A 57671-nucleotide genomic window follows, 5' to 3' on the forward strand; every position below is an offset into this window, starting at 1 on the left:
AGGCTCGACCGGATAGTCGAAATCGCGTTGATCGCACGGCAGGGAAAGCGGGAGAAATCTACAATATTGATTTCGATAAATAACTTTACAGCGATCCAAGCACCCGGAGATTTTTAAAGGCGTTTATGCGCCTTTTAGAATCTGCTACGGGTGCTTCATGCTATAATGGAAATAGATAGCGCTTTCACACCTTCGCACCAACCCGCACCGCACAGAAATGGAGAAGAGCCCATGAAGATCTTGGCTTACTACCGCTCGCGTAAATATTTTATGCGGATGCTCCTTTCTTTCACTTTATTGGTCTCTATTCTCCTGATTACCTGCTGTTCCTTGCTCTACTCCTACGCGAAGAACACGGCGATGGATCTGCAGCAGGAATCTACCCGCAAAGTGCTCCGCCAAGTCAATTACAACATCGACAATTTGTACGAGACAGTGGCCAACCTGACCGTGTCCACCTTCTCGGACCGCGATATCTCCGTACTCATGCAGACCCGGGACATCGAGATTTTCGAATTGTACAACCGGCTTCAGAAATTCGACTACGTCACGAACACCAACCTCTTCGTAGATTCCATGATCATTTACAATGCTCACAACAGCTGCTACTACCTCTCGACGCGCTCTATTCCGATGCAATGCGAACCCGGCGACCAGGACAACGTTCTGAAAACGTATTTAGGCAGTCACCCGCAGGTCGAGAACATGAAACTCGTACCGATCTCGGTCCGCGAGGGGGATCAGGACCGCCAAATCATCGCCATGTTCAAGCAGGTGCAAGGCAGCGTGCTCATGGTGAACGTCAAGACGCAGTGGATTTTCGATAACGTCCGGGCGATCAACGATTTAGCCGACCGCATGCTGGGCGAGATCGTCATCATGGATGCGGGCAACACGCTGTTATCGATGCAACAAGAAGGTCAAACCGAGGATGACATTCGGGATATGACCGACGAAATCCGGTCGCGGGGCGGTTCGGAAGGCAATTTTACGTTCGGAAGCGGCAAAGACAAGAAAATGGTCATGTACATTACTTCCAACGCGACCGGATGGAAGCTGGCGGGCATCCAATCGTACCAGGTCATTTTCGGAAGCCTCAGCCGGATCGGTACTTATTCCTTGTTCCTGCTGCTTTGTTTTATTTTCCTGTCGATGATGGCCTCAACGATTATTTCCATGCGGCTCTACAAGCCGATCGGCAGCCTGATTCAATCGATTCGCGGCGTTTCGGGGAGCTCAGACGGATTTGGCAGCGGAAGGGATGAACTAAGCTTCCTCACCTCCTTCAACCAGAGAATGCTCGAAAACCTGGCGAAGCTGGAGACGGGAAAAAAAGCGACCGAGTCGATCGCGAAAGATTACTTGCTCCGCCGCCTGCTGCTCGAGAGAAAACAAATGAACTCGAACGAAGTCATGGAGCAGGTTCGCGAGCACGATCTCAAAATTGCTGTCGAGAACGCCGTCTACATTGTCTGCCTGGTCATGATTTGCGACCTTCCAATCAACCGGACGTCGGAGGAGCAGAACCTGCTGAAGTTCGCCGTACGCAACATCGCGGAAGAAATTCTGGGCCAAGCCGCCATGAACGAGAGCCTCGCTCTCGGCGACGACACGATCGCGCTGTTGCTATCGGCTTCATCTGCCCAAGCCAAATCCATGGAAACCGGTATTCTCGACTTGATCGGCAAATTCCGGGACATCCTCAGAAGCTATTACGGCATCGAGATCGGCGTGTCCGTCAGCGCCGCCGTTCCCCATCGCGATCGGATCGGCGAGGCGTACGAACAGGCGCTACTTCAGTTCGAGTACCGCATGATTTACGGCAAGACCGCGCTGCTGACGCACAATACGGTCTCCCAGAACGAGCGAAACGCGGAAACGCAAATCGATTATCAGACGGAGAAGAAATGGCTCGAAAACGTGAGAAGCGGCAACATGGGCAAAATCGAAGCGCAGTTCATGGAAATTTTCAAAGAGTTGTCCGCCTTCCGCCACGATCATCTGCTGCAAAACCTGCAATATTTGACGGCGATTACCGTTAACATGCTTAAGGAAATGAACGTGGACAAGGCGCCTTCCGTAAAAGCTTCGCTGCTGTCGTTTAACCGGAGGGTGCTGGAGCAGGAGACGCTGGACGATGTTCTGGTCGTGTATATGAGGCTATTCCAAGAAATCGCGGACTCCCGACAGACAAGCACGGAAGACAAAAACCGGATTTTGGCCGAGGCTCTCAAGGAGGCCGTGGAGAAGCATTATGCGGACCCGAACCTGAGTCTGCAATTCCTGGCATCCAAGCTCAAGATGAGCAGCGCCCACATCAGCAAAGTATTCCGGCAATGCGAACCCGTTTCGCTGAACGACTACATCAACAAAGTCCGCATTACGCACGCCATCGAACAGCTGCAGAACACCGACCAGACCATATCGCAGATCATGTACAACGTCGGTTTCGTCAGCGAAAGCTATTTTTATAAAATGTTCAAAACGACTTTCGGACTCACGCCGCGGGAGTTCCGCACCAGGCAAATCCTCAACCATGAATGATCCCGGCATTTCGGAATAATGACGCTCGTCCAGGGGAGATGTCTTAAATGAGGAAATCCATCCGGTTCGGAAAAATAGGGTTCGGAGCGCTTGTCGCCTTGACCGTTGCCGCCAGCGCCTGCACGAACGGCAATGACAATACGGCCCCGTCCGCTTCGAATTCTGCCGTATCGGAGCTGCAACCGGTCGAATTGACCTGGTATTATCCGCAGCCGAACGCCCAGCCTGATTTGGAAGCGGTGGAAGAAGCGGTTAACCAAATTATCCGGCCGAAAATCAACGCGACGATCAAGCTGAAACCGATCGATTTCGGCGAGTACGATCAGAGAATGAACACGGTGGCCGCATCCGGCGAAGCTTTCGACATTGCCTGGACGGCAAACTGGTTATTCGATTACGTCGGCAACGTGAACAAAGGCGTCTTCCTGCCGCTCGACGACTTGCTGCCCCGCTACGCGCCCGAATTGCAAACCGCGCTTCCCGATTTCATGTGGGAGCAAGTGAAGGTAGGCGGTAAAATTTACGGGGTACCGAACTATCAGAGCGTAACGGGGAGGGAAGGCTACATCGTCCCGAAGGAATACGCCGACCCATACGAGCTGGATATTTCCTCGATCAAGAAGTTCGAAGACATCGAGCCTTTCCTCGCGCAAATCAAGCAAAACAACCCCGGAGTCTCCCCGCTCGTCATGGATCGCAACGGCATGTTCGGTTACCTCGTCCATTCGCAGGGAATCGGGACGCTGCCGATCACTAGCAATCCTCCGATCGGAATGTACGACAATGACGTTTCCCTAAAGCTGTTAAACGTATACGCTTCGCCGGAATATGCGCATTACCTGGATGTCGTCCGAGCGTGGTACTTAAAAGGGTATATCAACAAAGACGCTCCGACGATCAAAGCCGTTGACGAACTAGCCAAATCGGGCAAGGGAGTCGTAACGTTCTCCCTCAGTCTGAATCCCGGATCGGAGACGATCCTCAGCAACGGCAGATATGGCGGAAAGCCGATCCTATACGTGCCGTTGACCGATTTTCTCATCGACTCTAACCCCGGCATCTCCACGGTAAACGCTATCGGCGCGAATTCCAAAAACCCCGAGCGAGCGATGATGTTTCTGAATATGGTCAACTCGGACAAGGAGCTCTTTAACACGCTGGCTTACGGGGTCGAAGGCAAACACTATAGCAAAGTCGGAGAGAACACGATCAAAATCAACGATAAATGCGGATATAACCCCCATTCCTCATTCGTGTATGGCAATACGTTCAACGGCTTTCTTTTGGAAGGTCAGTCCCCCGATATTTATGAGGTTCAGAAAAAAACGAACGAACAAACCAAGCCGACCTTGGTCGCGGGTTTTAAATTCGACGCAAGCCCTGTCGCAACCGAGATCGCCAACGTGCAGTCCGTGCTCGATGAATACTTGCCGGGCTTGAATACCGGTGCGGTAGATCCGGCTAAGAAACTGCCGGATTTCCTCGACCGTCTGCAGAAGGCGGGCATCGATAAGTTTCTGCAGGAAGCCCAGAAGCAGATCGACGCCTGGAAGATGGCCAAGTAAGCAGGATTTTCCAATAAGATGCGACCAAACCGATCCCCTTGGGGGTCGGTTTTTTTCGTTGCAACAGGCACCTTGCGATCAACTTTTATCGTTCTGAGCAGAAAAACGCCAATTGAACAGTCGCTTTGTTCAGAAATGCGCGGAATCAACAGTAGGACGACGGCGCCCTACCCGCCATACTGTTAGCGAGAAGGCATCCCAATGCAGAGCGGAGGTGGTCAGGATGATGAACTACTATGTTTCTTTGAACGGCAGCGACAGCAACGACGGCGCTTCTGTGCAATCGCCTTTCCGGACGATCGGGCAAGCCGCAAGTCTCGTTGAGCCCGGCGATACGGTATACATTCGCGGAGGGACATATCGCGAGACGATAACTCCCGCGAACGGCGGCACGGCAGACCGTCCGATCAAGTTCCGGGCCTACGAAGGCGAGGATGTGCTGATCTCGGGCTTGGATGTCCTGCCTACGGATTGGACCCGGTATTCTGAAGAAATCTATTATACGGATTGCAAAATGAATCTGGAAGATCAGAATGCCGTATTCGTAGACGGCGAGAGCATGGTGTATGCGAGGTGGCCCAATAAAACCGGCTCCAGCCCGATGACGAACGACGGAGCGGAAGTCGACGACGGTACCTTGACGAGCATTACGGATGCCGATATGCCGAATCCGTTCCCGGGTTTTTACGACGGGGCCGTCGTATGGTGCATTGCCGGAGCCAAATGGAAGGCTTGGGGAACGACCATAGAAAGCAGCGGGAACGGAACGATCCGCTTCGCGATCCCCGGGGATATGGGCGATTATCATAATCCGGGCGACACGACCAGAGGAGATCGCAACTATTATTATATCGCCGGCAAGCTGGAGCTTCTCGATGCCGAGAAGGAATGGTTTTACGATTCGAATATTTCCAGGCTGTATCTCTACGCGCCCGGCGGAGGAAACCCCGCCTTCAGAACTGTGGAGATCAAAGCCAGAGTCCTGGCGATCGATTTAACCGGCAAATCCTATATTCATATCCAGGGAATTCACATCAAGGGCGCGTCGATGATCATAACCGGCGATCACAACTTGGTCGATGGGATGACCGCCTCCCATCTCTTCTCCCATAACGCCAGGGGAATGTACCATACCCACCCGGCGACTGCCAACGGCATTCGCATCACGGGAAGCCATAATACGGTTCAAAACGGAGATTTCGGTTATAGCGACGGGAACATCTTCCTGATCGACGCCGGAGCGGACAATGTCATTACGAATAATTACATCCATGACGGCGATCTGAACGGATGTTATGACGCCCTCATTCGGCTGGAAGACAATTCCGACGATCATGGCTTTACGACGATCACCTATAACACCCTGTACAATACCGGGAGATCGGCAGTCCATTTCATCCGGCCGGCCCGTTTCGAGCACAACGAGGTATATGGAACGAACATCGTGGGCGACGACGGCTCGGCGATCTATATGGGCAGCGATCTGTTGCACTCCACGGTCGCTTACAATATCGTCCACGATATTTATTGGCAAAGCGGAAGCCGGGCGGGCGTCGTGTCCGGCATCTATATGGACGGCGGCGCCCACAATGCGATCGCGCATCACAACGTCGTTTACAATATCGGACAAGATGCGGCGTTTCGCATGAACGCTCCGACGGAAGGCGGGAGACATCTTTACAATAATACGACTTATAACACGCCGGAGCCGTTCGTTACGACGTGGGGCGAGCCCGAATTCGCGGAAGACAACAATTTGCACAATCCGGATGCGTCCAATTTCGTGAACGTCGAGGAACGCGACTTCCGCCTTGCACCAGGATCCGGCGCGATCGACGCCGGCAACGTGCACTCGCCCTGGACGGATGGCTTTACGGGCAACGCTCCTGATAAGGGAGCCTATGAGTACGGCGGCGAGCCATGGAAAGCGGGGGTGCAGGCAATTGAATAAGGACTTGAACTTGCATCTCGAACCTGCCGAACGTAAAAGAGGATTTGCCTTGCCGGGGAGGCGGGCTACGGAAAAAGTCCAGCTGTTTTTGCTAGGACTGCCCATTCTCTTGCTGGTTTTCATTTTTCAATACGTTCCGCTTTTGGGCTGGATTCTCGCGTTCTACAATTACAAACCCGGCATTCCGTTAGCCAAAACGCCGTTCGTCGGCTTGAAGTTTTTTCGACTGCTCTTCGAGTCGGGCGGGACCGATCTGATCAACTCCATTGTCAATACGTTGGCGTTCTTCGGTTTGAACCTTCTTACGAGCCCGCTGCCGGTTATTTTCGCTATTCTGATGTTCGAGGTATCAAGCACCCGATTCCGAAGGTTCGTACAGACGATCATTACGCTTCCCCACTTCGTAAGCTGGGTCATCGTGTTTTCGCTGGCGTTTACGATCTTCTCGAATGACGGCTTGCTGAATCAGATACTGCTTCGTATGAACCTGATCCAGGAGCCGACGAACTTGCTCGGCAACAGCGACGCGGTATGGGTCTTCCAAACGTGCGTAGCCTTGTGGAAAGGCCTCGGGTGGGGAACGATCATTTACCTGGCGGCCATCGTCGGGATCGACCAGGAATTGTACGACGCGGCTGCCGTGGACGGAGCGGGCCGATTCCGTAAAATCATGCATGTGACCGTACCCGGCGTGGCTCCGACTTATGTCGTTCTCCTGATCTTGGGAATATCCAACATTCTCTCGGTCGGGATGGAGCAGTATTTGGTCTTCTATAACGGGCTGGTTGCGGACAAAATCACGGTGCTGGATCTTTATCTCTACCGAACGGGCGTATTGGGCATCGATTACTCGTATGCCACGGCTCTGGGCATGTCGAAGTCGTTGATCGGCATCGTTCTGCTGTTTCTCGCCAACGGCCTAGCTAAAAAAGTGAGAGGGCAGGGGATCGTATGAGAGAGGGTCGGAAAGCGCTGACTGCCGGAAAGAAGACAGCCGTATCGGATATCGCCTTTCAGACGGTGAATTACACCCTCTTGATCTTGCTCATGGCGGCCTGCATTTACCCTTTCTACTATATTTTCATTTACTCCATCAGCGATTCCAAAATGGCCATGACCGGAATCACGCTGATTCCGAAAGGCTTTACTCTTGTGTCCTACAGCAAAGTGTTCGTCATCGAAGGGATCGGGAACGGAGCGTTGATATCCGTCGCAAGGACGGTATTGGGGACGGCTTTGACGGTTTTCGTATGCTCGCTGTTCGCCTATTTGATGACCTTGCAGCAGTTCCCGTTGAGAAAAGTATTTTATCGTTATTTGATCATCACGCTCTATTTTAACGCCGGACTGATTCCCTGGTATATCTGGATGCGCCAATTGCATTTGAACAACAACTTTCTGCTCTATATTCTGCCGGGCGCCGTCAACGCTTTTTATATCATCCTCATGAAAACCTACTTCGAGCAATTGCCCAAATCGTTGGAAGAGTCGGCCAAAATCGATGGAGCCGGTTACTTTACGATCTATTGGAAAATCATCATCCCGACCTCCACTTCCATTATTGCCACGATAGCCGTGTTCACGGCGGTCGACCAATGGAACTCCTGGTTTGACAATTACATTCTCGTTAGCGACAAAAAGCTGAATACGCTCCAGTACCTTCTGTACAACTACATCACCTCGGCATCCGCGCTTTCGCGTCAAAGCGGAATGGAGATCAACAGGGGAGGGGCCAATGCCGTCTATATGACCCCGGATACCGTCAGGATGACGATCACCATGGTGATCACCTTTCCCATTCTCTGCGTCTATCCGTTCCTGCAAAAATATTTCGTGAAGGGCATTATGCTAGGCGCAATTAAAGGCTGACGACGGATTATTCGGCGCTACGGCGCCGTTAATCAAATATGAAACGACACGGGAGGAATCGCATTGAAAAAGGGGAATGCAATCAAGGGTATCCTGACGGCTATGCTTGTCATGATGCTCCTGGTAACGGCGGCCTGCTCGAAAGGGAACAACGGGGGAAACTCCGCGTCCCCGTCCGACAGCGCTTCGCCCAGCGAAACGGCTAGCGCTTCGCCGAGCTCGTCCGCTTCGGAGGAACCGTCGCAGGAAACGAAAGAGCCGATTAAGCTGACGATGCTGGTCAGCCAAAAGCCGCCGGTCGATTTCAAGGATACGGAAGTCGGCCAGGAAATCCAGAAACGATTCGGCATCACCATCGAATGGGTGGATGCGGAAGACGAGAAGATCAAGGTCATGCTGGCTTCGGGCGACTTTCCGGACATCGTCATGCTGAAGCCCGAGTATCAGGCCAGATTGATCGAGGGCGGTCAAGTCTACGCGATGGACGACTACCTGGACGCGTACGGCAAGAATATAACCGCCAACGTACCGAAAGTCGTCGATTTCATGAGGAAGTTCCGCAGCAACGGCACGAATAAGCTGTACTTCCTGCCGGTGAACTCGGGTCCGGATATGATGGGCTTCGAAGCGAGCCTTGGCGTGAACACGAGGTGGGATTACTACAAGGAGCTCGGCTTCCCGGCCATCAAGAACGAAGACGATTTGCTGGCCATGCTGAAGCAAATGCAGGAGAAGCATCCGAAGACGGACGACGGCCAGAAGGTGTATGGCGTCGGGTTCTGGAACGATTGGGGATTGTGGGATTATTACATGCCGATGGCCATCACGAACGGTTTTTCCAACTGGGGGCCGAACGGATATTTGGTCAAACAAGACACGAACGAAATCATCAACAACTACACGAATCCCGACAGTCCATTGTGGAAGACGGTCTCCTTCTATTACAAAGCGAAAAAGATGGGCTTGGTCGATCCGGACTCCTTCACGATGAAATCCGGGGATTTCCAGGCCAAGATGGCCAACGGCACGATTCTGTATGCGCCTGCCAGCTGGTTTAACGGCGATTTCAACGGAAAAAACAATGCAGCCATGAAAGGCTATGCCGTCATTCCGATGGAAGGCGGATACCAATGGAACGGCGCCGACCAACTCGGTTGGTTCGACAAATCGCTGGGCATTTCCAAAAAGAACAAATATCCGGAAAGAACGATGGAATTGCTGGATTTCCTTTGGTCGTTCGAGGGGAACCGACTCGCTTACAGCGGCGTCCAAGGCGTGCATTGGGATGTTGTTGACGGGGCGCCAACGCTCACCGAAATGATGGTCAAAGCGCAAACCGAGAACGGCGACGTGTGGAGGAAGACCGGCGTGCGCGGAGCGCAAACGGGCATCATGTCAGGTCTGGGCAACTTCGTCGTCGATCCGGAAGACAACACGGAAGTCGACTTGTTCAGCTCGGCCAAGTCTTTCGAAAAGCAGCTCACTCCATTGACCAAAGACTTCAGCGAGCATTACGGTGTGAAGTATCCCGCGGAAATCTTCCTGAAAAACGTGGAAGAAGGGAAATCGATCAACCAGAAAAACATGGATACGCGCATCTCGGCCGCTCTTCCGAACACGCCGGACGATATCGCGAGAATCGATTCCAAGTTGGATGAACTGATGACGAAAGCGGTCGCCAAAGCCATTAACGCGAAATCGGATGCCGACTTTGATTCCGTCAAGCAGAAAACGATGGACAATCTGAAGTCGAACGGCGTGGATCAGTCCAACGACTATTGGATGAAAACCTGGGAGGATACGAAAGCAGCCGTAAATAAATAATTCGACAAACCGGGCATAAGTGAGAGCAAGAAGCACGTATGTCCGGTTTTTTTACGTAGATCCCCCAAGGAAGGGGTGATGCCTATGATTGTCGATCGGAAACAACTGTAATTCTGACGCAAAAATCCAAAAAACGAGGAGGTTTTATGATGTTAATCGTAAGAAGATGGAATGCCACAAAACAGTTGGCCTTATGCATGGCACTGCTGCTTGCTGTTTCGATTGCTTCCGTGTTGGCGCCTTCCGTCGCGCATGCCGCCGCCACCTACTACGTGGCGACGACCGGCAGCGACTCCAACAATGGCACGTCGCTTGGCACGCCCTTCAAGACGATTCAAAAAGCGGCAAGCGTGGCGGTAGCCGGAGACACGGTCAACATCCGTGCCGGGACATACCGCGAGACCGTCTCGCCCGCCAACAACGGGACTTCGGCCAGTCCGATCGTCTTCCAGAATTACTCGGGAGAGAGCGTCACGATCTCCGGCTTGGACGCCGTAACTTCCGCTTGGACGCAGTATTCGGGCAATATCTACTACACCAACACCACCATGAGCCTGGGAGATCAAGATGCCGTATTCGTCGATGGCGCTCCCATGACTTATGCAAGGTGGCCCAACAAAACCGGCGCAAGCCCGATGACCAACGATGGCGCGATGATCGGCAGCGGAAGCTTGACCAGCATCACCGACTCGGGTATGCCTAATCAAGGTTCAGGCTATTACAACGGCGGCATCGTGTGGTTTATCGCAGGAGCGAAATGGACCGCGCATGGGGCCACAATAACGGGAAGCGGTAGCGGCACGGTCAACTTTACGATTCCGGGAGACATGGGCAGCGAACATAATCCGGGCGACATCTCCAGGGGCGACAGAAATTATTACTATTTGGCCGGCAAGCTGGGTCTTCTCGATGTCGCCAAAGAATGGTTCTACGATTCGGGAACCGGAAGACTGTATCTGTACGTTCCCGGAGGCGGCAGTCCTTCCTCCCATACGGTGGAAGTGAAGAAAAGAGTCCAGGCCATCGATCTGACGAACAAATCGTACATTCAATTCAAGGGAATCAACATCAAAGGAGCGGAGATGAAAATCACCGGCAGCAATAACGTGATTGACGGAATGACCGCCTCCTACGTCTTTTCCCACAATGCCAGAGGAATGGCTCACACGCACCCGGTTACGGATGACGGGATCCACATTACGGGAAGCAACAACACGATCAAGAACGGCGACTTCGGCTTCAGCGACGGAAACGTGTTCCTTATCGATGCCGGAAGCAACAACCTGATCACGAACAATTACATTCACGACGGCGACGCGAACGGCAGCTACGATGCTCTGATCCGACTAGAGGACAATTTCAATGACCGCAACTGGACGGATATCACCTTCAACACGATGTACAAGACGGGCAGATCGGCCATCCACTTCATCCGTCCGGCCCATTTCAAGTACAACGAAGTTTACAACACGAACATCGTCTCGGATGACGGTGCCGGTATCTACCTCGGAAGCGACCTGATCGGTCCGGGAGGCAAATTGTCCGAGATCGCCTACAACATTGTCCACGATGTCTACTGGCAAAGCGGATCGAGGGTGGGAGTTACTCCGGGCATCTATATGGACGGAGGCACTTATAACGCGGTCGCGCATCACAATGTCGTATATAATATCGGGCAGGACGGCGCTTTCCGCATGAACGGGCCGTCGAACAACACCTATCTTTACAACAACACGACCTATAACACGCCTGCAACGTTAGTCGCCAACTGCTGTTCACCGACGTATTCGCAGGATAACAATTTCCACAATCAGGCGGTCTCCAATTTCGTCGATGCGGCCAATCATAATTTCCGTCTCGTATCCGGATCAAGCGCGATCAATACCGGGGTCGTGCATTCGCCTTGGACGGACGGATACGCGGGCAGCGCGCCGGACAAAGGCGCATATGAACTCGGCGGCACGGATTGGACCGCGGGAGTCAACGGATCGGCCGGCGGCGGCGGATCCGGCGGACCGACAGGATACACGTTCTGCGCGAAAGAGCATGACACGTGCAGTCTGACCGGAACGAATAATATCGCTTACGGAGGAAACGGTATATTCGCCTATGGAGACAAGACGGGCAGCTTCGGTTGCGATAACGGACTGTTCGGAGATCCGGCTCCAGGCGTGGAAAAGTCTTGTTACTATAAATCTTCGTCGTCTTCCGGGTCGGCCTCTTATGAAGCCGAAGCGTCGGGCAATACGTTGGCCGGCGGCGCAAACGCAAATGCTTGTACCGCTTGTTCGGGCGGTATGAAGGTTGGCGGCGTGGGCAACAATTCCGGCACGCTGCAATTTAACGGCATTAACAGTGCCTCTGCCGGAACAAAGACGCTGACGATCTATTATACGAACGGCGACGCAACCGCGAGAACCGGACTGATGAGCGTCAACGGAGGAACCGGCGTGAGCGTCAGCTTCCCGCCCACGGGAAGCTTTACGACGGTTGGCACGGTCACCGTGAGTGTCGCATTGAACGCGGGTTCCGGCAACACCATCAAGTTTTATACCGTGAATGCGGGGGTATGGTGCCCGGATTTCGACAAGATTAACGTTTAATAGGCCCGTGACTCCGGAACGTTGACGGATCCATTCAGCCGGGATTACCCGGCTGAATTTTCCGTTATAGACCCGGCATGGTTTGCGATTAACAGATGCGGGAAAAGGAGCGGGACGGAAAATGAGGACGATGAACAGAGAGCAACGGTTGCAAACCTGGTACCGGGAAGCGCGAATCGGATTGTTCGTGCATTGGGGCATGCACACGGGGGAGCATGAGGCGGATCCTTTCGGACCCGATGTGCGCTATCCGTATGAAACCGTGGAAGCTTTCGAATCCGCGGCGGAGCAGGCCGGTTGGGATGCTTCAAAGTGGATCGGAACGGCCAAGCGCCTACGCGCCCAATATATGACGCTGGGGACTTTTCATTGCCAATTGGGTTATCTGAAAGCTTGGCATTCGCGAATATCCGGCAGCCGGAGCACGAAACGGGATTTCCTGAAGGAGATTCTCGATGCTGCAGAGCCGGAGGGCATCCGGGTCATCATTTATATTAACCGCGATTCGAAAAACGCCTTTCACGGCGGAGTAGAATGGTTGGATCGGGAAGCCTACCGCGATTATAAAAACGATGAATCCGTCGACATTTGGTCCCGTGAGGGCTATCTTGCCTACAGCATCGAAGTGATGGAAGAATTGCTGGAGAACTATCCCCGCATCGCGGGTTTCTGGTTCGACGGGTATCATGACAAGCGCGAGGCGCAGGAAGTATTTGCAAAGCTTCACCGGGTGCGGAGCGACCTGATTCTTATTAACAACGACTTCAGCAGCGGTCCCGTGGAAGACGAGGACGTGATGTCGCTCGAGGACTTCGGCAAATTATGCGAGCCGGAATTCGACTGGGCCAGCGGCATGTGGGTCGGACCGGGAGACAAGGAAGTGGTGTTCAAGACGAAATGGGACTGGTGGTACGTCGGGGAAGGGAAACCGCATTGGGATAGCTATGCGTTGAACTTCGAAAGCGTGCCGGACAATGCCTCGACCGTCAAACGGATCGTCTCGGCGGCCGGATCGTCCTGGAACGCGAACCTCGGTTTCGGTCCCAAAATCGGAGGAGATTTTCCGGAAGTACTCGAAGATTTTGTCGCGCATTTCGACCGTTATATGTCGTGGGCCTCCGAATCCATCTACGGTACGGTCGGAGGCGGTTATGACCGGGGAGGTTTTCCTCCGGGTTATTGGAACGAAGGCGCATTCGGCGTCACGACGCTCGTTCCCGGCGAGGAAACGCATTATCTGCACGTCTTGACTCCCCCGTTCGGACATCGACTGACGCTACCGGATGCGGGGTACGAGGTAACATCGGCGACAGATTTGAAAACGGGGGCCGCGCTATCGTTCGGGCAGCACGATGGGCGCTTGACGATCGAAGTTTCTTCTTGGGAAACCGCGGAAACCGACGGGGATTTGATCATCAAGCTGACGACGGTGCAAGCCCGTCGCATCGTGCCGCCGTATCGCATGACGGCGAGCGCGACGTCGGATATGCCGTATCAGCCCGCCGCGTTTGTGCTGGACGGAAATTATAACACTTGTTTCCGCAGCGCCTACGCGATCGCGTGGCCGCAGTCGCTGACGCTGAGTCTTGTAGACCGGCAGAAGATTACGGGCTTGTGTCTGACGCAGCCGGAAACCGGACCGGTGAAAAGCGGCGGGTTTGCCGCTCCCTTGAACGAGCGCCTCAAGGCTTTCGAAGTGCATGTGAGCGACGACGGAGTCCATTGGGGCGAACCGGTCGCAGCTGGCGAATTACGCAATCAGCGCGGCATGCAAGTCATCCTTTGGGAACCGGTGACCGCTTCGCAGGTTCGGTTTACGGCAAAGAACAATCATGGCGGAACAGGCACGTTTCAGGTAATCGGCATGGATGTCGTAACGGCATCCGCGGAGTAATTACATCGCTTTGGGGTCATTCTTCCAGAATCGTTCAAGGATCATAGTCAGCAAAGTGGCAACTAGCAGCCCGTTGCCGAGCGCGTACTGCATGGCGACCGGAAGCCCAGGCAGCGGAGAAGCCGCTAAGAGAGTGAACCCGATACCAATGATCATCCCGATTCCCAGAATCGTCAACTGTCGTTGTGTTTGCACGACTCGCGACAACGATTGGAACGAGTGTCCTGTCATTTGCACGAACGTAGCCAATGAGACCGCGCTGGCTACGGATGTAGGCAGCTGGGCAAGGAAATGAACGATCGAAGGCACGATAGCGATCGCGGAAAGCGCTAGGCAGGCGAGGATGAAAGGCATTCTTCTCGTTTGCCCCGTCATTCTGATAAAGCTTGCCGTTGTGGGAAGAGGGACGATGCCGATGGCGGAAAACAATGCCGAGAGCCCGTGGGATATTCCTCCGATCATACTGCTGCGGTTGTATACGTCTTTGCCGGCGGGTTCCTTCCTCGGGACGGCTTGTTGGGTAGCCGATATGGCCGCAACGAGGTTGGAAACGAGGATAAGCGTAAACAACGTGGCAGTTAATGCCATGCCTGGATTCAGTTCCGGTATTCCCCATGCCCCAATGTCGGGCAGTTTGATCCATGCGTCCGGATTCGAGCCTGTATCGGCAACGCCGCCGTAAGCCAAAGCCTGAAGCGCCCAGCCGCCCACGATACCTAGCAGTACCGCATAGCTGCGTGTCCAACCTTTGCCTTTAATATTCAAGAAAACCACGGCTCCGAATACCGTTAAAGAGATCAGGATGGTTCCGTAATCCACGGACCCCTGATCTTCTTTTAAGCCAAACATGCCTTTGAGGAACACTCCGCTGAGCTGCAAAGATAAAAGGAACAAAAACGTATTCGTTACGAGCGGAGTAAACAGGTTAAGCAGCTTATAGAAGAGACCGAAAATCCCAAGCGCGAACAACAGCGCGCCAGCTAGCAGCAGCCCGCCCTCCAGAAGCTGTAACGCTTCTTTCGGGGATTGGCCTTGGTTCGCGGCCATGCCGGCCATCATAATAAACACGCTTACCCATGAACCCGCGGGTCCGTCGACGATCGGAAATCGATGCCCGAGTACCGCTTGCAGCATCGAACTGATTCCGACAACGAAAAATGTTCGTTGCATCAACGATGCGACTTCATCCTGAGAAAAATGGAATATTCCTCCAATGACAATCGGGAGCGCAACGGAACTCGCCGTCATAAATACAATCCACTGTAGAACGCTCAAATGAACGCCAATCCGATAATTTCTTATTTTCACTCTTCATTGCACTTCCTATGATGTGTATTAGATTAAGCCCCTGCGTCTACTAACAACCGCTCGATGGCCGTATAATGATGTGCCCTTGCATGTTCTAACGGCGTAACCCCATTCGTATCGGGGATTCTGACATCGGCACCGTATTCAATCAGCATTTTGATCACTTGCTGTTGCTTTTCCCCGCCATTACTTAATAGGATCGCTTCCAACAACGCGGTCCATCCTAAGTCGTTAACATGATTAACGTTAACTTTCGATCGGGTAAGCAGTTCCTTAACGACTTCTACATACCCGTGTTCCGACGCGGGAATAAGCGCTGTTCCTCCGTAACGATTCGTGATTGATGGATCCGCCCCGGCGTCGATCATTAACTTCACGATTTCGAGCAAGCCTTCCGCGCCGGCGTATAAGAATGGATTATCCAATTTATCGTCTTGCAGATTGATGTCCGCCCCTGCTTCGATCAACGCTCTAACCGAATCCACCTTATTGCCTTGCGTGGCAGCTAGAATAGGAGTTCGCCCATTTTCATCCCTTGTATTGATATCCGCGCCATCTTTGATCCATTGCATTACTTTATTTGTATCCCCGTTAGCTGCTGCCCGAACGAGCGATTCATTCATTGACGACACATCCTCATCGACTAATCGTGCATGTTGTTGACATCCTGTTAGCATCCAAATACAAACGAAAATCAATAGATACCGCATAGAGGTTATCTTCTTTCTCCCGAGAGTACTTCCATGGTATCATTTCAATACGCAAACGAAAAATATTTATTAAGTTCGGTTTCCATATGTTTATCCTTTGGAAAGGGGTCGTTTCTTCAATGGATATTCGCCAACTTCGCTATTTCATTGCGATTGCCGAAGAGAAGCAGATTACCGCAGCCGCCCAAAGATTGCACATGACGCAGCCCCCGCTTGGCCAACAATTGAAGATCATGGAGCAAGAGCTCGGAGTCCAGCTTGTAAATAGAACCGGTAAAGTATTAGAACTGACAGACGCAGGACAGGAGCTGTACAAGCATGCGCTTCACATAACGAAGCTCTTGGAACAATCGGAGACCGCCGTGAGGGAAATCGGCAGGGGGACGCGAGGCAAATTGAGGATAGGCGTTAACACGTTGTCTTCCGCTCAATTACCTCAATTGTTGCGTACGTTTAATGCTCGCTATCCCGGGGTGACGTATAAAATACAACAGAACGAATCCGCACAGCTGCTTCGGCTCATTAGAGAACACGCCATCGAACTGGCCCTCGTGCGGCTCCCGTTGGAATTAAGCGATTTTGAAGTGATAAGCCTTCAGCATGAGCCCTTTTATTTTGTTGCCGCCAACGCCTTCGAAATGGAAACGAAAAAAGTCACATACGCCGATATCCAGCGTTATCCGCTCATTTTGCCTAGTACGGAAGGGCATGGGCTGTATCAAAGTATCCTCGATCAATTTACCGAGCGCGGTTTGCTTGCCAACGTAATCGGGGAATGTTCGGACATCGTAACGTTATTGGAGTGGGTATCTACCGGGAATGGCACAACGATCGTGCCGGAATCCATTCTTCGATTACATCGGGAGTATCAATTTCAATCTTATGAGATCGCTGACAGTCAGTTGAAATTCGCGACCGGATTAATCTGGCTTAAAGATCGTTATTTGTCAAAAGCGGCACAGCAATTCATCGAGATTATTAAGGAGATCAAGTAACGACCCGAGCGATTAGAAACGCCGTTCCTATCTATAGGAGCGGCGTTTTTTGCAATGAACTGAATAATTTTAGCGCGCATTTCGCAAAATAAACTTATTCATCACCGTTGACAGTGGGAGCCTATTAGGGGCTCCTTCTTTTAATTCAAATTTTATTAAGGAGATAGGGCATGGACTTTACCTTTCCTAACTTGATCAAGAGGGCCTATGCCACTCCTAGTCTTAGGCAAAATATTTTCAACAAGGGCATGATTTTCTTATATTGCGATTACTCTGGCGACGACGTGCATAAAGACTGCGGTTTAGCTTGCTGCTTTGTCAATAACAGGACCATCAATGTGATCGCCAAAAAAATAGCGTTCGAGCATCAAGGGGATTCCGTTTACGGCGAATTATTGGCAATTGCCTACAGTCTTGAAAGTCTTGGAGAAGCATTATCGGAACATCGTCCGAAATCCGTCGTTTTATTTACGGACTGTAGCTGCATAGCGCGGCTGCTATCAAAAAATCATTTCTCTAAGCCCTATTACGAAGAGATAAGAAACCAAATCACGGCATCTCTCATGGAGCTGAAAATGAGGTTCCCCGAAGTCGAAGTTAGAGCGAAATACATCAGTAATCACAAAAAGAATAATGTATTGCATAAGATGGCGCACATAGCGGCTAGGAAGGTTATCGGAAAGTGAGCTGCAATAATCGAAAAGTGGCGGTCCGGGAATTTTCCTGGACCGCCACTTTTCGGAATAAGAGGGTTGCCACATTGGAAAATTAGTCGCAAAATAAGGCAGAGCATTTCCGGAACATAGTCAGAGCGATGTTATTGCGTATTCGGCAACTAGAGAGGCAGGCGGAGAAACCCGTGTCCATCCGAATGAAGCTTACGGATTATTACTACTCCTTGTCCATCAAGAAAAAAATCACGCTATCGTTCACGCTGGCGTTATCTCTGCTGATCATCCTGCTTGCGATAATCGCGTTTCGCATCTCTTCGGGAATCCTGATCGACAAAGCGATCGAGAATACGGCGCAAAATCTGAAGCTGGTATCGGAGAAGCTGGAGATCATTTTCGATAACGCGGAAAACTACTCCAAAATCGCGATCACCAACAGCACGATCCAAGAGGTGATCAGCGAGCCGCAGACGACGAACGAGCTGGAAAAATACAATAAATACTACGCCATGCAAGAGTCGTTACGCAATATCGTGGATGCCAAAACGTTCGTCGATGCCCTGATCGTATATGACCTTCATGGGAACATTTACGATTCAGGAAATTTGGCAAGCATCCGCAATGTCAGCGAGGATTACTTCAAGAAATTCGCCAATTCCATGTACGGGCTCGAATGGCTGAATACCCACGCGAGCAATTATTTGAAAGGAAACGACGGCCGCAACGTCATTTCCTTGTTCCAGAAGTTTAATTCCGCCAAAACAGGCGTACCCCTGGGTCTAATCCAGCTCTCCATCGACGAAAGATACATAGCCAACCAGTATTCCAATATCAATATCGGGACCAGCGGGAATATTTTCATCGTGAACAAGAACGGAATCGTGGCCTCCGATCCCCGCAAGGACAAGCTTTATACCTCGATCGGCAATTCCGATTATTTTCCTTGGGCTCTCCGCAACGAAGGCGGTAAAGTATTTCAAATGGACGGACAAAATTATTTGGTCGTCTCCCGAAGCTACCCGCGGTTCGATTGGGTCATCATCGGAATCGTTCCGATCCACGAGATTACGAAAGACAACCAGGTTCTGACCGAGAAATTCATCGGAATCGGCGCCTTGTTCGTGTTGGTTGCGCTGATTCTCACCTTTCTGATCACCAGATCGATCACGAGTCCCCTGAATGTCATTAAGAAAACGGTACGCGACGTGCAAGAGGGCAATCTCGACGTTAAGCTGAACATCAAGTCGAGGGACGAGATCGGCGCCTTGGCCAAGGAATTCAACAAGATGGTCGGCAATACGAAGCTGTTAATGAATAACATCATCGAAGAGCAGAAGCAGAAGAGGGAATACGAGCTTGCCGTCATGCAGTCGCAGATTAACCCGCATTTCCTATACAACACGCTGGAGAGCATATGCGGTCTTGCCGATTTGAAAAGAAACGCGGATGTCGTTAAAATCGTTAATCAACTGGCCCACTTTTATCGAGGGGTGCTCAGCAAAGGCAGCGCGATCATCACGATGGAAGATGAGATCGTGATTACGCAAACGTATTTGGAAATTTTGAAAATACGTTACGGAGACCAAATGACCTATGCGCTGGACATCGATCCGGTCGTCTATCAGTACAAGACGATCAAGCTGCTGCTTCAACCGATTGTAGAAAATTCCATCTATCACGGCTTGAAGAATAAAAGGGGCAAAGGCCATATCGACATTAAAGGCAGAGTCAAGGAAGATCGGTTGATTCTCTCCATTAGCGATAACGGGGTCGGTATCCCGGAGGAAAAACGGGATAATCTCTTCAATGAGCGCGATAGTCTTCAGGATAAAAACAAAGATAAAGGCGGGTTCGGGCTAAAGGTGACGGACGAGCGGATCAAGCTGTATTTCGGTCCGGAATACGGGCTTGAAATCCACAGCGTATTCGGGGAAGGCACGACGGTTACGATTACGCTGCCGACGCTCGAGAAGGAAGGAGATGCGGAATGATCAAAGTCCTAATTATCGACGATGAATATTTAGTTAGGGAACGATTAAAAATAGCCGTGGAATGGGGCGAGATCGGTTATGAAATCGCGGGAGAAGCGGCTAACGGGGAAGATGCGTTAATGATGCTCGAGCATATCCCGGCCCAGCTCGCGATCGTCGACATCAATATGCCAATTATCGACGGCTTGGCCTTCGCTCAAGCCGCCCGGATCAGCCACCCGGATTTGAAAATCATCATTCTGACCGGCTACAGCAGCTTTGAATATGCGAAAACCGCTATTCAAGCGGGCGTGTCCGATTACCTGCTGAAGCCGATTAACATGGATGAGTTGCTGCAAGTGTTACTCCGTCTACGGGACCGTATCGAGTCGGATACGCGGCAGAAGCATCTGAACGCGCATACGCACATGAGCATGCTGGAAAGCGACAGCATCCTGAAGCGCAACTTTCTTCAATCTTGCCTGGAGGGTGCCGTCACGGAGCGGGATCAAGAGAAATGGCTGACGTACTGCCCGAAGCTGTTGCGAGATTTGCTGTTCGTCGTCGCCTTCAGCATCGACAAAGTCGGCGCGGAGGATAGTCCCTTGTGGAAAAGGTTCGCGGCGGCGAATATAAGCGGCGAAGTTTTCGCGGAGAACGGGTTCCTGCATTTCGAATCGACGTACGACGAGGAAGATAGAGTCGTTCTGATGGTCGGGATGCCGGAAGACTATTCCGCGGAGGAAGGACTCGGCCTATTATCGAAGGTAAGTTCGGATGCGGTTCAGGCGATAAGAAAGTTTCTGAAGTTTACGGTGACGGCCGGAATCGGACCCGGCGTAGCAAGCTTCGCTAACCTAACGACATCTTACAGGGAATCTGTCAGGGCGATCCGGCACAAAACGATCTACGGAGGCGACAGGGTCATCCGTTGGGATGAGCTTCCGAACAAGAAAATAGCGGACGACCTTTCCTATATCCGGGAAAATATGATGCACGAATTAAGATTAGGGGATGCCGGTGCGGTTCAAGATCAGCTGCATAAATGTTTCGAATCGTTGAAGGCCAATCGGCAACCGGTGGAAATGCTTTATTCGATCCTCTACGAGCTGATGGTAACTTTGAATATATTCGCCGCGGAAAACAAAATCGATGACGATGCGACGATAAGCGATCCGTTTAATCCGATGCGGCTTGCGGACAAGCTGGAGACGATAGAAGCAATCGAGCGCTGGGTAAGCGACGAATATTCGAACGTGCTAGCTCGCGCCAGTAGCGTAAAGCAATCGACTCCCGCCAAGCTGGCCGGTAAAGCCAAGCAATACATCGACGATCATTACGCCGACGCGGAGATGGATTTGGCGGAGATCGCCGGAAGCGTCTTCGTCAATCCCAGCTACCTTAGCCGAATATTCAAAAACGAGCTCGGTTATTCCGTCGTCGAATATTTAACCCGGCGCAGAATGGCGAAAGCTAAAGAATTAATAGAGCAAGGCTGCAAAAATCTTTATTTCATCGCGGAATCGGTCGGATACAAAGACACGCATTATTTCAGCAAATGCTTCAAAAAGCATTACAGCGTTTCCCCCTCCAAATTTATCCCGCCCGAATAACGAATGTTAAAAATATTCCCCCTGCCGTAAAGATATTGCATTTCCAGCGAGGAGTGCCCCCCCTATAATAACGTTATGTCCGGCCGACAAAACGTTTCATCGAATGTATCCGCATACAACAAAGGGGAGGCAATCCAACATGAACAAAAAAATGCTTTCGTTCGCGCTTGTTTCTATTCTAGCCATGTCGTCGGTTCTGGCCGCATGCGGAAACTCGAAAAACAACTCCAACTCATCGGAACCTGCATCAAGCGCGGGCGCCAAAGATGAAAAAGTGACGTTAAGAATTATGACCCGTTCGGCAGGTACAAGTCCGACCGTAACGGCTTATCAAGGTTTGCTGAAAAAGTTCATGGAAGAAAACCCTAACATTACGGTCGTCGACGAATCGTTAAACGACGAAGCCGCTTTTAACAATAAGTTCAAAACGGGTTTGGCTACCGGGAATTTGCCGGATATCTGGATGAACTATGGCGGAGAAGCCTTTAAAGAATATGCGAAAAACGTGGCCTTGGACCTGCAGCCGTACCTGGACGAGGATACGAAATGGGCAGGAGATTTCTTGCCGCTGCTCGGCACATGGCAATATAAAGACGTACCGGGAACGTTCGGCGTTCCGACCGAATTTTATAGCGTAGCGATTTATTATAATAAAGAGCTATTCGAGAAAGCGGGCGCGGAAGTGCCTAAATCGGTGGAGGATTTCCCGGCGCTGGTCGAGAAGTTCAAAGCCGTTGGCGCAGTGCCGATGGCTATGGGAGAAAAAGAAAACTTCCGCGGAGGCCATCTGATCACGAACCTGTCGCTTAAGAAATACGGCTTCCAGAAAACGCAAGATTTGAACAGCGGCGCAGCGAAATGGAGCGATCCTGAAACGGTTTCCTTGCTGCAAACGATGAAAGATTGGCAAGATGCCGGCGTATTCGGCAAAAACATCGTAACGATGGACGGCAATACGGCAACAACGATGTTCCTTGAAGGCAAAAGCGCCATGATTTTCGAAGGCGTATGGGCGTTGTCCCAAATGGCGGCTTCCCCGATCAAGGACAAGATTGGCGTCATCGCGTTCCCGGGTTACAAAGACAAACCGGAATTGAAAGACAACTGGTTCGGCGGAGCGGGCGGATACTCGGTATCCAAAGCGGTTACCGGCGCCAAGAAAGATGCGACGATCAAATTGCTGAAATATTTGACTTCGATCGAAGCGTTTCAAACGTATTTGAAAGAAACCGGCGGCGGCGTCTATCCGGTGAAGATGGACGTAGATCCGGCTTCGGTAGATCCCGTTACGGTGCAATATATGGAGGCTCTTAAAGGGGCTACCGACTTCAAAGGCGAAATTACGGAATACAGCCCGATCACGCAGCTGTTGGACAAAACCCGCAATGAAATCCAAGGGATGTTCGCAGGTAATAGTCCGCAAAAAACAGGGGATGCGATCCAGAGGTTCGTTGACTCCAATACGAAATAATTAAACGTTACACTCCCATCATACCGCCTGTCTCTCGGGCGGTATGATCTATTCCGGGTCGGATTCGGGTTCTCATGGAGGGATTCAAGTGGTGAAGAGAAGACCATATACCATCGCGGCAGTCTTCTTGCTGCCCGCATTTCTTTTATACACGCTCGTGTACGTCGTTCCGATGTTTCAAACCGCCTATCTCTCTTTTTTCAGCTGGAACGGGATTAAGAGCGTTCCTCTGGAATTCGTAGGCTGGGCTAACTACGACGAGATGTTCAATAAACCGGAATTTTACCGCTCCTTGAAAAATATCGGCGTATTCATCATGGGTTCGTTCGTGCTGATTTTACCGATCGCGTTCTCTTTCGCTCTTATTATTACTAGCAAACTGAAGGGTACGAGATTTTTCAAAGTCGCTTTCTTCATGCCGTCCATCCTTCCGCTTACGGCTGTCGGATTAATGTGGCAGTTCTTGCTTAAAGGAGACGGAGGGCTCGTGAATGCCGTGATGTCGGCGCTTGGCATGAGTTCTTGGACGAGGGATTGGCTAGGGGAACCGGCCATTGCGATCTACGTGGTCGTTATCGTAAACGCATGGATTTATTGCGGATTAAATATGATTATTTTCGCTAGCGGACTGGTCGCCATTCCCGAGGATCTGTATGAGGCGGCGGCATTGGACGGAGCGACGGGCTTCAAAAAATTACGGTACATTACGGTGCCGTTGATGCAGGAAACGATCAAAATCTTCTCGATCTTAGCGGTTACGCAATCGTTAAGGGTGTTCGGGCAAATCTTCGTCATGACGAACGGCGGTCCGAACGGGGCAACGGACGTACCGACCACTTTGCTGTATTACGAGTCTTTCAAATACAACAATTTCGGCGTGGGGAACAGTATTGGAACCTTTATTATCATTGCGGCGCTGTTATCGACGGTCATATTGAATCGGTTGATGAGCACCCGTAACGCAAGATAATCCAGATCGGCAGGTGGGAAATATGACAGGCCTCAGAAAGTTGGGCGTCTATAGCTTTTCGGCGATGTGCTCCGTGATCTTGATCTATCCGCTCGTATTCTCCCTGTTGTCTTCCTTCAAAGACAATACGGGAATTTACAGCAGTAAAATATTCGCTTTGCCCGACGTATGGCTTTGGAGCAACTTCAAATTAGCGTTTCAGGAAGCCCATATCCACTACGCCGTTCTAAACTCGTTTCTCTATGCGATTGCCGGCACGGCCGTTACGCTTTTCTTAGGGACGATGGCGTCGTATGTGTTATCGAGATTGAATCTGAAAATAAACGGTTTCGTATATATTTATTTCATTCTCGGACTGATGATCCCCGTGTTTTCTTTGGTCATCCCGATCTCGCGAATGATCGGCAGTATCGGCGGCTTTAACAACTATTTCGTCATGATGGTTTTATACGGCGTATTCGAGTTGCCTATGACGATCTTCCTGATTACCGGATACATGAAGGGCATTCATAAGGAAATCGACGAATCCGCGGTCATGGACGGATGCGGTCCGTTCCGCTTCCTATTTCAAATCCTGGCTCCGCTTGCGATGCCCGCGATATCCACGGCCGGCATTCTGGCCTTCTTCAGCATCTATAACGATCTTCTTTGGAACGTCATTCTCATTACGAATCGCGATATGTACAATATCTCGATGGCACTCATGTCGTTCGTTGGAGAGCGAGGATCGGCTCAGATGGGGCCGACGTTCGCCAGCATCTCGCTGACGATCATTCCGACCGTTGTCGTCTATTTATTGTTCCAAGAGAAAGTCGAAGGCGGCCTGAGCTCCGGTGCCGTGAAAGCATAGGGTTAGAGAACCGAAGGGAGAGAACGTACATGCGATTCAGACAAATCCATCTGGACTTCCACACGTCCGAGATGATTCCGGATATCGGCAAGCAGTTTTCCAAGCAGCAATTTCAAGAGATGCTCCAGGTAGGGCATGTCGATTCGATCACGATATTCGCGAAATGCCATCATGGCTGGGCTTACTTCCCGTCGGAAACGAACGAGATGCATCCCCATTTGGACTTCGATCTGCTCGGAGCCCAGCTCGAAGCCGCTCACGAGATCGGCGTCAAAGCGCCGATCTACGTGTCCGCTGGATTCGACGAGAAGCTGGCGCGTCGCCACCCGGAGTGGCTGATGCGGGACGAGAACGATCAAACGAACTGGGTTAAGGGCTTCATGACGGCCGGATGGCATCAATTCTGCCTGAATTCTCCTTACCTTGATTTGTTGATCAGCCAAGTCGAAGAAGTCGTTCGCAAATACGACGGCGACGGAGTTTTCCTCGACATCGTAGGCGTGCGGACTTGTTATTGTCATCATTGCGTTGCGGATCTAAGGAAGGAAGGCAAAGATCCTCGCAACAAAGGCGACATCGTCGCGTTGGGCGAGCGGGTTTACGCCAACTATACGCGCCGAATCCGGGAAGCTGTACATGCGATTAAGCCGGGACTGGGCATTTTCCATAACGCTGGCCACATTTCCCAAGGACGCAGGGATCTCGCCGCGATGAACTCCCATCTGGAGCTGGAATCGTTGCCGACGGGCGGATGGGGGTACGATCACTTCCCGTTGTCGGCTCGTTATGCCCAATTGCTCGGCATGGATTTCCTGGGGATGACCGGCAAGTTCCACACGTTCTGGGGAGAGTTCGGCGGGTACAAGCATCCGAACGCTTTGCGTTATGAGACGGCGCTAAGCCTAGCGAATGGCGCGCGATGCTCCATCGGAGATCAGCTGCACCCGGGAGGTTTAATGGATCGCGGGACTTACGAGCTCATCGGCGCGGCCTATTCGGAAGTGGAGCGGAAAGAGGCTTGGGTTACGGATACGGTGAATATCGCCGACGTCGCTTTACTGACGTCCGAAGCGGCCGGTGTCGGCATTAGCAATGACAGCTCCATGTTTACGGGGCGCGCCGACGCGGGCGCCGTGCGGATGCTGTTGGAAGGCAAATTCTTGTTCGACGTCGTCGATCTGGACGTTGATTTCAATGCCTATAAAGTACTGATTTTGCCGGATCAAATCGTCGTTGCAGGCAAGCTGAAGATCAAGCTGGACGATTTCTTCAAGCAGGGGGGCAAAGTGCTCGCGACGGGGAAATCCGGATTAGACCCTGAGGGAAAAGGCTTCGTTATCGATATGGGCGTGAAGCACCTCATGGAGAACCCGTATCAGCCGGATTACTTCCGTCCGGGCTTCCAGCTCGCGAACTTAGGGGATGCGGCTCACATCATGTACGCGAAGGGCCAGAAAGTCGAATTAAACGGCGGGACGGAGTTGGGACGCCGCGAGGATCCTTATTTTAACCGCGACGTGTTTTCCTTCTGTTCTCATCAGCATACGCCGAACAGCGAGAAGACCGGCGGCCCGGGGATGGTCGAAAGCGCAAACGGCATCTATATCGCTTGGAACGTGTTCGAGGATTATGCGGTAAAAGGCAGCTTGGCGCATAAGGAGTCGGTGGTCTATGCGTTAAACCGGCTGTTGCCGGGCAAGACCCTTACGACGAACCTGCCCGCGCAAGGGATCGTCACCCTGCAAGTGCAAGCCTCGGAAGGACGTATCGTCAACCATCTGCTTTATGCGTCCCCGGTCAAGCGGGGAGAGGACGTCGAGATTATCGAGGATATTTTGCCGGTGTACGAGGTCTCGGTATCGTTGCGTCTTGAAGGCCGGACGGCGGAACGGGTATACTTGGCGCCGCAGATGACTCCTCTTGACTTCGATCAGAAGGACGGGCAGATCGAATACGTCGTTCCTAAGCTGGAATGCCATCAAATGGTCGTCATCGATCTCGCGAAATCGGAATAAAGGAAACGGGAGGGCATGTTCCATGGAGGAAATATTAGTCGAAGAACATCGCGGCGACTTGTTGGAAAACGTGCATGTAGGTCATATCTGCGGCGTTTCTCAAACCGGAGCCGTGAAATACGTGGTCGGCAATCCGTTGCATAAGACGTTTCTGCGCTCATCCGCCAAGCCGATACAGGCCATTCCCGCGATGATGAACGGCGTTGACGTGCATTATTCACTTGAGGAGCCGGAGGTAGCCATGATGGCGGCCTCGCACCGGGCCGAGCCTATTCATGTTGCCGCGTTGGAGTCGATCATGGCCAAAACCGGAGTACGCGAAGAGCAATTGGTTTGTCATCCGACGTACCCGCTAAGCGCATCCGCCAAGCATGAGCTGATCGCGCATGGAGGCCAAGAAAGACGAATCTATCATAACTGTTCGGGCAAACATCTGGGAGTGCTCGCGTTATGCGAGAAAATGGGTTATAGCACCGAGGATTATTGGCATCACGAGCATCCGGTACAACAAGAAGTTCTGCGTATTATGGCGATGCTGGCCGAGATTCCGCAGGAGGACATCACGGTCGGAACGGATGGCTGCGGGTTCCCGGTAACGGCGCTCCCGCTGCAAAATTTGGCTACGGCCTACTTAAAGCTGGCTTGTCCGGATTTGATTGCCGACGAGGCGGTTCGGGCAGCCGTCGAGAAAATGACCGGCGTAATGAATCGTAATTATCGGATGATCTCCGGCACGGGATTGATTTGTCCCGCTTTGCTTGAAGATGATAATATTGTGGCTAAAGGCGGTGCCAAGGGCGTCTATTGCTTCGGGCTTCGCGAGGAACGGCTTGGCTTTGCCCTCAAGGTCTTGGACGGCTCGGAAGACGAGTGGCCGCTTATCGTCGCTTCCATCCTGGAGCAGATCGGCTATCGTCGGAAAGAAACGATTGAACGGTTGTACTCCTTGTATCCGGTTGAAATCAAGAACGATAACGATCTCGTTGTCGGGCGCAACGAGACCGTCTTCGAACTGAAGTCGGTGTAGAAGACAGAGATTTTCGATCGATAGGAGATGGGATGTCGCTATGATCCTTGAAGTGATTGCAACGACGGTAACGGATGCGCTTGCGGCCGTCGAAGGCGGCGCGGATCGCATCGAGCTCGTGACCGGGCTGGCCGAGGGTGGACTAACTCCGAGCTATGGGCTTATCGAGCAGGTTGCCTATAACGTGAATGTCCCCGTTCAAGTGATGGTCCGCCCGCACGGCCAATCGTTCTGCTACGGTAGCTCCGACGTCAAGACGATGCTCCGGGATATTCGGATTATCCGAGAAATCCGGGACGATATCCGCAGTGAACAAGGGGATTCGCATCCTCGTCTGGGCGTTGTGCTTGGCTGTATAACGCGTGATCGAAAGATCGACATGGTCGTGTTGGAGACGCTGTTGGACGAAGTCGGCGACATGGACGTAACGTTCCATCGCGCCTTCGATGACTTGGTCGATCAGGAATCGGCATACGATACCTTGACACGTTATTCATCGATCCGTAGAGTTCTTACATCGGGAGGGAAGCCTTCGGTGCTCGACGCTGTCGGAACCATCCGCAGACTGGTGGAGTTAAGCCGCGATTCGCATGTGGCTATTCTTGCCGGCAGCGGGTTGACGCTTGAAGCGCTTCCCGAGTTCTGGCGAGACACGGGAATCCGCGAGATCCATTTCGGCACCGGAGTCCGCGGTGCGCGGGGAATTGCCGGGGCCGTAGATAGCGATAAGGTCAGAGCGATCAAGCGGATAGGATAGAGTTAGTTCGACTCCAACATGTAAAACCACAACCCCACAAGGTTGTGGTTTTTGCATTGCCGGCACTGGAAAATTGCTAAACCTAGCAAACAAGAGAGGAATTAAACATATATCCGTAATGGTATACTAGATAAATATAGAAGGGGAAAGTAAAATAAGCTATTTAAGCGGGGGAACAAAAATGGCAAAAAGAAAATGGTCAAATGAAGAAGTCGAAGAGTATCGGAGAACTCGTAAGCAATATCTCTTCTACTATAACAAAGACGATGCTAATTTCCTCGTTCCCAAATCCATTGGATGGGGCTGGACGAACAACTGGGCGCATCCGTATTCTTGGTTGATCATATTAGCGGTTTTAGCGCTCGCCGTACTTCCCACGTATACAAAAAATAATTAATAAAAACCACAACCGCGGAGGTTGTGGTTTTTATTTGCCCGCTTTACTCTTCCGCCGGCGGATCGGCATGGAGCTCGGTATCGGGATCGGTATGCACCCAACGGGTAAATACGACTTCCAAGCCTGCTCGGGTCGGAGCGCAGAGGAAGGGACCAGCCTGCTTCCCGGTCGGGTACGGAAATCGGGCTACCCGAACCGTTCGCCAGCTTTCGTCCTGCGTACGGGCTCTAATAATGACCGCATCCTTCATCCGGGAAGCGCGGATCGTTACTTCCTGGCCTACCCACTCGGGTACGGGAGAGAGCGACCAGTCCGAATAACCGTCGGTTACGACAACGGCAAGATGCGGAACCCCATCATTAAGCTCTACTCCCGCCTTAATCCACTGCTCCCGTCCATGCCAAAGCATAACCCCGGCCTGGTCATACAACTCGGCCAAAGAAGCAAGCCGGAAAGTCACTTCTATCGCATGGCTGTCTTCCCAAGCGGCTAGCAGCGCATGTCCATTGCGATGCTCGAACTCATACAGCGTTTTTTCCCAGTAATCGCTCCCGTGCTCAGCTACGACGATCAGGCAGTCGTGTTGCTCTCTTGCCGATACGGGCGTTGTCGTCCATGTTCCTTGACTCCATGGAATGTTTGAAGACTTCATCGCATTTCTCCTCTCAAGTACAAAATCGCATATCCAATTTTATCATAAGGGCAATCGCTTATCCGACTGGAATTCCGATCGCCTCCTGTCTCGAACCCGCCTTCATAATTCTTTATCTTATTTTATTTTTCTATTACTTCTGGCAGGTATAACAGTGAATAGGGAAAATAATGCAGAACAGGATGGGAGGAAGCCTCGTGAGCGATTGGAACACCAATGAAAGTATGCAGGAAATGTATATGTTCGAGACCTCGCAACAAATCGAGATGCTGGAAACGATCATTCTCGAGAACGAAAAAACGAACGGCTTTGCGATGAGCACGATCAACGAGATATTCAGAATCATGCATACGATAAAAGGCTCTTCCGCGATGATGTTATATGAGAATATCGCAACATTAGCTCACCATATCGAGGATCTCTTCTATTTAATCCGTTCGGAGAACAGGATCTCCGTGGATTACGCCCTCATGTCCGATCTGTTGCTGGATTGTATCGATTTCATTAAGGTCGAGCTGGAGAAAATCAGGAATGGCGACAGCTTGGATGGCGACTCTTCCGTTCTAGTCGAACAAATCAAGGAGTTCCAGGCCGGCTCGATGAAAGAACCGGAAGCCGCGAGTCATTATCAAGCTACTATTTTCTACGAAGACGGCTGCGAGATGGAGAACGTACGAGCGATCACCTTGATTCGCAACTTGAAGGAAGTCTGTCAAGAAGTCTCTCACGTTCCCGAAGACTTAGGAGACCACGAGCTAAGCGTACAACTCATCCGCGCAGAGGGATTACGGCTATTCTTCAGCACGGAAAGAACGTACGAAGAAATATTCGATGTGTTTATGAAAGCAAGCTTCGTACAGGATTTCGAACTGAAGGAACACAAACTCCCCGCGGATTCGATTGTCGAAGCGTCGGAAAATAAGGAGCTTGGCGGCAAACCATCCGAAGAGAGTAATCTTTCCTCGCAACAAAGCATGTTAAGTGTACACGTCTCTAAATTAGATCAATTAATGGATTTGGTCGGAGAGATGGTCATCGCCGAAGCCATGGTTACGCAAAATCCCGATATCTTGGGGTTAGAGCTGGAGAGCTTCCAGAAAGCAGCCAGGCTTCTGCATAAGATTACCGGCGAGTTGCAGGATATGGTCATGTCGATCCGCATGGTTCCGATCGGTTCGACCTTCCAGAAGATGCAAAGAATCGTGCGCGATATGAGTAAAAAGCTGGACAAAGAAATTCAGCTCAGCATCGTGGGCGAAGAAACGGAAGTAGATAAAAATATTATCGAGAATATATCGGACCCGCTCATGCATCTCGTACGCAACGCGATGGACCATGGAATCGAATCGGGAGAAGAGCGGACTGCCAAGGGGAAAACCTCGATCGGCAACTTAACCTTGGAGGCGAAGACGGCAGGCAGCGAGGTGCAAATCGTCGTAAGGGATGACGGAAAGGGGTTGAATAAAGCTCACATCTTGCAGAAGGGGATGGAGAAGGGCCTCGTTCACAAGCCCGAAAGCGAGATGAGCGACAAAGAAATCTATAATCTCATTTTTCTTCCGGGGTTTTCTACCCAAGAGAACATTACCGAGTTTTCCGGCCGGGGAGTAGGGATGGATGTCGTGACCAGAAATCTGACCGCCATTAGAGGCTCGATCTCGGTCGAGAGCGCGGAAGGAGTCGGTACCGCGATTACGTTGAAGATTCCCCTTACGCTGGCCATCATCGATGGAATGAACATCAAGGTAGGAAGCTCTTGCTATACGCTGCCCACCGTAGCCATTCGAGAATTTTTTAGACCGGCCGAACAGGATATTATTATCGATCCCGAAGGGAACGAGATGATCATCGTAAGAGGACGATGCTTGCCGATCTTGCGTCTTCATCATCAATTTAACGTGGATACGTCAATCAAGATGATGTCCGAGGGCATTCTAATCATCCTAGAGGAGGATGAACGGGCTATGTGCGTGTTCGCGGATAGCTTGCTCGGTCAGCAACAGGTAGTCGTCAAAGCGCTGCCTGATTACATAAAGAGTACCCGGAATATTAACGGATTGGCTGGGTGTACTTTGTTAGGCAACGGAAGCATTAGTCTCATCCTTGATGTTGGAGGGCTAATGGATGGAAGTAAGGCGGAAGAGATTATTCAGGCATAGAAGGGAGTTTCTCCAATGCATGCGACAAACAATGTGATAGATAGTTTGCAAGAAGAAGATACTCAGAAAGGGAAGTATTTAACGTTTTCCTTGGGCGACGAGTATTACGCGATCGAAATTAAATACGTAACCGAGATCATCGGTATGCAGCCGATTTCCGAAGTCCCGGAGCTTCCGGAATACGTAAAGGGAATCATTAATTTAAGGGGCAAGATTATTCCCGTGATGGATGTCAGGCTGAGGTTCAAGAAGCCGGTAGTCAGCTATAACGATAGAACTTGCGTGATCGTGATCGAAATCTCCGGCATATCGATCGGATTGATCGTAGATCTCGTATCGGAAGTCATGGTCATCCCGGACGACGATATCGTTCCTCCCCCTGAGGTAAGTCAGAGCGGCAATAAATTCATTAAAGGGATCGGCAAGGTAGGCACAGATGTGAAGTTGCTGTTGGATTGCGACAGGCTGATTAACGAAAACGAGATCAATCTACTGGAGGAATCAATATGAGATGGTTCAGCAATCTAAAAATTAGCATGAAGTTAATATCCAGCTTTGTACTTGTCGCTCTAATAGCGGGCGTCGTAGGAATAATAGGGATCATGAATTTGAAGAAAATCGATACGAATTACACGGATTTATATATTAATTATGGCGTCGCAAGCAACGATATCGGGAAAATCTCCACCCTCTACCAACGTTCGCGCGTCAATATTCGCGGATTATTGTTAGAAGAACCGGGCGCGGACCTCAGTAAATACACAAATACGATTAACGATATTAACCAGCAGATGCCTGAGTTGCTGTCGAATTTCGAGAAATCGCTCCAGTCGGATAAAGATAAACGAACTTTCGCCGCTTTGAAATCCAATATGGCGGATTATCGGCCATTGGAAGCCAAAATTATCAACTTGGCATCGGCGAGTCAAGTTAAAGAAGCATTTACGTTATTAAAATCGACTTCGGAGCTCACGACATCGATCAACGACCAAATACAAGAGCTTTTCGATTCGAAGGTCGTCGACGGAGACAGAGAGTCGGTGAATAATACGAAAACTACGAACAACACAGTCGCCACGATGATGATCATTATTGCCGTCGCGATGCTTGTCGCGATCGCCTTAGGTTTGACTATCTCCCGTATGATTAGCAATCCAGTTAAGAGATTGGTAGGGGCTGCCAACAAGCTTGCCGAAGGCGATCTGGACATCGAGATCGAGTCGAGAACGACGGATGAAGTCGGGATTCTATCTTCCGCGTTTAAGAAGATGACGGATAACTTAAACGACGTCATGGCCAATATCGCATCCGCGGCCGAACAAGTAACTGCCGGTTCGAAGCAAGTATCCGAATCTAGCGTAGCCCTTTCTCAAGGAGCAACCGAGCAAGCAAGCTCCGTAGAGCAATTGACGGCTTCGCTGGAAGAAATATCGGCGCAAACGACGCAGAATGCAGGTAATGCGAATCAAGCGAACGAAATCGCGGAAACCGCTAAGAAAAATGCGATCCAAGGGAACGAACAAATGAAAGAAATGCTGGAAGCGATGGACGAGATCAACGAATCGTCCAATAGCATCTCCAAGATCATTAAGGTCATTGACGAAATCGCCTTCCAGACGAATATTTTGGCGCTGAACGCGGCAGTAGAAGCCGCAAGGGCCGGGCAGCACGGTAAAGGCTTTGCGGTCGTTGCGGAAGAAGTAAGAAACCTTGCCGCGCGTTCCGCTAACGCGGCTAAAGAAACGACCGCGATGATCGAAGGCTCGATCAAGAAGGTAGAAGGCGGGACTAAGATTGCTAACGAGACGGCCGCAGCGCTTAACCGGATCGTAGACGGGGTCGCTCAAGTCGCTACCTTCGTACACGAGATTGCCAATGCTTCCAACGAACAAGCCGTCGGGATTTCGCAAATCAATCAAGGGATTATCCAAGTGTCGTCCGTCGTCCAGACGAATTCGGCAACCTCGGAGGAGAGCGCGGCCGCAAGCGAAGAATTATCTAGCCAGGCTGTCCTACTCAACGAACAGGTTACCCGTTTCAAGTTAAGGAGACAGTACCGCGCTCAAGGGCCGAAAAGCTATGAAGAATTCAGCCCGGACATGCTCAGAATGCTTGAGAACATGAGCAACAATAAGGGGAGTCGCCTGCTCCTCGATCAAGGATACGAGGAGAAGACAGCTCCCAAGTACAGAATCAACTTAAGCGATCAGGAATTCGGTAAGTACTAATTAGCAAGCCGGAACGGTTACATGTCCATAGGGAGCCTGCGGGCTCCCTAATAGAGATAGCAGCTTAGGCGGGTGTTAGAGCATGATTACGATTACGAATCAGGAGTTCAAGCAGATTGCCGATTTTATCAAAGCCCACTACGGCATTTATCTGAAGGAAGAGAAGCGCGCTCTGGTCACCGGCAGACTGCAGCAGGTGCTGGTAAAGAGGAACATGAATAGCTTCACCGATTATTTCGATTATCTGGTCAACGATAGGTCGGGGGAAGCCATTACCACGCTAGTGGATAAGATGACGACCAATCATACGTTTTTTATGAGAGAGGCGGCGCACTTCCATTTCTTCCGCGACCAGGTGCTTCCCTTTTGGATTCATGCCATTAAGGATAGGGATTTGAGGGTTTGGTCGGCCGCTTGCTCTTCGGGCGAAGAGCCTTATACGTTAGCCATGATTATAGATGAATTTCTGGGAAAAGAACAAGCATCGTGGGATTCGAAAGTATTGGCAACGGATATTTCGAATGCGGTATTAGACGTCGCGAAAGATGGCGTCTATAGCAACGAGAAGATCGAGCCGCTGCCTAACCACTGGAAAATACAATATTTTAATAGGCACGATGCGGATCATTCCGTTCTAAACAATCGAATTCGAAATCAAGTCATTTATCGAAAATATAACCTCATGGACAAGTCGATTCCGTTCAAGAAAAAGTTTCATGCGATATTTTGCCGGAATGTTATGATTTATTTCGACAATGAAACGAAAACCGAGCTCATCGATAGATTATATGACATGATGGAGTACGGCGGTTACTTGTTCGTAGGACAGTCGGAGTCGTTAAATCGCGACACCACGAGATTTAAATACGTGATGCCCGCCGTATATCGAAAGCTATGAAGGGGCTCTTGGAGCGAAAGAGGTGAGCCGATGCATACGCCCGCGCGAATTAAAGTTCTCGTTGTCGATGATTCCAATCTGTTTCGAGAAGTGCTCTCTCGGGCATTTTCATTAGACCCGGCCATTACGGTCGTGGCAACCGCTGCCGATCCATTCGAGGCGCGGGATAAAATTCTTGAGCATCATCCCGACGTGATGACCTGCGATGTGGAGATGCCCAGAATGAACGGTATTGAATTCATACGAAGGCTGCTTCCGCAATATGCGATTCCGGTTATCGTCGTGAGTTCCGTAAGCGAAGCGGTGTTCGATGCGATGTCCGCCGGCGCGGTCGACTTCGTCACCAAACCGGATATGAAATCGCCCCAAAGTCTGCCCCGATTTATTCAGGAACTGATCGTTAAGATTAAGATAGCTTCGAAATCGAAGGTTTTGCTAAACGAGCCCGCGGCTTCGGATACGAAGAATCCAATAGAAGTGCGATCCGAAAAAACGAGTTTGATAGCGATAGGGGCGTCTACGGGAGGAACGGAAGCGATATACGCTATCTTGAAGAACCTTCCGCCGACCCTACCGGGAATCGTTATCGTTCAACATATTCCCCCCGTCTTTTCCAGAATGTTCGCGGATAGGCTGAATGCTCAGACTTCCCTTCAGGTGAAGGAAGCCCGGACGGGGGACTACGTGAAGCCGGGTTGCGTTTATATCGCCCCGGGGGATAGACATCTGAAGGTAAAGCGAATGGGTACGGAGTATAGATTGGAATGTTATGAAGGAGAAAAAGTGAACGGCCACTGTCCATCGGTGGATGTCTTATTCGATTCGGTTGCCAAGGAAGCCGGCGATAGCGCGATAGGGGTACTCTTAACCGGTATGGGTTACGATGGGGCTAGGGGACTTCTTGTGATGAGAAGAAAAGGGGCAAGAACGATCGGACAGGATGAACAATCGTCCGTCGTATACGGCATGCCTAGGGTTGCTTACGATATCGGTGCCGTAGAGAAGCAGGTTCCGTTAACTCATATTCCGCAGCTGCTTCGATCTCTAAGTTCGCAGGCCTAGCATCGGGCGGATCAGTCGACGAATTTATAGCCTGCTCCCCATACGGTCTTAATATATTGACGTTTGGGGTCCATTTTTAAGCGAATGTTCTTGAGATGTACCGTAACGGTGTTGAGGTCGCCGATTTCATTCATGCCCCAGATGGCATCGTAGATTTGTTCGCGGCTTAATACCCGATTTTTGTTTTCAACCATATACGCGAGGATTTGGAACTCCTTCGTCGATAATATAATTTTCCGATCGTCGACTATGACATCGTAGGTATCTTTATTTAACGTTAGTTTCCCCGACTGAAGCATCGCATTTTTATCGATTTCTTTTTTCTTTCTCGTTTCTCTGCGAAGGTGAGACTTGACGCGCGCGATCACTTCGTCCACGCTGAACGGTTTTGTAATATAATCGTCGGCGCCTAACTCCAAACCGATAATTTTGTCTATCTCCCTGTCTTTGGCGCTAAGGAAAATAATAGGTACGGATATGTCGTCCCGTATCCTTCTGCAAACGTTCAGCCCATTCTGATCCGGCATCACGATATCCAATAAAATCAACGATAATTCGGGATCATTCGCTTTCATGATCGCTTCGTTACCGTTCATGGCATATGTAGTCAAATATCCTTCGGACTCGAGCGTTTTTCTTAGTAGAAGGATAATATCCATATCATCGTCCGCAATGAGTATTTTTTCTTTGCCCACGGTCGTTCTCCTTGATTCAATATAAAAATAATTTTACCATAATTGCACATTATTAAGGGGAAAAATGCTATTTTTTTGTCGAGAACGATAGATTTATGTCGAAAATTAGCATTAAAATAGGAGGTGATCTCATTGGTGGAGTCTATTACGGATTTGGAAAGCAGACTTTGGAAGGCTTGGGAAAATCAAGAATTCACGATGAATTATCAGCCTCAAGTGAATATCTTGACAGGCTCGATCGAAAAGTTCGAAGCGTTAATTCGTTGGAATTGCGATGGCATTCCGATTTCTCCGGAAACGTTCATCCCTATTGCGGAAGAAACGGGGCTAATCGTACCTTTGGGAATGTGGGTGTTGCAAACGGTATGCGAGCAGCTTAAGAAGTGGGAGACGGAATGTCCCGACTTTTGCGGGGTTAGCGTCAATTTCTCGGCCCGTCAATTCCAGGAACCGGAAATCGTTCAAACGATTATACGCGCGGTTGAAGCGAGCGGAGTAAGTCCGAGGAGGGTGGAAATCGAACTAACGGAAGGCACCTTCATGCTTCATCAAGGAAACGCGGTCGAGATTTTCGAACAATTAAAACAGACCGGAATAACGGTTGCCATAGACGACTTCGGAACCGGTTTTTCGTCGCTCAGTTACTTGCAGCATATCCCGTTTGACACGCTTAAATTGGATAGATCATTCATCATGAACCTGCAACACGATGTCAAAAGCCAAGCCATTGTTAAAGCAATCATCGCCCTTGCCCGAAGTTTGAATGTTCGGGTAGTCGCGGAAGGAGTCGAGTACGAACAACAGCTGGAATTTCTGAAACTGGAATGCTGCGATGCCGTACAAGGTTTTCTATTCAGCAAACCCGTTTCCGCGGAAGAAGCTTATCAGTTGTTCGTACATCACAAGCTAAGTAAGGAAGCAGTGAAAATCAATGAAATCGCGTTACCCTGAGAAATTGGAAATTCTGGCCGTCGAAGATGGGCCGGAGAATCAAGTGCTTCTTCAATTGTTCTTGAAGGAATACCCTTGTCGCATCGATGTGGCTAATAATGGCGAAGAAGCCGTCCGAATGTATAGCCTCAAGCCGTACGACGTCGTTTTGATGGACATGTTGATGCCTGTTAAAGACGGCTACGAGGCAACAAGAGACATTCGCGGGATAGAGAAAGAGCAACACAGGGACCCTGCTCATATCATCGCGCTAACGGCCCATACCCTTGAAGAACAAATCCGCAGATGCGAACGTGCAGGATGCAACTTTATCCTGCACAAGCCGCTATCTCCAGAGCAGCTGTGGGAGCTGCTTAATCTTATCCGTATCGAACCTGTTCAACTCGTTGTGTTGAAGGAAGAATTGGAGGATTTGATTCCCGGTTATATCGATAACCGTTATCTGGACTTGCATCGAATTACGATTCTTCTTGAACGGCGAGATTATGAAAGCATCGGGTTGATCGGTCACAGAATGAAGGGCAGCGGTAGCGGGTACGGCTTAGATACGATTAGTCGGCTGGGAATAGAGTTAGCGACTGCGGCGGCTTTCGAGCAATCGTCTAGGATTGCCGACGTCGTTAAAGAGTTGGCCTTATTTCTAGAGCGAATAAAGATTATCTATCTCGGTCAAGACGATCAGGCTTGAGCTTGTATCCATTCCGTAATGCGATAAGTGGTGAGCTCCAAGCTGGTTTCGATCAGACGGATTCCTTCGGATAGATCATCCCATTCCTTATTGTGCAGGCGCTTCTCCAAATCGCCGCATAATGCGGCCACATGCAATGCGCCGTAGTTTAGACAAGCCCCTCTTAAACTATGAGAGCTTTCTAACATTCCTTGGAAATTCGCCTCATTAAATTGATGACGCAATCTGTCTTCCAATTGTTTACATTGAGCAAAAAACAAGTGAAATAGGTCTACAAGTGAATTATGATTAGGTTGGAGTTTGCGGAGCAATTCCATTCTCTCCAAGCTGACCATAATGTGACTCGGCTCATGATGTTGATGAATCTGTGCGGGACGGTTTTCCGTCGGCTCCAACTTTCCCCTTCGTTGCTCACCCCAGTGGAATAGTTTCTTCTCAAGCTCTTTTATGATAATAGGCTTGCTAAGATAGTCGTTCATGCCTGCTTCCAAACATTGCTCCTTATCTCCTTTCATAGCGTTGGCCGTCATGGCGATCATAATCGGCCGGATAGAGGGCTCTATTGTCGCAATAATATGCCTCGCGGTTTCCAGGCCGTCCATTCTCGGCATTTGGATATCCATAAGAATAAAATCGAACCGTTTATGTTGCAGTAATTGCAGCACCTCGTATCCATTGTGGGCGGATTCGGGGATATGATTCAACTTGACTAGTATACGATTGATTAGCTTTAGATTAACGACATTATCTTCTGCAACGAGAATTCGGTAAGCTTGTGCGGCCAAGTGAATGCATTCTCCTTCGTTTGGGGGGCTAGTATGAAAAGGACTTCGCTGTTTCAATGGGTATGGAAATCTTTATTTAAGACCATTTGGATCCCGTTGCTTGTTATGGGGTTATTTTTTATTTTTCTCTTTTTTATCGCTAATGAGTGGACGCGTCAGGAAAATACGAGGCTTGATCAAGAAGAAGCCAATTACAGCTTACTTGGTCAGGCACTGAACGAGGCCGATATTATCGATAAGCAGCTGCTCAGCACCGCGCAAGTAACGGAGGTGTACAGGAAACAGACGGAGAAACGACTGCAGCAACCTGATCATAACGACAAGGAGCAACGCGAGCGATTGAAGCTGTCGCTTGAAGGCGATTATCATGTCTATACGGATATCGCCGAAGGTGGAGCAGCGATCTACATCCCCGCGAATAAGCCGATTACGACCGAAAGCATCGAGAAGGTGCTACGACTGCTCCCCTTAGAAGGTTTAATGGAAGATATCAAATTTGCCTATCCCTTAATCGAGGACATGTATTTCACCAATAACGAATCCATTAGCATGATCTACCCGGACGATGACGGGTTAGACACTTCCGATCTCTTGGACAACATGAACGCCTTAAACGCTCCGGGAAAACAACAAGTGAAATGGACAAGCCCTCATATGGATTCTATGGGAAACGGACGGCTGATCTCCAGCGTCGCGCCCGTATACGAGGGTAACTCTCTGGAAGGCATAGTCGGTATTAATATTACGATAGAAACGTTCGTAAATCGAATTATAAATCTTGCGGTGCCTTGGAAAGGCTTCGGAGTTCTCATAGACAATACGGGTAAGATTCTATCCCTGCCCCCGCATGCGGAGAAGCTAGTCGGTTTGAATCAATTCATCGAGCAAGATCATTTCAAATCCGAGATCGGAACATCGGACCAAGGCGTGCAGAAAGTCTCCTTTGCCGGCAGGGATCATGTTGTCGCATGGTCAACGCTAGCCGATACAGGGTGGAAACTGATTCTTTTTACTCCCATCTCGGCGATTACCGCAAACGCAAACGAGATTAGCGATAAAGTATCGAACGCGGGATATTGGATCATGGGGATCCTAATTTTGTTCTACTGCATCCTGTTTGTAATATTTTACAGGCGGTTAAAGACGCTGACAAGAAAAATCGTTACGCCATTAATTCAAATGAAACAAACGACTATCAATATCGGCCAAGGGGAATATATTCAACGGCAGCCTTCTTATCCCATACAAGAGTTGCATGAAACGGCCGCCCAAATCGTCGAGATGGGCAAAAAAATGCATCGGACGATGGAGCAGATGGAAATTGTCCGATTAGAAACCGAAGCAGCCAAGAACAATTTAACTTCGATCGTACAATCCTTGGATGACGTCGTTTTTATTCTGAACAAGCAAGGCGTCATCGTCAACATATGGTCGAATGACCGGAATAACTTAGCCGCGCCCATGCAGCAAATGATAGGGAAGTGTTTTACCGAATACGTGGACGAAGATTTATCGAAGGAATACATGAATAGCCTGCAAAAGGTTTTTCAAAGCGGTCAAACGGGACAAGTGGAGTACCGGGTCAAAACGTTGCGGGGGTGGCGCTGGAGACTGGCTCGCCTATCCCCGGTCATTGATAGCGATGGGGTTCAACGCTCTGTTTCCGTTTTCTCCACGGACATTACGGAAAGCAAGGAAATGGAGTCTTCGCTCCGAAAAGCGAAGGAAGAAGCGGAGCTGGCCAGTAAAGCCAAATCGGAGTTTCTGTCCAGCATGAGCCATGAGCTTCGAACGCCGATGAACGCAATTCTCGGATTTGCTCAATTAATGGAATACGACGAAGACTACGAATTAAGCGCCGAGCAAAAAGAAAACGTGGCCGAAATTCTTAAGGCGGGTCATCATTTGCTAGAGTTGATCAATGATGTGTTGGATTTGGCTAGAATCGAGTCAGGCGTCATCAGCATGGAATTGGAGTTAATCTCGGTTCTGTCCTTGGTCGAAGATTGTTTGGGAATGATCGAACCGATGATTAAAGAGAAGGGGATAACGCTAACCCATCACGTTACCGAGGATATGGCAAGCTTCGAGATTTCCGCGGATCGAACAAGATTAAAAGAGATCTTGCTGAATCTGCTCTCCAACGCCGTTAAATACAATAAGTACAAAGGCAGCATTAGTATTCATTACGAGAGGTTTGACGGATATTTCAAAATCCATATCTCCGATACCGGCTATGGCATTGCTCCGGACAAGTTAGATAAGATATTCGATTCCTTCTATCGAATAAAGGATAATCACGTGAACGTAGAAGGAACCGGAATCGGTCTTCCGATCGCCAAGCAACTAATCGAGTTGATGGGCGGTTCCATCGAAGTGCAGAGCAAGCTCGATGAAGGAAGCCGGTTCAGCATCGTTATACCGTTCTAAACGTAAACGTTGGTACAGGGGATATCCTGTACCAACGTTTTTTGTTGTACAATCGATCACTTTGTTGATGAACTTTGAAGGGATGGGAATACTATGAGTAATTAATGCTAAGGGGAGTTAATACTAAAGGAGGTTAACAATATACGGGGACTTAGGGTTATGACGCTAACGCTTCGTTAGTAATCTTTTCGATATCGAAAGGACATTTTGCTCCTTCGCTTACTAAATCGGGTAAAATATTTTGCAGGAAATAATGAACGCAGTGAAGCTTGATTTCTTTGATTTTGATAAGCGCGTTTCGATACATGACGATAAATTCTTTTTCCGTATTTCCTCGTTGCAGCTCCGTAAAGGCCTCATAGATCTGATCCAGTTTATCCGCGACTTCCAGGATTAGTCCTTCCACCGAATCGTCTTTGCCCTCCCGCAGTTGCCTGCGAAATATTTGCTTGAATTCCTCCGGAATATGCTCGTCGATGAAATGAGCGACCATACCTTCTTCCACCTTTTGCAGCATGGCTCGCAGCTCTAGCGAGTAGTGCTTCACGGGAGTTTTGATATCCCCGATAAATATTTCCCCGTAATCATGGCTGCTTGTTATTTCGTATAGCTTTTTCCAATCCACGACGACTCCGTTACGCTCTTCGATATCCGCCAATGTTTTGGCATATTGAACGACCTTCCAAGAATGAGCCGATACGCTGTGCTCCTGAAACTTGAATTTTCCCGGGCAACGAATAATGCGCTCTAGATCGTTTAGCGATTGAAAATACGTATGAATGCCCATAAGATGAGTTCCTTTCTTTGATGAATGAAATGAGGTTACTTTACTTATAGAATACAATAAGTTTGTTAATGGACGATTAACTCGTTATTTGCCATATAGAAGCAGTTCTTGTTATTCTTTAATTCTTAGGGAAGTTTTCTATGAAACGAGGGGCAATTCATCGATGTTTAATGCTAAACGCAGCGTAATGTATGCATGGATTGTATCGTATATCATTATTTTCTTTATTCCCGTAATCGTAAGCGCATCCATCTATCCGATCTCGCGGAATATGTTGGAAAAACAAATAAACGATGCGAATCAAACCTTATTGAACCAAGTTCAATATGCCATTGACGGCAGACTGCAGGATATTGAAAAAATAGCCTATGAGATCACCGCGAATCCGGCGGTTAAAGGCTTGCATTATTTGAATTCCGATGCCGATAAAGCACTGCAGTACAATGTAGTTATGCAATATTTAAGAGGCTATAAAATGACGAACTCCTTCTTGGATAATATCTATGTCGTGATGAACGATCAAAGTGGCGCGTTAACCTATGATACTTTTGTGCCTCATGATTTGTTTGCGGATAGACTCAAGCGTTATACGAGTTGGACGAGTCATCAGTGGTCGGAGCTGCTTGTCGAGAACCCTTACGACAAGTTTCAAGCTATTTGCAAAACGGGTGCAGAACGCAGCGTATGCGAGGCGGTCGTCCTAACGAAGACATTGCCTACCTACAATCAGAACCGCTCCTTCGGCCAATTGATGTTATTCATGGATAGCTCTAAATTTCTCGAGCCCATGCAGAATATACAATGGGTCGAGGGCGGACAACTCTTGATTATGGATGATTCGGACAATATCGTGGCTTCGACTTCGCCGATCAGCGACTCTGTGGATTACAAGAGCTTTCAGAAGGGAGCAGGCGGATTTCATGCTCGATACGATGAACGGGATTGGACGGTTTCTTATGTGACGTCAGGAATTTCGAACTGGAAATATATTTCGCTCATCCCTACGAAAGTGATCAAGGAAAAATTGGATTATATTCGGGATCTTACGATTGCCGGACTTTTATTAAGCTTCACCCTGGGCGGCATACTGACTTATTTTTTCATTAGAAGGAATTACAATCCCTTAAGCAGTCTTATAAGAGGGATTACCCATAGTGACGGACTCTTCTTCGACAAGAAGTATAATGAATACGAATTTATTCAACAAGCGATAATCAAGTCGACGGTCGATAAGGAAAAGACCAATCAAGTCCTTAGAAAACAAAAGGATCTGTTGAAATCCAATGACTTAACCCAATGGTTAAAGGGGAATTGGATCGATCCTGCAAGGGTAGACGAATTGTTCGCCGACCGAATCTTCAGCTCCAGCTTATTTCGAATCATGGCGTTTCACATCGACGAGCACAAAATGTCCTTTAAGCTCGCCGGCAAAGAAAATCGCTTGAAGGAAGAGCTTCGATTGGCGAGATTTGTTATCTCGAATACGGCTATGGATGTCGCCTCTTCTAAATATGAAGTCGTGGGGACGGAAGTGGATGAAAAGATCGTTTTTATTATTAATCAGAAAAACGATCAAAGCGATAACGATAAAGAGGATATGATGACAATTGCCAAAGAAATCAAGGCTTTTGTCGACGAGAAATACAACATTCCTTACAGTACCGCGATAAGCAACGCCAAATCGGATATTCATTTATTGCCTGCGGCATACAAAGAGGCGTTAGACGCCATCGAGTACAATCTCATTCTAAGTATTTCGGGAATTTCTTTCTATGACGATATCATTAACCTGGACAATACCAAGTCTGAGGAGTGGGTTTATTTCTCTTCGTTACGTGCGGGAAGAAAATTAATCAACTTTATCAAGACGGGAGATACGAGTCAGGCGCAGGCAACATTAGATGAAATGTTCGAGCTGCATCATACGGCCTCGCCCTTGTCCGTCCCGGCAGTTAAGCTGATGAAGCTTAATCTGACGAATACGATGATTAACATCTTGTTTGAAGTTAGTCCTTTCATAGAGGATTCATTCTTGCAGGAATTGAACCCTGTTCGTCGCTTGCTTAACTGTCAACAAATTGCCGAGGTTAAGCTAGAGATGAGCGAGATCTTGGTGCAGTTGTGCGGTTACATCATTCTGAATCGCAAAGAAGAGTCGAGCGAGTTAAAGGATGCGGTCATCGGCTATCTGGAACGGAATTATGGAGATCCCGAGCTGAGCGTGTCGCTTATGGGGTCGCATTTCGGAATGACGCCAACTTATTTATCCCGATTGTTTAAAGAACAGACGGGAGTCGGGCTTCTAGATTATATGATTCACTTCAGACTGGAAAAAGCGAAAGAGTTGTTGAAACAAGATCAGCTTAGTATTAACCATATTTCGAATCAGGTCGGCTTTGCGAGTACGAATACGTTTATTCGCGCCTTTAAGAAGTACGAAGGCATTACGCCCGGTAAGTACAGAAGCATTACCGCAGAATCGATAGATTAAGGGTGATTGGGAGAGCTGTTCGCGTCATGGTTGCGCGGGCAGCTCTCTCTTTTTTTAGATTTTGCACATCAAGATCGTAAAATGACGATGGATTGTTCTGTTTTTTGCCGATGGATTATGGAATATAGCGATTTTTCGAGCGGCTTCATTCCCCTATACTAGAGTTGTCGGAGCGCTCCGATAAGGATTCGAATGAAAACGGGAGGTTACGATATGTTGGCTAAGAAATTCACATTATCAATTGTCTTGGTTATCTTCGTTTGCTTAATTGTATCAGGGTGCGGAGATTCTTCCTCAAGTAATAAAGGTTCAGGCTCCTCTAACGAGAAACAGAAAATTACGGTGCTTCTGCCTAAGCACGAAATGGATAACGTAGGCTTCATGGAGAAAGAAACGCGTCAATTCGAGAAAGAAACGGGAATTCAGGTCGAACTCATCAACATGTCATGGGACAATGTAGCGGATAAAATAACGGTGGAAATGGCGTCGAACGCGAACTCATACGACGTGATCGAATTGGATAATTCATGGGTGGCCAAGTTTGCGACGAACAAATGGATTACTCCATTAAATGAATTCATCGGCAGCGAAATTAAAGAGGGCGTACTCCCCGGACTGTTAGACAAGTTCTCCTATAATGGAGATCTCTATGGAATACCTTGGAATAACGACACTCGTTTCTTCATGTACAACAAGAAAAAGCTCGATGCAGCGGGTATAAGCGAGCCACCGAAGACATGGGATGAGCTCAAGGAACAGTCCAAAATCTTAATGGACAAAGGGCTCGTCAAATATGGATTTATCGATTCTTTGATGCAGGCGCAATCCGGTATGAACGAATTAACGTTCATGACCTATTCCTTCGGCGGAAATTATATCGATGGATCAGGCCAAGTCAATTTAACGAACAATGCTCCGCTCATTAAAGCCTATGAATATCTACGCAAAGGGCTTAATGAAGATAAATTCATAGATCCGGCATCGATCACTTCTAATTATGAAACGGTAGCCGACGTGTTCTTAAAGGGAGATACGGCTTTCTTCCTGCAAGCATGGCCAGGACTTTATCAGACGGCGAACGACCCGGATAAATCCAAAATCGTAGGTGAAATCGCCGTAGCGCCGTATTCTCCAGGGGTAGATGAAAGCTCGAGTACGGTACTGACCTTGCCCGAAGCGATGGCGATTCCGCAAAGCAGCAAAAACAAAGAAGCGGCATGGAAATATATCGAGTACATGTCCAGTAAGAAATTCGATAAGAAAAAAGCGCAGGAAATCGGGGCTTTGCCAATATGGACGGATCTGTTTAACGACTCGGAGCTGCTTGCGGTCTATCCTTATTGGAAGGATTTCGGCAAGCAATCGCTTAAAGCCAAAGGCCTTCAGGATATCCTCTGGTATGATCAGTTCTCGAACGTCGTTCAAGTCGAAAGCATCAAGATCTTACTTGGGAAAAATAGCATCGAGGACGGCTTTAAGGCAATCGAAAGCAATGTGGCGCAGTTTAGCAAGTAAAAGCAAGCGTTCGGAGGATGCAGGCCAGGCAAGAGGGTTTGCATCCCCGACTGTATTTTTTGTGAGAGTGGGAGAGAGATGACGCAAAAAGTGCTAAAGCGCATAACCAATGCCATGGATTCGGATAAAAAGCTGGGCTATCTATTAATATTCCCGAGCTTATTGGTTATTTTAGGCGTAATGCTGTATCCATTTCTTTATTCCTTAAATATGAGTTTCTCGAAGATGGACTTTGCCAATAGAACCATGAATTATATCGGACTTGATAACTATATTAGAATGTTTAAGGATTCTTACTTTATTAACTCCTTGAGGTTAACCGGCTATTTTACAATCGTTACGGTTATCGCTGAAATTTCCCTTGGTATTGCGATCGCGCTCGTCTTAAATCAGAAGTTTAAGTTCAGAGGATTCGTTCGCGGGATCATGATCTTACCTTGGGCGCTTCCGAGCGTCGTGAATGCGATTATGTGGAAATGGATATACAACCCCAATTACGGGGCGCTTAATGCCTTGCTTACTCAAATGCATATCATCGGCGAATATCGCGATTGGCTCGGCGAACCTTCATCGGCCTTACATGCCATGATATTCGCTAATGTCTGGAAGGAAACGCCTTATGTCGTGCTTCTAGTTCTCGCAGCTTTATCGAATATTTCCGGAGATCTATATGAATCGGCCAAAATAGACGGGGCCAACGCATGGCAAGCCTTCTGGAAGGTTACGCTGCCAATCGTGAAACCCGTCATCGTCGTATTGGCGATTATGAAGTCGATCTGGGCCATCCAAACGTTCGAATTGCCTTATATCCTTACGGGAGGAGGACCGGGCGGGGGTACGGAGCTGCTTTCCTTCTATATTTATAAAGCCACCTTCAAATTTCTGGATTTCGGAATGGGAGCATCGATGGCTTACATGATCACATTGGTAACCTTTGTGTTATCCCTCCTCTATATCAAGTTTCTGTCCAAGGATGGAGAAATCGTATAGCAGCATCCATATATGAGGTGATTCCGATGAAGAGATCGATCAATTTCAAGCAAGTTCTCGTTTATTTTCTGGCCTTCCTTATCGTCCTGTATGTAATGGCTCCTTATTGCTGGTTAGTCCTATCGAGCTTATCGACCAAAGCGGATTTACTTACCACCCCGTTAAAATGGATTCCGCCGCACATCACCTTCGATAACTATAAAGCGATATTATTCGGAGGGAACGATTCCACTTCGGATGCCGGGAGTCAATTTATATCCGCGCTTAAGAATAGCTTCATCATCTCGATTGTCGTAACCGCTCTTGCCTTGTTTCTGGGTATTCTTGCCGCTTATGCCTTGGCCAGATTGAACTTTAGAGGACGAAAGCCGGCGATACTGACCGTCCTCTTGGTTCAGATGATCCCGCCGATCGCGCTGATCGTACCGCTGTATATCATTATGAGTAAAGCCTCTCTCATGAATAATAAGTACAGTCTGATCATTATTTATTTATCGTTCGTGCTTCCGTTCGTCATTTGGATTATGAAAAGCTATTTGGCGAATATCCCCGCGGAGATCGAGGAAGCCGCTAGAATCGACGGTTGTTCGAAATTGCGGGCGTTCCTAACCATTATTCTTCCTATTTCTTTATCCGGATTGGCAGCAACTACGATTTTTGCTTTTATCATGTCATGGAATGAATTTTTCTATGCTCTTAACTTTACGACGACGCTTGCATCTAAAACATTACCTGTCGTCATTACGGAATTCAGCAGTAAGCACGGGGCTGACTACATCATGACGAGTACGGGAGGCGTTATTGCTAGCTTACCTCCGGTACTGTTGGCTTTCTTCTTCCAACGCTATATTCTGTCGGGGTTAACTAATGGGGCTGTAAAAGGATAAGCGGTACGGTTCTTCTCCGCCATCATTATGGCTAATTTTCGAGTGAGCCGATGTATTTTTGCGCTATTTTTGATATAATTTGCGGCAAACATATCATTGAGGTGCTTAAAGTGGCAAACATGGATAAGAAGAAGGAACAAGCGTCTGTCGATCGGCTGTTCGTTGGCGTAGATGTAGGGGGGACGAATATCGAATGCGGCGTTGTTACGCCGGAAGGAAAAATCATTAGCCGTTCCCATTGTGCGACACTAGTGCATGACGGCGGCGTAGATGCCGTTATTGACCGGATCGCGGGTACGATAAACGAAGCGATCGCTGCATTGCCGGTATCGGAAGGACGACAAATAGCGGGTGTAGGCGTAGGCATTCCGGGGCTGGTTGATCCTGTTAACGGCATCTCCTTGAATGCCGTTAACCTGGGCTGGCGGAATGTCCCGCTAGCGGCTAAGCTGACCGAACGGCTTCACATTCCCGTCAAGATAGAGAATGACGTCAATAGTTATGTCTATGGGGAAGCCATGTACGGAGCAGGAAGACAATACGATTATGTACTGGGGCTTACGATTGGCACGGGTCTCGCGAGCGCATTCATTATTAATGGCGAGATTTTTGGAGGCGCGGGACATTTGGCGGGCGAGATTGGACATATTCCGTTCGAAGACATTCCTTACGTTTGCAATTGCGGCCAGACCGGCTGCCTGGAGACAATCGTATCCGCAACCGGAATCGCCAGGCAGGCCGCCGATGCAGTAAAAGATGGGATGGACTCGATGCTTGCTCGTGTATTGGAACAACAGGGGAAGCTCACGGCAAGGGATGTATCCATCGCGCACGAAGCAGGAGATCGGACCGCGACAGCCATTCTTAACCGAACGGGAATTATACTTGGACGTGCGCTTGCTGCTATTGTTCCCGCGCTGAGCCCTGACGTTATCGTTATTGGAGGAGGAGCTGCTCAGGCAGGAGAGGCGCTCATTGCCCCATTAACATCCGAATTGAGAGCGCGCCTTTTGCCTGTATTTGCTGAGCGTCTACAGGTACGTACGGGAGAGCTCGCGAGCAATGCCGGAATCATCGGGAATGCCATGATCGCAAAGTTTTCCGCAAACAAATAAAGTTTTGCGGAAAATTATGGTTGACATTTTGCGCATTGTTGCATAAATTATAACTATATTTGCGGCAAAATTATCCAATTATGTATTTGCATCTGGGAGGGGACAGAGTGGAGAAGCGAATTCGGTTAGCGCTTGTAGGGCTTGGAGACATGGGATCGGGTCATCTCTATGGATTCGATCGGATTAGCGAATGCGAGATCACATGGGTAGCAGACCCCCATGAATCCAACCTAGCGCGTGCGCTTGGTATTCTCAAGAACAATAAGCCGCAGGTTTGTACCGATCATGATCAATTATTGCTGCATAGCGACGATTATGATGCTGTTGTTATAAGCGTACCGAATTACTTGCACCGTGATGTCGCTCTTCCGTTTATTGCGATCGGTAAACCTCTATTCCTGGAGAAGCCGGTGGCTTCTACGCTCGGACAATGCAACGAAATCATTCAAGCCGCCGAGGAACGCGGGGTACCTGTTCAGATTGGTCTTGTCTATCGCTATTCTAATGTATACCGGCGCATGGCCCAAGAAGTGAAGCGGGGGCGGTTGGGCGACGTGACGATGATGTGGTGCAAGGAGTTCAGAGATCCATTCCCGCCTAGAGATTGGTTCTACGATGAATCCCTGTCGGGCGGGGCGTTAGTGGAGAAGGACTGTCATCATTTTGATATTTTCAATTGGATGATCGGAGCGAAGCCGGTTCGAGTATTCGCATCCGGCGGTCAGCATGTCATTCGCCGAGGGCAGGACAATCTCATTACGAATAACTACACCCATTACGCTCCCCGAAATATAACGAACAGCTCTATCGTGGATCATGCATGGGTAACGATCGATTACGATAATGGAAGCAAGGCTATGCTCGGATTGTGCATGTATCTTAAGCCTTATAACCTTACGGATGAAGGTCTTGAGATTGGTTTAATTGGAAGCAACGGCGCCCAGATGGTCGCAAAGAAGGACAAATCGATCGATATAAGCGGAGGAGAGGACTTCACCAAGGAATATATCGATTTGGATGTTGTCAGCGACTCCGTCGATGGAGGTCACACGGGTAGCCAGAAGCAGCGCTACGCTTTCTTGAATACGGTCAGAACCGGGGAGCTGCCTTTCGCCGATTTGAATATTGGAAAAGAGGCCTTGCTGATCGCTCTCGCAGCCGAGAAGTCAATAAAGGAAGAACGGTATGTCTATCTCCACGAATTAATTTAATTCGGATTAGGCGCTAGAGGGGACGGATGCAAGTGACGAATAAGTGGAAGGAAGACAGGGCGTTTCTATTATTCATCGCGCCGTGGATTGTTGGATTTCTATGCTTTTTCGTTGGACCGGCGATGGCTAGTCTCCTATATAGCTTCGCCGACTATAATGCGATTACGAAGCCAATATGGATCGGCATCGATAATTATACCCATCTAATATCGGATCAGGTCTATTTGAAAAGCCTTAGAAACACGCTATATTTCGTCTTCATTGGAGTTCCGGTTACGGTAGGATTCCAGATTGTACTCTCCCTTCTTCTCAATGTGGAAATCCCCGGGATCCGGGTTTTCCGTACTTTGTACTATTTGCCCTATCTGGTACCGCCTGTTGCAACCGTTATCATTTGGATTATTCTTTTCGGTTCGGGCGATAGCGTCGTTAACTCCCTGATTGTCTTGTTCGGCGGCTCCAATGTCGATTGGATGGGGACCGAGGGCTTGATTAAACCGGTCATTATTTCCATAGGAATGTGGAGCTCGGGAGGAGCCGTCCTTATCTTCTTGGCTGGCTTGAAGGGGATCCCCCGTTCGCTGTACGAAGCCGCACGTATTGATGGGTCAGGCCCTATCCGGACTTTTTTTAACATTACATTGCCTATGCTCACCCCTACTATTTTGTTTACGGTCGTCATGCAGGTGATTTATTACTTCCAAATGTTCACCGAAGCCATGTTGCTTAGTAAAGGAGGACCTAACTATGCCTCCCAGACCTACATGATGAATACGTATCAGGTTTCCTTCCGCGATCTTAACTTCGGTTATGCGATGGCTCAGTCGTGGGTGTTGTTCCTGCTCATTCTCGTAATCACGATTGTCTTGTTGAAATCCTCGCAGCGCTGGGTTTATTACGAAGGCAGCGAGAAGGGAGGGAGCAACAGTTAATGAGCACAGCCAAGGCAATGACCTCAACCTACAAGTACATCATGCTTCTCCTGGGTCTTCTCGTGTTCATAGGACCTCTTCTATGGCTCCTATCGACCATGCTTAAGACGCAAGATCAAACCTATGTGTTTCCGCCAAAGTTGCTGCCTAATCCACTGACGTTTAGCTCCTTTTCCAGGTTGTTCGAGACGATGTCGCTTATGCCTCGATGGATCATGAACTCGTTTGCCGTATCGATTATTAATGGTTTAGGCACGATTCTTACGAGTTCTCTAATTGCATTTGGTTTCGCTCGAACGAGATCAAGGCTGAGATCGGTTCTGTTCATCATTGTGCTGGCTACCTTAATGATCCCTTCGCAGGTCACGCTTATCCCGATGTACATCCTATTTAGCAAAATCGGTTGGTATGATACTTGGCTACCGCTCACGATTCCGGTGTTTCTAGCTAATCCGTACTTCATCTTTCTTTTCCGCCAATTTTTCATGACGCTTCCAAGAGAACTCGACGAGGCCACCTATGTGGATGGGGGAAATTACTGGACGATCTACAGTAAGGTCATCCTGCCGCTTTCTGGACCCATTATCATATCCGGATTTATTTTCGCCTTCGTGTTCACTTGGACGGATTATTTCTCCCCGCTTATCTTCATTCAGTCGGAGAAGCTGCAGATGATGAGCGTAGGATTGCAGTTAATCATGGGCAAGAACTCGCAGGATTTACCGATGATGGCCGCAGGCTCATTCCTCGCGCTCGTGCCGATCGCCGTAATCTATTTCACGGCTCAGAAATATTTCGTAGATGGCGTTGTCATGTCGGGAATTAAATGAGAAAAAGGGGAGTGTCGTGATCATGATGATTCGACTGAGTTCGCGTGGGAAGATCGGCTTTATCATGCTATGCATTTTGGCGTTGTTCGTAACGGCTTGCGGAAGCAACAAGGGAAATGCTCCATCATCGGGTGCCGAATCCTCTTCCGGCACTACCGCTTCGAACGATCCGGCATCGATTAAGGCCAAGGTTACCTTTATGCAGTGGGGAACGCAGGAAGAAGTGAATCAGACGAAGGAACTGCTCAAGAAGTTTAACGAGAAGTATCCGAATATTAAGGTAGAGGTGTCCTCTAAGGACTGGGAAACCTATTGGACGGCAATAACCGCGCAAGCTGCCTCGGGTACCCTGCCGGACATTTACAAGATGGATGAAGCTTATTTGGATAAGTACGCCAAGTTGGGGGCTATGAAAGACTTAACAAGCCTCATGTCCGAGCATTCCTTCGATGTGGATGCCTTTGAGCCGAGTGTACTGCACAAGCTTCAGCAGTCCGGAAAGCAGTATGCTCTGCCTCGCGATGCGAATACGATCGTCGTTTTCTATAATAAGAAGCTATTCGCAGACGAGAAGACAAACCCGCGCGGAGCCCCGGTTCCGACATCGGAAATGTCGTGGGATGAATTTATCCAGATCGCTAAGCAAATGACTTTGGATAAGAAGGGCAGAACGGCTGCGGATAGCGACTTTGATAAATCAAGCACCTCGCAATGGGGCTTGGTCATGGATGCGGCCGGCTCGGCCGACTCAGTGCTGGAATCGCAGCTCTGGTCTAACGGGGCAAGGCTGGTTAACGATGACCAATCGTTCGCTATGAACTCGCCCGAAGGGCTCGAGGTGCTGAATAAATTCCGTAGCTTCATTGTGGATGATCATGTTGTGCCTTCGTCTAGCCAGGTCAAGTCTATTTCTCCGGATCCCTTTTTATCCTTGGCAACGGGGAAGGTTGCCATCTCCTTCGGCGGAAGCTGGAATACAAGCGAATACAAAGTAGCGAATATTGATTTCGAGGCCATACTCCCGCCGAAGTTCAAGGAAGAGAAGACGGTTGTTCAAGTATCCGGATACGGAATGAATCCGAAGACGAATAACGAAGAAGCGGCATGGATTCTACTGAACTGGCTCACGGGTTCGGAGGGCCAAATCGCACTTGCCGAGCAAGGGCAGTCGATCCCGGCTAATAAACAGGCAGTCGATACGTATCTGGCGATACAGGACGGCTACAACAAACAAGTGTTTATCGATTCGCAGAAATATGTCATTCCCGTTCCGTTCTTCGACGGCAAAGAGAATCTGCTATGGGACATTATTCCTCAAATGCTATCTAACCCATTGTCCGGGAAAGGCGATATTCAGCAGGCGGTTAAGGATATCGGAGCAAGCTACGGTAAATAAAGCGAGTCTGGAAAGCTAGGGTTTGCGCCAAAATGCACAAGGCAGGGGAAAGAGATCGAATGAACCGAAATGCTGTCATTTCGATCATTCGATCTTCTATTTCATCGCGAAATTGACATGAATATAAGGATTTCGTATGATTATCACAATTACTTTGGCGCAAATTGCGAATATGATTTTGAGGAGTGGAAGAGAGACGTGACAACGCTGAAGGATGTCGCACAACACGTTGGCGTCTCCATATCGACGGTTTCTAGAGTGGTTAACAACGAGGCTACTCGCTCTGTCAATTCGGAAACCCGCCGAAAAATATGGGATGCGGTAAAGGAGTTAGGTTATCAATCCAACAAGGGGAATCGTCATGCGGTTAAGGGCGGACAACACACTCCAACTTCTACGGAAGCTGTTCGCATAGGATGCATCGTCGCCGTAACGCAGAATAAATACAATCACCCTTACTTCTCCGGCATTCTTGAAGGAATCGAGAAGAGTCTCCTGAATTATGGATGCGAGCTGTCCTATGTATATACGGGAGATGATCTGCGGAACCCTGGCGTAATCAATCGGATCCTTCACGATCATCCGGTGGATGGAATTATACTTGTTGAAGGCCTTGATCCTTCTCTATATAAGATGATAAGAAAAAGCATCTCTCATGTCATTGGAGTCGACGTGTCGGATCCGGGGATTGCGCGCGTTACCTATGACCGCGTCGAGGCTGCAAAAGTTGCCGTTAAACACCTTGTCGAGAAAGGGCATAAGCGAATCGCATTTATCGGGGGTTCGGGTCTATCCCAGGACATGGAGAGAGAGAAGCGTTATCGGGGGTATCGCGAGGCGCTCAGAGAAGCGGATATTATGTACCGTCCGGAGTGGGCTCTAAATTCTCACTGGGAAGTCGAAGAGAGTTATCAATTGACCAAGCAGTTGCTGAAGAATGAAGAGGAAAGGCCGTCGGCCATATTCGCGGCTAGTGATATGATGGCTATAGCGGCAATGAGGGCGGTCAACGAATGCGGACTTCGAATACCGGACGATGTGGCCATCGTAGGCATCGATAATATTGAATTTTCGTCCTATAGTTCTCCTCCGTTAAGCACGATTCACATCCCTAAATTAGAAATCGGTCAAATCGCCGCCAAATTGTTGGTGGATTATATTCACAATAAAATGCCGATTCCCGTTAAGATCACGGTGCCGTTCGAATTTATCGCGCGCCAATCGACTTGACGCAAGAGCCGTCCTCTAGGGATGGCTCTTTGTCGTTAGAGGAGCTGAATCCCGGCGGACAAGTAGGTTTTCTTCAATTCGGGCGGTATCCGGCTATCCGTAATGAGAGCATTAACCCGTTGCCAGCCTTCGATTAAATAAAGAGAGCTGCGGTTTAACTTGGTATGGTCGGCAAGCACATACGTTTCTAGGGATTGACGCATCATTTGGCGATTCGTGTTCGCTTCTATTTCATTAAAGGTCGTTAAACCTCGATTTAATTCCACGCCGTCCGCACCTAAGAAAGTCTTCTGAATGGTAATCCGTTCAAGCGTCGCATCGGCCATCGGACCGGACAGCTCATAGCTCTGGGTTCGATTGACTCCCCCGGTCATAATCAATTCCAAGCCGGGCAGGCCGGCTAGCTCGAATCCGATGTTAAGAGCGTTCGTTACGACCGTGAGTCGGTCGAAGGGCTGTTGGATGATGCGACGCGCGACGAACATATTGGTCGTTCCGCCGGTCAATCCGATAACGTCGCCTTCGCGGATTATGCCGTACGCCTTCTCGGCAATCTCCTTCTTCTCCTCCGGATTCATCTCCATCTTCCTATAGAAGGGAATCTCCGTTCTGACCGTATCAAGAACAGCTCCGCCAAAGGTACGAATGAGCTTCTTGTCCTGCTCCAGCGTCTCCAAATCCCGCCTTGCGGTCGCCTCGGATACTTGGAATTGATTAATAATATCCCCGACGGTTATTGATCCTTGATCGCGTAGCCGTTGAACAATTCCTTCGCGTCTTGACGCAGTCTTACTCATGACAGGACTCCTTGTACGATCATTGCAAATCGCTGTTATCTCGTCTGTCTAGAATAACATAACCTCCCTTAAACGTCCATAATAATGATTGAAACGATTAATAAAATGCGCATTTTAGTTCTTTTATTCAAAACAAATGATTGACTCAATCATTAACTAGTCGGATAATGAAGGAGATTCAATAGTGACGGTTATGGGAGGTTCTTCAATGACGCGTATTGCAATCGTAGGCTCGGGAAGTATGTTCACTCAGTATTTGGCTTCGGATATTTTACAAATCGCCGGCTTGGACAATGGGATATTCGCTTTAATAGATGTAGATTCGCGACGTTTGGAGCTATCGCTTAAGCTAGTTCGGCGTTTGATTGAATTGAGCGGCAAAAATTGGACGGTAGAAGCTTCTACGAATAGACGGGAAATGCTGAAGGGATCGCGTTTTGTCATTAACCAGATTGAGGTAGCCGGACTCTCTACGGTTCGTAACGAATTCGAAATTCCGCTTCGATATGGAGTTAAGCAATGTATCGGAGATACGCTAGGGCCAGGGGGGCTGTTCAAGACTCTTCGGACCTTGCCCGTATGGCTGGAAATCGTGCGGGACATAGAAGAACTGTGTCCGAATGCAACGATTCTGAACTACACGAATCCAATGTCCGCCGTCACTTTAGCAACGTCAAGAGCGACAACGGTGCCTGTCATCGGCTTGTGCCACTCGATCCAGCATTCATCGCAGCAGTTGGCCAAATATTTGGATGTTCCCTATGAGAAGCTGCACTGGCGCTGCGCGGGCATTAATCATATGTCTTGGTTTACGGAATTAAGCGTAGAGGGGCAGGATCAATATCCGGCCTTAATGGCTCGTATGAATGAACCTGATTATGTAGCTAAAGATCCGGTGCGACTAGATTTCGTTAAGCATTTCGGCGCGTTCGTGTCGGAATCCAGCGGACATTTCTCGGAGTATATTCCTTATTACCGCAAGCGACAGGACTTAATCGATAAGCATTGTGCATCGGGCTATAATGGCGCGACCGGATTCTACGCGAATGAATGGCCGACCTGGAGACGGGAAACCGATGAAACGATCGAGCGGATCGTATCCGGGGAAGAAGAAATCAAGCTGGAGCAGAGCGACGAATACGCCGCGATTATTATCGATAGCATCGTTAACGAGAAGCCGAACGTGATCTATGGCAACGTACCTAATCGCGGGCTGATCGAGAATCTTTCCTTCGAAGGAATCGTCGAAGTGGCGTGTCTTGTCGACCGTAACGGGATTCAACCCACGCGTTTTGGACGCTTGCCCGAGCATCTGGCCGCTTTGTGTCGCACCAACATGTCATTCTTCGAATTAGCGGTGGAGGCCGTAATGGAGCAGGATAGGGAGAAGGCGTTGTACGCCCTATACATGGATCCGTTATCTGCCGCCGTATGTTCACCGGCAGAGATTAAAAGCATGTTCGAGGAAATTTGGGAAGCGGATGCCCCTTATTTACCGAACTGGAAATAGAAAGAGGAATACTTACAAGAGAACAGAGGTGCCGACATGGAGAATCGAAAGATTATTATTATCGGAGAATTGAATGTCGACCTTGTTTTCGCGGGTAACGATATTCGTCCGGAGCCTAATCGCGAGAAGCTAGTGGATGATTTCAAGCTTGTATTGGGTTCCTCTTCTGCAATCACGGCAACCGGGTTAGTCGCGCTAGGCTGGGACGTAGAATTTGTCTCTATCGTAGGGGATGATGAATTCGGTCGATTCTGCGTAAAAGAATTAACTCGGTTCGGCGTCGGGGTATCCCATGTCGTTGTGGACCCAAGCTGCAGTACCGGAGTAACGTTATCGCTCACGGACGGTAACGATCGCTCGCTTCTTACTTATATGGGAACAATTGCTTCCGTCACGCCGGAACTGATCCCGATCGAGATATTCGAGGG

The 57671-nt window shown here is 49.3% G+C and carries 46 protein-coding genes (1 of these 46 only partly in view); 39 read left to right on the forward strand and 7 right to left on the reverse strand.

Annotation, left to right across the window (positions count from 1 at the left end):
* The first annotated feature begins 231 nt into the window (after positions 1-231).
* The 8 genes from D7Z26_RS18735 to D7Z26_RS18770 all read left to right on the forward strand — a co-directional run bounded on the left by D7Z26_RS18735 (position 232) and on the right by D7Z26_RS18770 (position 14250).
* Positions 232-2544, forward strand: coding sequence for a helix-turn-helix domain-containing protein (locus D7Z26_RS18735; RefSeq protein WP_158602371.1), 2313 nt, complete (start codon positions 232-234; stop codon positions 2542-2544).
* Positions 2545-2591: 47 nt separating this feature from the next.
* Positions 2592-4109 carry an ABC transporter substrate-binding protein gene (locus tag D7Z26_RS18740; RefSeq protein ID WP_120978552.1) on the forward strand — a complete coding sequence of 506 codons (1518 nt, stop codon included), beginning with the start codon at positions 2592-2594 and terminating at the stop codon, positions 4107-4109.
* 223 nt (positions 4110-4332) lie between these two features.
* Positions 4333-6060 (forward strand): right-handed parallel beta-helix repeat-containing protein, encoded by a 1728-nt coding sequence (locus D7Z26_RS18745; RefSeq protein ID WP_120978553.1) that lies wholly within the window; start codon positions 4333-4335, stop codon positions 6058-6060.
* Complete coding sequence (locus D7Z26_RS18750; protein ID WP_233567044.1) at positions 6053-7015, forward strand: ABC transporter permease; 963 nt, start codon at positions 6053-6055, stop codon at positions 7013-7015. Before D7Z26_RS18745 ends, D7Z26_RS18750 begins: the two co-directional genes overlap by 8 nt.
* Positions 7012-7929 carry a carbohydrate ABC transporter permease gene (locus D7Z26_RS18755; RefSeq protein ID WP_120978555.1) on the forward strand — a complete coding sequence of 306 codons (918 nt, stop codon included), beginning with the start codon at positions 7012-7014 and terminating at the stop codon, positions 7927-7929. Before D7Z26_RS18750 ends, D7Z26_RS18755 begins: the two co-directional genes overlap by 4 nt.
* A gap of 63 nt (positions 7930-7992) precedes the next feature.
* Positions 7993-9753, forward strand: coding sequence for a type 2 periplasmic-binding domain-containing protein (locus D7Z26_RS18760; protein WP_120978556.1), 1761 nt, complete (start codon positions 7993-7995; stop codon positions 9751-9753).
* Between the two features lie 149 nt (positions 9754-9902).
* A complete protein-coding gene (locus D7Z26_RS18765; protein WP_120978557.1) occupies positions 9903-12356 on the forward strand; it encodes a hypothetical protein in 2454 nt (817 codons plus the stop codon).
* Positions 12357-12477: 121 nt separating this feature from the next.
* Positions 12478-14250 carry an alpha-L-fucosidase gene (locus tag D7Z26_RS18770; protein WP_120978558.1) on the forward strand — a complete coding sequence of 591 codons (1773 nt, stop codon included), beginning with the start codon at positions 12478-12480 and terminating at the stop codon, positions 14248-14250.
* Here the strand turns inward: D7Z26_RS18770 and D7Z26_RS18775 are convergent, their stop codons facing one another.
* Together D7Z26_RS18775 and D7Z26_RS18780 are read right to left on the reverse strand one after the other, a co-directional pair.
* Positions 14251-15552, reverse strand: coding sequence for a purine/pyrimidine permease (locus D7Z26_RS18775; RefSeq protein WP_120978835.1), 1302 nt, complete (start codon positions 15550-15552; stop codon positions 14251-14253).
* Positions 15553-15590: 38 nt separating this feature from the next.
* Positions 15591-16268 carry an ankyrin repeat domain-containing protein gene (locus D7Z26_RS18780; protein ID WP_120978559.1) on the reverse strand — a complete coding sequence of 226 codons (678 nt, stop codon included), beginning with the start codon at positions 16266-16268 and terminating at the stop codon, positions 15591-15593.
* Positions 16269-16387: 119 nt separating this feature from the next.
* Here D7Z26_RS18780 and D7Z26_RS18785 point away from each other — a divergent pair, with 119 nt between their 5' ends.
* The 11 genes from D7Z26_RS18785 to D7Z26_RS18835 all read left to right on the forward strand — a co-directional run bounded on the left by D7Z26_RS18785 (position 16388) and on the right by D7Z26_RS18835 (position 29004).
* Positions 16388-17263 carry a LysR family transcriptional regulator gene (locus tag D7Z26_RS18785; protein WP_120978560.1) on the forward strand — a complete coding sequence of 292 codons (876 nt, stop codon included), beginning with the start codon at positions 16388-16390 and terminating at the stop codon, positions 17261-17263.
* A gap of 170 nt (positions 17264-17433) precedes the next feature.
* Positions 17434-17949 (forward strand): hypothetical protein, encoded by a 516-nt coding sequence (locus tag D7Z26_RS18790; protein WP_120978561.1) that lies wholly within the window; start codon positions 17434-17436, stop codon positions 17947-17949.
* A gap of 173 nt (positions 17950-18122) precedes the next feature.
* Positions 18123-19925, forward strand: a complete 1803-nt coding sequence (locus D7Z26_RS18795; protein ID WP_233567046.1) for a sensor histidine kinase — start codon at positions 18123-18125, stop codon at positions 19923-19925.
* Complete coding sequence (locus D7Z26_RS18800) at positions 19922-21517, forward strand: response regulator transcription factor (protein ID WP_120978562.1); 1596 nt, start codon at positions 19922-19924, stop codon at positions 21515-21517. Before D7Z26_RS18795 ends, D7Z26_RS18800 begins: the two co-directional genes overlap by 4 nt.
* 139 nt (positions 21518-21656) lie before the next feature.
* On the forward strand, positions 21657-22988 hold the full coding sequence (locus tag D7Z26_RS18805; protein WP_120978563.1) for an ABC transporter substrate-binding protein: 1332 nt from the start codon (positions 21657-21659) through the stop codon (positions 22986-22988).
* Between the two features lie 91 nt (positions 22989-23079).
* Complete coding sequence (locus tag D7Z26_RS18810) at positions 23080-23958, forward strand: carbohydrate ABC transporter permease (protein ID WP_233567048.1); 879 nt, start codon at positions 23080-23082, stop codon at positions 23956-23958.
* Positions 23959-23980: 22 nt separating this feature from the next.
* The gene (locus D7Z26_RS18815; protein WP_120978565.1) at positions 23981-24808 is read left to right on the forward strand and encodes a carbohydrate ABC transporter permease; all 828 of its coding nucleotides are present in this window, start codon (positions 23981-23983) and stop codon (positions 24806-24808) included.
* Between the two features lie 29 nt (positions 24809-24837).
* Positions 24838-26823: an alpha-amylase family protein gene (locus D7Z26_RS18820; RefSeq protein ID WP_120978566.1), complete on the forward strand. Its 1986-nt coding sequence runs from the start codon at positions 24838-24840 to the stop codon at positions 26821-26823.
* A 22-nt stretch (positions 26824-26845) separates the two neighbouring features.
* On the forward strand, positions 26846-27850 hold the full coding sequence (locus D7Z26_RS18825; RefSeq protein ID WP_120978567.1) for an asparaginase: 1005 nt from the start codon (positions 26846-26848) through the stop codon (positions 27848-27850).
* 40 nt (positions 27851-27890) lie between these two features.
* Entirely contained in the window at positions 27891-28607 is a 717-nt protein-coding gene (locus D7Z26_RS18830; RefSeq protein ID WP_120978568.1) for a copper homeostasis protein CutC, read from the forward strand.
* A gap of 181 nt (positions 28608-28788) precedes the next feature.
* Positions 28789-29004, forward strand: a complete 216-nt coding sequence (locus D7Z26_RS18835) for a DUF5808 domain-containing protein (RefSeq protein ID WP_120978569.1) — start codon at positions 28789-28791, stop codon at positions 29002-29004.
* A 43-nt stretch (positions 29005-29047) separates the two neighbouring features.
* Here D7Z26_RS18835 and D7Z26_RS18840 read toward each other — a convergent pair whose 3' ends face one another.
* Entirely contained in the window at positions 29048-29656 is a 609-nt protein-coding gene (locus D7Z26_RS18840) for a DUF1349 domain-containing protein (protein WP_120978570.1), read from the reverse strand.
* A gap of 197 nt (positions 29657-29853) precedes the next feature.
* Here D7Z26_RS18840 and D7Z26_RS18845 point away from each other — a divergent pair, with 197 nt between their 5' ends.
* From D7Z26_RS18845 to D7Z26_RS18865, 5 genes are all read left to right on the forward strand, one after another.
* Positions 29854-31815, forward strand: coding sequence for a chemotaxis protein CheA (locus D7Z26_RS18845; protein ID WP_199731737.1), 1962 nt, complete (start codon positions 29854-29856; stop codon positions 31813-31815).
* Positions 31816-31830: 15 nt separating this feature from the next.
* Positions 31831-32325 (forward strand): chemotaxis protein CheW, encoded by a 495-nt coding sequence (locus D7Z26_RS18850; protein WP_120978572.1) that lies wholly within the window; start codon positions 31831-31833, stop codon positions 32323-32325.
* Positions 32322-34043, forward strand: coding sequence for a methyl-accepting chemotaxis protein (locus tag D7Z26_RS18855; RefSeq protein ID WP_120978573.1), 1722 nt, complete (start codon positions 32322-32324; stop codon positions 34041-34043). Before D7Z26_RS18850 ends, D7Z26_RS18855 begins: the two co-directional genes overlap by 4 nt.
* Before the next feature lie 82 nt (positions 34044-34125).
* On the forward strand, positions 34126-34941 hold the full coding sequence (locus tag D7Z26_RS18860) for a CheR family methyltransferase (protein ID WP_120978574.1): 816 nt from the start codon (positions 34126-34128) through the stop codon (positions 34939-34941).
* A gap of 30 nt (positions 34942-34971) precedes the next feature.
* Entirely contained in the window at positions 34972-36003 is a 1032-nt protein-coding gene (locus D7Z26_RS18865) for a protein-glutamate methylesterase/protein-glutamine glutaminase (protein WP_120978575.1), read from the forward strand.
* An 11-nt stretch (positions 36004-36014) separates the two neighbouring features.
* Here the strand turns inward: D7Z26_RS18865 and D7Z26_RS18870 are convergent, their stop codons facing one another.
* The gene (locus D7Z26_RS18870) at positions 36015-36698 is read right to left on the reverse strand and encodes a response regulator transcription factor (RefSeq protein ID WP_120978576.1); all 684 of its coding nucleotides are present in this window, start codon (positions 36696-36698) and stop codon (positions 36015-36017) included.
* Positions 36699-36833: 135 nt separating this feature from the next.
* On the opposite strand from D7Z26_RS18870, the gene D7Z26_RS18875 reads away from it, so the two are divergent.
* Positions 36834-37649, forward strand: a complete 816-nt coding sequence (locus tag D7Z26_RS18875; RefSeq protein ID WP_147423872.1) for a putative bifunctional diguanylate cyclase/phosphodiesterase — start codon at positions 36834-36836, stop codon at positions 37647-37649.
* Positions 37630-38337 (forward strand): response regulator, encoded by a 708-nt coding sequence (locus tag D7Z26_RS18880; RefSeq protein ID WP_120978578.1) that lies wholly within the window; start codon positions 37630-37632, stop codon positions 38335-38337. The genes D7Z26_RS18875 and D7Z26_RS18880 overlap by 20 nt, the downstream gene beginning before the upstream one ends.
* On the opposite strand, the gene D7Z26_RS18885 is transcribed toward D7Z26_RS18880, so the two are convergent.
* Positions 38328-39122, reverse strand: coding sequence for a response regulator (locus D7Z26_RS18885; protein WP_158602372.1), 795 nt, complete (start codon positions 39120-39122; stop codon positions 38328-38330). The genes D7Z26_RS18880 and D7Z26_RS18885 overlap by 10 nt on opposite strands.
* A gap of 33 nt (positions 39123-39155) precedes the next feature.
* Here D7Z26_RS18885 and D7Z26_RS18890 point away from each other — a divergent pair, with 33 nt between their 5' ends.
* Positions 39156-41552 carry an ATP-binding protein gene (locus tag D7Z26_RS18890; protein ID WP_120978580.1) on the forward strand — a complete coding sequence of 799 codons (2397 nt, stop codon included), beginning with the start codon at positions 39156-39158 and terminating at the stop codon, positions 41550-41552.
* 157 nt (positions 41553-41709) lie between these two features.
* Here D7Z26_RS18890 and D7Z26_RS18895 read toward each other — a convergent pair whose 3' ends face one another.
* Positions 41710-42339: a YfbR-like 5'-deoxynucleotidase gene (locus tag D7Z26_RS18895; protein WP_120978581.1), complete on the reverse strand. Its 630-nt coding sequence runs from the start codon at positions 42337-42339 to the stop codon at positions 41710-41712.
* 163 nt (positions 42340-42502) lie between these two features.
* Here D7Z26_RS18895 and D7Z26_RS18900 point away from each other — a divergent pair, with 163 nt between their 5' ends.
* The 10 genes from D7Z26_RS18900 to D7Z26_RS18945 all read left to right on the forward strand — a co-directional run bounded on the left by D7Z26_RS18900 (position 42503) and on the right by D7Z26_RS18945 (position 54936).
* Positions 42503-44830, forward strand: coding sequence for an AraC family transcriptional regulator (locus D7Z26_RS18900; protein ID WP_120978582.1), 2328 nt, complete (start codon positions 42503-42505; stop codon positions 44828-44830).
* Between the two features lie 213 nt (positions 44831-45043).
* Positions 45044-46345 (forward strand): ABC transporter substrate-binding protein, encoded by a 1302-nt coding sequence (locus D7Z26_RS18905; protein ID WP_158602373.1) that lies wholly within the window; start codon positions 45044-45046, stop codon positions 46343-46345.
* Positions 46346-46423: 78 nt separating this feature from the next.
* The gene (locus D7Z26_RS18910; RefSeq protein WP_120978584.1) at positions 46424-47335 is read left to right on the forward strand and encodes a carbohydrate ABC transporter permease; all 912 of its coding nucleotides are present in this window, start codon (positions 46424-46426) and stop codon (positions 47333-47335) included.
* A 26-nt stretch (positions 47336-47361) separates the two neighbouring features.
* Complete coding sequence (locus D7Z26_RS18915) at positions 47362-48222, forward strand: carbohydrate ABC transporter permease (protein ID WP_120978585.1); 861 nt, start codon at positions 47362-47364, stop codon at positions 48220-48222.
* Between the two features lie 119 nt (positions 48223-48341).
* Positions 48342-49337 carry an ROK family protein gene (locus D7Z26_RS18920; protein WP_120978586.1) on the forward strand — a complete coding sequence of 332 codons (996 nt, stop codon included), beginning with the start codon at positions 48342-48344 and terminating at the stop codon, positions 49335-49337.
* Between the two features lie 107 nt (positions 49338-49444).
* Positions 49445-50548, forward strand: coding sequence for a Gfo/Idh/MocA family protein (locus D7Z26_RS18925; RefSeq protein ID WP_233567050.1), 1104 nt, complete (start codon positions 49445-49447; stop codon positions 50546-50548).
* Positions 50549-50580: 32 nt separating this feature from the next.
* Positions 50581-51480: a carbohydrate ABC transporter permease gene (locus D7Z26_RS18930; protein ID WP_233567052.1), complete on the forward strand. Its 900-nt coding sequence runs from the start codon at positions 50581-50583 to the stop codon at positions 51478-51480.
* The gene (locus D7Z26_RS18935; RefSeq protein ID WP_120978837.1) at positions 51480-52310 is read left to right on the forward strand and encodes a carbohydrate ABC transporter permease; all 831 of its coding nucleotides are present in this window, start codon (positions 51480-51482) and stop codon (positions 52308-52310) included. The genes D7Z26_RS18930 and D7Z26_RS18935 overlap by 1 nt, the downstream gene beginning before the upstream one ends.
* A 22-nt stretch (positions 52311-52332) precedes the next feature.
* The gene (locus D7Z26_RS18940) at positions 52333-53706 is read left to right on the forward strand and encodes an ABC transporter substrate-binding protein (protein ID WP_158602374.1); all 1374 of its coding nucleotides are present in this window, start codon (positions 52333-52335) and stop codon (positions 53704-53706) included.
* Between the two features lie 198 nt (positions 53707-53904).
* Positions 53905-54936 carry a LacI family DNA-binding transcriptional regulator gene (locus D7Z26_RS18945; RefSeq protein WP_120978590.1) on the forward strand — a complete coding sequence of 344 codons (1032 nt, stop codon included), beginning with the start codon at positions 53905-53907 and terminating at the stop codon, positions 54934-54936.
* Between the two features lie 35 nt (positions 54937-54971).
* Here D7Z26_RS18945 and D7Z26_RS18950 read toward each other — a convergent pair whose 3' ends face one another.
* Positions 54972-55733: a DeoR/GlpR family DNA-binding transcription regulator gene (locus D7Z26_RS18950; RefSeq protein WP_120978591.1), complete on the reverse strand. Its 762-nt coding sequence runs from the start codon at positions 55731-55733 to the stop codon at positions 54972-54974.
* Between the two features lie 208 nt (positions 55734-55941).
* On the opposite strand from D7Z26_RS18950, the gene melA reads away from it, so the two are divergent.
* Both melA and D7Z26_RS18960 read left to right on the forward strand, forming a co-directional pair.
* A complete protein-coding gene (gene melA / locus D7Z26_RS18955; protein WP_120978592.1) occupies positions 55942-57243 on the forward strand; it encodes an alpha-galactosidase in 1302 nt (433 codons plus the stop codon).
* Between the two features lie 36 nt (positions 57244-57279).
* Positions 57280-57671 carry the start of a carbohydrate kinase family protein gene (locus D7Z26_RS18960; RefSeq protein ID WP_120978593.1) on the forward strand. Its footprint extends 547 nt past the window's final position, so 392 of the gene's 939 nt are visible here — the first part of the coding sequence; its start codon is at positions 57280-57282; its stop codon lies beyond the right edge, outside the window.

The sequence above is a fragment of the Cohnella endophytica genome (assembly GCF_003628305.1).
GTDB classification, from domain to species: Bacteria; Bacillota; Bacilli; order Paenibacillales; family Paenibacillaceae; genus Cohnella; species Cohnella endophytica.

What these genes read in the sequence shown, in the direction of transcription:
- D7Z26_RS18735 (WP_158602371.1), top strand. Translation starts at nt 232, where the DNA reads ATGAAGATCTTGGCTTACTACCGCTCGCGTAAATATTTTATGCGGATG.
- D7Z26_RS18740 (WP_120978552.1), top strand. Translation starts at nt 2,592, where the DNA reads ATGAGGAAATCCATCCGGTTCGGAAAAATAGGGTTCGGAGCGCTTGTC.
- D7Z26_RS18745 (WP_120978553.1), top strand. Translation starts at nt 4,333, where the DNA reads ATGATGAACTACTATGTTTCTTTGAACGGCAGCGACAGCAACGACGGC.
- D7Z26_RS18755 (WP_120978555.1), top strand. Translation starts at nt 7,012, where the DNA reads ATGAGAGAGGGTCGGAAAGCGCTGACTGCCGGAAAGAAGACAGCCGTA.
- D7Z26_RS18765 (WP_120978557.1), top strand. Translation starts at nt 9,903, where the DNA reads ATGTTAATCGTAAGAAGATGGAATGCCACAAAACAGTTGGCCTTATGC.
- D7Z26_RS18770 (WP_120978558.1), top strand. Translation starts at nt 12,478, where the DNA reads ATGAGGACGATGAACAGAGAGCAACGGTTGCAAACCTGGTACCGGGAA.
- D7Z26_RS18780 (WP_120978559.1), bottom strand. Translation starts at nt 16,268, where the DNA reads ATGCGGTATCTATTGATTTTCGTTTGTATTTGGATGCTAACAGGATGT.
- D7Z26_RS18785 (WP_120978560.1), top strand. Translation starts at nt 16,388, where the DNA reads ATGGATATTCGCCAACTTCGCTATTTCATTGCGATTGCCGAAGAGAAG.
- D7Z26_RS18790 (WP_120978561.1), top strand. Translation starts at nt 17,434, where the DNA reads ATGGACTTTACCTTTCCTAACTTGATCAAGAGGGCCTATGCCACTCCT.
- D7Z26_RS18800 (WP_120978562.1), top strand. Translation starts at nt 19,922, where the DNA reads ATGATCAAAGTCCTAATTATCGACGATGAATATTTAGTTAGGGAACGA.
- D7Z26_RS18805 (WP_120978563.1), top strand. Translation starts at nt 21,657, where the DNA reads ATGAACAAAAAAATGCTTTCGTTCGCGCTTGTTTCTATTCTAGCCATG.
- D7Z26_RS18815 (WP_120978565.1), top strand. Translation starts at nt 23,981, where the DNA reads ATGACAGGCCTCAGAAAGTTGGGCGTCTATAGCTTTTCGGCGATGTGC.
- D7Z26_RS18820 (WP_120978566.1), top strand. Translation starts at nt 24,838, where the DNA reads ATGCGATTCAGACAAATCCATCTGGACTTCCACACGTCCGAGATGATT.
- D7Z26_RS18825 (WP_120978567.1), top strand. Translation starts at nt 26,846, where the DNA reads ATGGAGGAAATATTAGTCGAAGAACATCGCGGCGACTTGTTGGAAAAC.
- D7Z26_RS18830 (WP_120978568.1), top strand. Translation starts at nt 27,891, where the DNA reads ATGATCCTTGAAGTGATTGCAACGACGGTAACGGATGCGCTTGCGGCC.
- D7Z26_RS18835 (WP_120978569.1), top strand. Translation starts at nt 28,789, where the DNA reads ATGGCAAAAAGAAAATGGTCAAATGAAGAAGTCGAAGAGTATCGGAGA.
- D7Z26_RS18840 (WP_120978570.1), bottom strand. Translation starts at nt 29,656, where the DNA reads ATGAAGTCTTCAAACATTCCATGGAGTCAAGGAACATGGACGACAACG.
- D7Z26_RS18850 (WP_120978572.1), top strand. Translation starts at nt 31,831, where the DNA reads ATGCATGCGACAAACAATGTGATAGATAGTTTGCAAGAAGAAGATACT.
- D7Z26_RS18855 (WP_120978573.1), top strand. Translation starts at nt 32,322, where the DNA reads ATGAGATGGTTCAGCAATCTAAAAATTAGCATGAAGTTAATATCCAGC.
- D7Z26_RS18860 (WP_120978574.1), top strand. Translation starts at nt 34,126, where the DNA reads ATGATTACGATTACGAATCAGGAGTTCAAGCAGATTGCCGATTTTATC.
- D7Z26_RS18865 (WP_120978575.1), top strand. Translation starts at nt 34,972, where the DNA reads ATGCATACGCCCGCGCGAATTAAAGTTCTCGTTGTCGATGATTCCAAT.
- D7Z26_RS18880 (WP_120978578.1), top strand. Translation starts at nt 37,630, where the DNA reads ATGAAATCGCGTTACCCTGAGAAATTGGAAATTCTGGCCGTCGAAGAT.
- D7Z26_RS18890 (WP_120978580.1), top strand. Translation starts at nt 39,156, where the DNA reads ATGAAAAGGACTTCGCTGTTTCAATGGGTATGGAAATCTTTATTTAAG.
- D7Z26_RS18895 (WP_120978581.1), bottom strand. Translation starts at nt 42,339, where the DNA reads ATGGGCATTCATACGTATTTTCAATCGCTAAACGATCTAGAGCGCATT.
- D7Z26_RS18900 (WP_120978582.1), top strand. Translation starts at nt 42,503, where the DNA reads ATGTTTAATGCTAAACGCAGCGTAATGTATGCATGGATTGTATCGTAT.
- D7Z26_RS18905 (WP_158602373.1), top strand. Translation starts at nt 45,044, where the DNA reads ATGTTGGCTAAGAAATTCACATTATCAATTGTCTTGGTTATCTTCGTT.
- D7Z26_RS18910 (WP_120978584.1), top strand. Translation starts at nt 46,424, where the DNA reads ATGACGCAAAAAGTGCTAAAGCGCATAACCAATGCCATGGATTCGGAT.
- D7Z26_RS18915 (WP_120978585.1), top strand. Translation starts at nt 47,362, where the DNA reads ATGAAGAGATCGATCAATTTCAAGCAAGTTCTCGTTTATTTTCTGGCC.
- D7Z26_RS18920 (WP_120978586.1), top strand. Translation starts at nt 48,342, where the DNA reads ATGGATAAGAAGAAGGAACAAGCGTCTGTCGATCGGCTGTTCGTTGGC.
- D7Z26_RS18935 (WP_120978837.1), top strand. Translation starts at nt 51,480, where the DNA reads ATGAGCACAGCCAAGGCAATGACCTCAACCTACAAGTACATCATGCTT.
- D7Z26_RS18940 (WP_158602374.1), top strand. Translation starts at nt 52,333, where the DNA reads ATGATGATTCGACTGAGTTCGCGTGGGAAGATCGGCTTTATCATGCTA.
- D7Z26_RS18950 (WP_120978591.1), bottom strand. Translation starts at nt 55,733, where the DNA reads ATGAGTAAGACTGCGTCAAGACGCGAAGGAATTGTTCAACGGCTACGC.
- melA (WP_120978592.1), top strand. Translation starts at nt 55,942, where the DNA reads ATGACGCGTATTGCAATCGTAGGCTCGGGAAGTATGTTCACTCAGTAT.